General features: G+C 69.4%; 54 protein-coding genes and 1 tRNA gene (1 of these 55 only partly in view). 13 read left to right on the top strand and 42 right to left on the bottom strand.

What is annotated here, in order from left to right; genetic code table 11:
• Together AAHF99_RS23105 and dnaN are read left to right on the top strand one after the other, a co-directional pair.
• On the top strand, positions 1 to 312 hold the 3' portion of the coding sequence (locus AAHF99_RS23105) for a hypothetical protein (RefSeq protein ID WP_342166762.1). Its footprint begins 966 nt before the window's first position; 312 of the gene's 1,278 nt are visible here — the last part of the coding sequence; the start codon falls outside the window, past its left edge; it ends in the stop codon at positions 310 to 312.
• A 128-nt stretch (positions 313 to 440) separates the two neighbouring features.
• The gene (gene dnaN / locus AAHF99_RS23100) at positions 441 to 1,562 is read left to right on the top strand and encodes a DNA polymerase III subunit beta (RefSeq protein ID WP_243952404.1); all 1,122 of its coding nucleotides are present in this window, start codon (positions 441 to 443) and stop codon (positions 1,560 to 1,562) included.
• 33 nt (positions 1,563 to 1,595) lie between these two features.
• On the opposite strand, the gene AAHF99_RS23095 is transcribed toward dnaN, so the two are convergent.
• The 4 genes from AAHF99_RS23095 to AAHF99_RS23080 form a co-directional block, all read right to left on the bottom strand.
• Entirely contained in the window at positions 1,596 to 1,949 is a 354-nt protein-coding gene (locus tag AAHF99_RS23095) for a hypothetical protein (RefSeq protein WP_342166761.1), read from the bottom strand.
• A gap of 71 nt (positions 1,950 to 2,020) precedes the next feature.
• Positions 2,021 to 2,695, bottom strand: a complete 675-nt coding sequence (locus AAHF99_RS23090; RefSeq protein ID WP_342166760.1) for a haloacid dehalogenase type II — start codon at positions 2,693 to 2,695, stop codon at positions 2,021 to 2,023.
• A gap of 48 nt (positions 2,696 to 2,743) precedes the next feature.
• Positions 2,744 to 4,270 carry a murein biosynthesis integral membrane protein MurJ gene (gene murJ, locus AAHF99_RS23085; RefSeq protein WP_342166759.1) on the bottom strand — a complete coding sequence of 509 codons (1,527 nt, stop codon included), beginning with the start codon at positions 4,268 to 4,270 and terminating at the stop codon, positions 2,744 to 2,746.
• 73 nt (positions 4,271 to 4,343) lie between these two features.
• The gene (locus tag AAHF99_RS23080) at positions 4,344 to 4,943 is read right to left on the bottom strand and encodes a superoxide dismutase (protein WP_342166758.1); all 600 of its coding nucleotides are present in this window, start codon (positions 4,941 to 4,943) and stop codon (positions 4,344 to 4,346) included.
• 194 nt (positions 4,944 to 5,137) lie between these two features.
• On the opposite strand from AAHF99_RS23080, the gene AAHF99_RS23075 reads away from it, so the two are divergent.
• The 3 genes from AAHF99_RS23075 (at position 5,138) to AAHF99_RS23065 (ending at position 8,626) form a co-directional block, all read left to right on the top strand.
• The gene (locus AAHF99_RS23075; RefSeq protein WP_342166757.1) at positions 5,138 to 5,890 is read left to right on the top strand and encodes a hypothetical protein; all 753 of its coding nucleotides are present in this window, start codon (positions 5,138 to 5,140) and stop codon (positions 5,888 to 5,890) included.
• A 115-nt stretch (positions 5,891 to 6,005) separates the two neighbouring features.
• Entirely contained in the window at positions 6,006 to 7,421 is a 1,416-nt protein-coding gene (locus tag AAHF99_RS23070; protein WP_342166756.1) for a lipopolysaccharide biosynthesis protein, read from the top strand.
• Between the two features lie 53 nt (positions 7,422 to 7,474).
• A complete protein-coding gene (locus AAHF99_RS23065; protein ID WP_342166755.1) occupies positions 7,475 to 8,626 on the top strand; it encodes a GNAT family N-acetyltransferase in 1,152 nt (383 codons plus the stop codon).
• Positions 8,627 to 8,632: 6 nt separating this feature from the next.
• Here AAHF99_RS23065 and AAHF99_RS23060 read toward each other — a convergent pair whose 3' ends face one another.
• Positions 8,633 to 8,860: a hypothetical protein gene (locus tag AAHF99_RS23060; RefSeq protein ID WP_342166754.1), complete on the bottom strand. Its 228-nt coding sequence runs from the start codon at positions 8,858 to 8,860 to the stop codon at positions 8,633 to 8,635.
• Between the two features lie 70 nt (positions 8,861 to 8,930).
• Here AAHF99_RS23060 and AAHF99_RS23055 point away from each other — a divergent pair, with 70 nt between their 5' ends.
• On the top strand, positions 8,931 to 9,116 hold the full coding sequence (locus AAHF99_RS23055; RefSeq protein WP_342166753.1) for a hypothetical protein: 186 nt from the start codon (positions 8,931 to 8,933) through the stop codon (positions 9,114 to 9,116).
• Here AAHF99_RS23055 and AAHF99_RS23050 read toward each other — a convergent pair.
• Together AAHF99_RS23050 and AAHF99_RS23045 are read right to left on the bottom strand one after the other, a co-directional pair.
• Positions 9,089 to 10,519 carry a protein adenylyltransferase SelO gene (locus AAHF99_RS23050; protein WP_342166752.1) on the bottom strand — a complete coding sequence of 477 codons (1,431 nt, stop codon included), beginning with the start codon at positions 10,517 to 10,519 and terminating at the stop codon, positions 9,089 to 9,091. The two genes, AAHF99_RS23055 and AAHF99_RS23050, sit on opposite strands and share 28 nt — an antisense overlap.
• A 41-nt stretch (positions 10,520 to 10,560) precedes the next feature.
• Positions 10,561 to 11,037, bottom strand: a complete 477-nt coding sequence (locus AAHF99_RS23045) for a tRNA (cytidine(34)-2'-O)-methyltransferase (RefSeq protein ID WP_342166751.1) — start codon at positions 11,035 to 11,037, stop codon at positions 10,561 to 10,563.
• A 133-nt stretch (positions 11,038 to 11,170) separates the two neighbouring features.
• On the opposite strand from AAHF99_RS23045, the gene AAHF99_RS23040 reads away from it, so the two are divergent.
• The gene (locus AAHF99_RS23040) at positions 11,171 to 11,662 is read left to right on the top strand and encodes a PRC-barrel domain-containing protein (protein WP_342166750.1); all 492 of its coding nucleotides are present in this window, start codon (positions 11,171 to 11,173) and stop codon (positions 11,660 to 11,662) included.
• Between the two features lie 95 nt (positions 11,663 to 11,757).
• Positions 11,758 to 12,339, top strand: a complete 582-nt coding sequence (locus AAHF99_RS23035) for an SCO family protein (RefSeq protein WP_342166749.1) — start codon at positions 11,758 to 11,760, stop codon at positions 12,337 to 12,339.
• Between the two features lie 9 nt (positions 12,340 to 12,348).
• On the opposite strand, the gene AAHF99_RS23030 is transcribed toward AAHF99_RS23035, so the two are convergent.
• Together AAHF99_RS23030 and AAHF99_RS23025 are read right to left on the bottom strand one after the other, a co-directional pair.
• Complete coding sequence (locus AAHF99_RS23030; RefSeq protein ID WP_342166748.1) at positions 12,349 to 12,984, bottom strand: PilZ domain-containing protein; 636 nt, start codon at positions 12,982 to 12,984, stop codon at positions 12,349 to 12,351.
• 113 nt (positions 12,985 to 13,097) lie between these two features.
• Positions 13,098 to 13,706: a PAS domain-containing protein gene (locus AAHF99_RS23025; RefSeq protein ID WP_243952387.1), complete on the bottom strand. Its 609-nt coding sequence runs from the start codon at positions 13,704 to 13,706 to the stop codon at positions 13,098 to 13,100.
• Between the two features lie 284 nt (positions 13,707 to 13,990).
• On the opposite strand from AAHF99_RS23025, the gene AAHF99_RS23020 reads away from it, so the two are divergent.
• Complete coding sequence (locus tag AAHF99_RS23020; protein WP_342166747.1) at positions 13,991 to 14,809, top strand: rhomboid family intramembrane serine protease; 819 nt, start codon at positions 13,991 to 13,993, stop codon at positions 14,807 to 14,809.
• A 133-nt stretch (positions 14,810 to 14,942) separates the two neighbouring features.
• A complete protein-coding gene (locus AAHF99_RS23015) occupies positions 14,943 to 15,374 on the top strand; it encodes a CBS domain-containing protein (protein WP_342166746.1) in 432 nt (143 codons plus the stop codon).
• Positions 15,375 to 15,386: 12 nt separating this feature from the next.
• Here AAHF99_RS23015 and AAHF99_RS23010 read toward each other — a convergent pair whose 3' ends face one another.
• The 5 genes from AAHF99_RS23010 to AAHF99_RS22990 all read right to left on the bottom strand — a co-directional run bounded on the left by AAHF99_RS23010 (position 15,387) and on the right by AAHF99_RS22990 (position 20,470).
• Positions 15,387 to 16,958, bottom strand: coding sequence for an alkaline phosphatase D family protein (locus AAHF99_RS23010; RefSeq protein ID WP_342166745.1), 1,572 nt, complete (start codon positions 16,956 to 16,958; stop codon positions 15,387 to 15,389).
• 80 nt (positions 16,959 to 17,038) lie between these two features.
• Complete coding sequence (locus tag AAHF99_RS23005) at positions 17,039 to 18,043, bottom strand: magnesium transporter CorA family protein (protein WP_342166744.1); 1,005 nt, start codon at positions 18,041 to 18,043, stop codon at positions 17,039 to 17,041.
• A gap of 129 nt (positions 18,044 to 18,172) precedes the next feature.
• A complete protein-coding gene (locus tag AAHF99_RS23000; RefSeq protein WP_342166743.1) occupies positions 18,173 to 18,439 on the bottom strand; it encodes a hypothetical protein in 267 nt (88 codons plus the stop codon).
• Positions 18,440 to 18,494: 55 nt separating this feature from the next.
• Positions 18,495 to 19,736, bottom strand: a complete 1,242-nt coding sequence (locus AAHF99_RS22995; protein ID WP_342166742.1) for a class I SAM-dependent RNA methyltransferase — start codon at positions 19,734 to 19,736, stop codon at positions 18,495 to 18,497.
• On the bottom strand, positions 19,733 to 20,470 hold the full coding sequence (locus AAHF99_RS22990) for a TlyA family RNA methyltransferase (RefSeq protein WP_342166741.1): 738 nt from the start codon (positions 20,468 to 20,470) through the stop codon (positions 19,733 to 19,735). Before AAHF99_RS22990 ends, AAHF99_RS22995 begins: the two co-directional genes overlap by 4 nt.
• A gap of 78 nt (positions 20,471 to 20,548) precedes the next feature.
• Between AAHF99_RS22990 and AAHF99_RS22985 the strand changes: the two genes are divergently transcribed.
• Complete coding sequence (locus AAHF99_RS22985) at positions 20,549 to 21,094, top strand: superoxide dismutase family protein (RefSeq protein WP_342166740.1); 546 nt, start codon at positions 20,549 to 20,551, stop codon at positions 21,092 to 21,094.
• Here the strand turns inward: AAHF99_RS22985 and yciA are convergent.
• The 12 genes from yciA to AAHF99_RS22925 all read right to left on the bottom strand — a co-directional run bounded on the left by yciA (position 21,087) and on the right by AAHF99_RS22925 (position 33,494).
• On the bottom strand, positions 21,087 to 21,494 hold the full coding sequence (yciA, locus tag AAHF99_RS22980; protein WP_342166739.1) for an acyl-CoA thioester hydrolase YciA: 408 nt from the start codon (positions 21,492 to 21,494) through the stop codon (positions 21,087 to 21,089). The two genes, AAHF99_RS22985 and yciA, sit on opposite strands and share 8 nt — an antisense overlap.
• Before the next feature lie 10 nt (positions 21,495 to 21,504).
• A complete protein-coding gene (locus AAHF99_RS22975; protein ID WP_243952376.1) occupies positions 21,505 to 21,642 on the bottom strand; it encodes a hypothetical protein in 138 nt (45 codons plus the stop codon).
• 139 nt (positions 21,643 to 21,781) lie between these two features.
• The gene (locus AAHF99_RS22970) at positions 21,782 to 21,967 is read right to left on the bottom strand and encodes a YegP family protein (protein ID WP_243952373.1); all 186 of its coding nucleotides are present in this window, start codon (positions 21,965 to 21,967) and stop codon (positions 21,782 to 21,784) included.
• A gap of 94 nt (positions 21,968 to 22,061) precedes the next feature.
• Positions 22,062 to 23,597, bottom strand: a complete 1,536-nt coding sequence (locus tag AAHF99_RS22965; RefSeq protein WP_342166738.1) for a DEAD/DEAH box helicase — start codon at positions 23,595 to 23,597, stop codon at positions 22,062 to 22,064.
• A gap of 251 nt (positions 23,598 to 23,848) precedes the next feature.
• Positions 23,849 to 25,528 (bottom strand): sensor histidine kinase, encoded by a 1,680-nt coding sequence (locus tag AAHF99_RS22960; protein ID WP_342166737.1) that lies wholly within the window; start codon positions 25,526 to 25,528, stop codon positions 23,849 to 23,851.
• 162 nt (positions 25,529 to 25,690) lie between these two features.
• Complete coding sequence (gene trmB / locus AAHF99_RS22955; protein ID WP_342166736.1) at positions 25,691 to 26,446, bottom strand: tRNA (guanine(46)-N(7))-methyltransferase TrmB; 756 nt, start codon at positions 26,444 to 26,446, stop codon at positions 25,691 to 25,693.
• Positions 26,447 to 26,453: 7 nt separating this feature from the next.
• Entirely contained in the window at positions 26,454 to 27,632 is a 1,179-nt protein-coding gene (metK, locus tag AAHF99_RS22950) for a methionine adenosyltransferase (protein WP_342166735.1), read from the bottom strand.
• A gap of 140 nt (positions 27,633 to 27,772) precedes the next feature.
• On the bottom strand, positions 27,773 to 28,177 hold the full coding sequence (locus tag AAHF99_RS22945) for a helix-turn-helix domain-containing protein (protein ID WP_342166781.1): 405 nt from the start codon (positions 28,175 to 28,177) through the stop codon (positions 27,773 to 27,775).
• 176 nt (positions 28,178 to 28,353) lie between these two features.
• On the bottom strand, positions 28,354 to 30,036 hold the full coding sequence (locus AAHF99_RS22940; RefSeq protein WP_342166734.1) for a B12-binding domain-containing radical SAM protein: 1,683 nt from the start codon (positions 30,034 to 30,036) through the stop codon (positions 28,354 to 28,356).
• A 100-nt stretch (positions 30,037 to 30,136) separates the two neighbouring features.
• The gene (locus tag AAHF99_RS22935; RefSeq protein ID WP_342166780.1) at positions 30,137 to 30,946 is read right to left on the bottom strand and encodes an SDR family NAD(P)-dependent oxidoreductase; all 810 of its coding nucleotides are present in this window, start codon (positions 30,944 to 30,946) and stop codon (positions 30,137 to 30,139) included.
• Between the two features lie 39 nt (positions 30,947 to 30,985).
• Entirely contained in the window at positions 30,986 to 31,744 is a 759-nt protein-coding gene (locus AAHF99_RS22930) for an enoyl-CoA hydratase-related protein (RefSeq protein WP_342166733.1), read from the bottom strand.
• A gap of 10 nt (positions 31,745 to 31,754) precedes the next feature.
• Entirely contained in the window at positions 31,755 to 33,494 is a 1,740-nt protein-coding gene (locus AAHF99_RS22925) for an acyl-CoA dehydrogenase (protein WP_342166732.1), read from the bottom strand.
• A 120-nt stretch (positions 33,495 to 33,614) separates the two neighbouring features.
• Between AAHF99_RS22925 and AAHF99_RS22920 the strand changes: the two genes are divergently transcribed.
• Complete coding sequence (locus AAHF99_RS22920) at positions 33,615 to 34,613, top strand: L-threonylcarbamoyladenylate synthase (RefSeq protein ID WP_342166731.1); 999 nt, start codon at positions 33,615 to 33,617, stop codon at positions 34,611 to 34,613.
• Between the two features lie 116 nt (positions 34,614 to 34,729).
• On the opposite strand, the gene wrbA is transcribed toward AAHF99_RS22920, so the two are convergent.
• On the bottom strand, positions 34,730 to 35,326 hold the full coding sequence (wrbA, locus tag AAHF99_RS22915; RefSeq protein WP_342166730.1) for an NAD(P)H:quinone oxidoreductase: 597 nt from the start codon (positions 35,324 to 35,326) through the stop codon (positions 34,730 to 34,732).
• A 119-nt stretch (positions 35,327 to 35,445) separates the two neighbouring features.
• Here wrbA and AAHF99_RS22910 point away from each other — a divergent pair, with 119 nt between their 5' ends.
• Positions 35,446 to 36,330, top strand: coding sequence for a LysR family transcriptional regulator (locus AAHF99_RS22910; RefSeq protein WP_342166729.1), 885 nt, complete (start codon positions 35,446 to 35,448; stop codon positions 36,328 to 36,330).
• Here AAHF99_RS22910 and greA read toward each other — a convergent pair.
• The 15 genes from greA to AAHF99_RS22835 form a co-directional block, all read right to left on the bottom strand.
• Complete coding sequence (gene greA / locus AAHF99_RS22905; RefSeq protein WP_342166728.1) at positions 36,320 to 36,796, bottom strand: transcription elongation factor GreA; 477 nt, start codon at positions 36,794 to 36,796, stop codon at positions 36,320 to 36,322. The genes AAHF99_RS22910 and greA overlap by 11 nt on opposite strands.
• Positions 36,797 to 36,852: 56 nt before the next feature.
• A complete protein-coding gene (gene acuI, locus AAHF99_RS22900) occupies positions 36,853 to 37,839 on the bottom strand; it encodes an acrylyl-CoA reductase (NADPH) (protein ID WP_342166727.1) in 987 nt (328 codons plus the stop codon).
• 89 nt (positions 37,840 to 37,928) lie between these two features.
• Complete coding sequence (locus AAHF99_RS22895; RefSeq protein WP_342166726.1) at positions 37,929 to 38,522, bottom strand: hypothetical protein; 594 nt, start codon at positions 38,520 to 38,522, stop codon at positions 37,929 to 37,931.
• Positions 38,523 to 38,798: 276 nt separating this feature from the next.
• Positions 38,799 to 39,809 carry a cell wall hydrolase gene (locus tag AAHF99_RS22890; RefSeq protein ID WP_342166779.1) on the bottom strand — a complete coding sequence of 337 codons (1,011 nt, stop codon included), beginning with the start codon at positions 39,807 to 39,809 and terminating at the stop codon, positions 38,799 to 38,801.
• 253 nt (positions 39,810 to 40,062) lie between these two features.
• A complete protein-coding gene (rpoC, locus tag AAHF99_RS22885) occupies positions 40,063 to 44,271 on the bottom strand; it encodes a DNA-directed RNA polymerase subunit beta' (protein ID WP_342166725.1) in 4,209 nt (1,402 codons plus the stop codon).
• Positions 44,272 to 44,442: 171 nt separating this feature from the next.
• Positions 44,443 to 48,567: a DNA-directed RNA polymerase subunit beta gene (gene rpoB / locus AAHF99_RS22880; protein ID WP_342166724.1), complete on the bottom strand. Its 4,125-nt coding sequence runs from the start codon at positions 48,565 to 48,567 to the stop codon at positions 44,443 to 44,445.
• A gap of 243 nt (positions 48,568 to 48,810) precedes the next feature.
• Positions 48,811 to 49,191, bottom strand: coding sequence for a 50S ribosomal protein L7/L12 (gene rplL / locus AAHF99_RS22875; RefSeq protein WP_243952358.1), 381 nt, complete (start codon positions 49,189 to 49,191; stop codon positions 48,811 to 48,813).
• 51 nt (positions 49,192 to 49,242) lie between these two features.
• Positions 49,243 to 49,761: a 50S ribosomal protein L10 gene (rplJ, locus tag AAHF99_RS22870; protein WP_342166723.1), complete on the bottom strand. Its 519-nt coding sequence runs from the start codon at positions 49,759 to 49,761 to the stop codon at positions 49,243 to 49,245.
• Positions 49,762 to 50,742: 981 nt separating this feature from the next.
• Entirely contained in the window at positions 50,743 to 52,386 is a 1,644-nt protein-coding gene (locus AAHF99_RS22865) for a B12-binding domain-containing radical SAM protein (protein WP_342166722.1), read from the bottom strand.
• A gap of 146 nt (positions 52,387 to 52,532) precedes the next feature.
• Complete coding sequence (gene rplA / locus AAHF99_RS22860) at positions 52,533 to 53,231, bottom strand: 50S ribosomal protein L1 (protein ID WP_342166721.1); 699 nt, start codon at positions 53,229 to 53,231, stop codon at positions 52,533 to 52,535.
• Between the two features lie 10 nt (positions 53,232 to 53,241).
• Positions 53,242 to 53,691 (bottom strand): 50S ribosomal protein L11, encoded by a 450-nt coding sequence (gene rplK, locus AAHF99_RS22855; RefSeq protein WP_342166720.1) that lies wholly within the window; start codon positions 53,689 to 53,691, stop codon positions 53,242 to 53,244.
• A 127-nt stretch (positions 53,692 to 53,818) separates the two neighbouring features.
• The gene (gene nusG / locus AAHF99_RS22850; RefSeq protein WP_238248993.1) at positions 53,819 to 54,352 is read right to left on the bottom strand and encodes a transcription termination/antitermination protein NusG; all 534 of its coding nucleotides are present in this window, start codon (positions 54,350 to 54,352) and stop codon (positions 53,819 to 53,821) included.
• Between the two features lie 44 nt (positions 54,353 to 54,396).
• Positions 54,397 to 54,693, bottom strand: coding sequence for a preprotein translocase subunit SecE (gene secE, locus AAHF99_RS22845; RefSeq protein WP_342166719.1), 297 nt, complete (start codon positions 54,691 to 54,693; stop codon positions 54,397 to 54,399).
• 171 nt (positions 54,694 to 54,864) lie between these two features.
• Positions 54,865 to 54,941: transfer RNA gene (locus AAHF99_RS22840), tRNA-Trp, on the bottom strand.
• A gap of 137 nt (positions 54,942 to 55,078) precedes the next feature.
• On the bottom strand, positions 55,079 to 55,203 hold a 125-nt coding region (locus tag AAHF99_RS22835; RefSeq protein ID WP_459558953.1), incomplete at its 5' end, for an EF-Tu C-terminal domain-related protein.

Genomic DNA, 55,203 nt, shown 5'->3' with positions numbered 1-55,203 from the left:
GCTCCCACGCCGCCGGCCCCGGTCGTCCCGCCGCCGCCTCCGCCGGCCCCGCCGCAGGTCGATCCCATCGCCGCCGCGATGGCCGCCCTGGTGCCCCCGCCCCTCGATCCGGTGGCCTCGGGAATGTCGGATAAGGATGAGCCCGAGCCGGCCGCCCGGCCGACGCGCGCCGAGAAGAAGGCCGCCGCTCAGCGCCCGGAGCCGGCCGTGACGAAGCCCGAGCCGAAATCCCCCGGCAACCCGTTCTCCGTCGAGGAGATCGAGGCGGAATTCGCCCGGCTGCTCGGCCGTCCCCTCGACAAGCGTGGCTAAGGCGGGCGTTTGAACCCCTCGCCTGTGCGAGTCGGGCTGCACGGCCTTGCCTTCGCTCCGGCGGTTCGCCAAGCTGAACGACCGTTTTCCAGGGGCCGCCGCGGTCCCGAATAGTCAGAGTTTGTGCGATGAGAGTCATCGTCGAGCGCGCGGCCCTTCTCAGGTCGCTCGGCCACGTCCACCGGGTGGTGGAGCGGCGCAACACCATTCCGATCCTGTCGAACGTGCTCCTGCGCGGCGAGGGATCGACGCTGCAGTTGAAGGCGACCGACCTCGACATCGAGGTGACGGAGGGCATCGCCGCCGACGTGTCGGATCCCGGCGCCACCACCGTGCCGGCGCACGTCCTCTACGACATCGTGCGCAAGCTCCCCGAGGGCGCGCAGGTCTCCCTGGAGACCGGCGGCGAAGGCGGGCAGATGTCGATCCGCTCCGGCCGCTCGCGCTTCGCCCTGGGCGCCCTGCCTGAGGGCGACTTCCCCGACCTCGCCACGGGCGAGATGCCGCACGGCTTCGAGATCGGCGCCGCCGACCTCAAGCGGCTCATCGACAAGACGCAATTCGCGATCTCCACCGAGGAGACGCGCTACTACCTGAACGGCATATTCCTGCACGTGCTGGAGTCGGACGGCGCGCCGGTCCTGCGCGCGGTGGCGACGGACGGGCACCGCCTTGCCCGCGTCGAGATCCCCGCCCCGGCGGGCAGCGTTGGGATGCCGGGGGTGATCGTGCCGCGCAAGGCGGTGGCCGAGATCCAGAAGCTTCTCGACGACGGCGGCGAGACGGTCGGCATCGACCTGTCGCCCGCCAAGATCCGCCTACGCTTCGCAGACGGACTGACGCTGATCTCGAAGCTGATCGACGGCACCTTCCCCGATTATCAGCGGGTCATCCCGGCCAACAACGACAAGCGCCTGACCGTCGAACGCGACACCTTCGCCAAGGCGGTGGACCGCGTCTCGACCATCTCGTCGGAGCGGGGCCGGGCGGTGAAGCTCGGGCTGACGGACGGGCGCCTCGCCCTCTCCGTGAACAACCCCGATGCGGGCAGCGCCACCGAGGAACTGGACGTCGACTACGCGGCGTCCGCCCTCGATATCGGCTTCAACGCCCGCTACCTGCTCGACATCACGGCGCAGCTCGAGGGCGATACCGCCCTGTTCAAGCTCGCCGATCCCGGCTCGCCGACCCTGATCCAGGACCGCGAGGGCGCCTCGGCCCTCTACGTGCTGATGCCAATGCGGGTGTGAGGCTGCGGGCGGGGTGCCCGCAGCCCGCCCTGCTTACTCGCAGACCTGCACGCGCTTGAAGGTGAAGTTCTCGTCGTCGAGCCACACCTTGCGGCGCTCGTAATGGCAGATCGGGCCGCGACGCTCGCGGACGATGACGGTCTCGGGCTCGTCTTCCACCAGCACCCGGCGCGGGCGGTACTCCGGCGGGGGCGGCGGCGGCGGGTTGTTGGCGCCGTTCACGATGGCGCTGCCAACCATGCCGCCGACGACGCCGGCCGCGAGGCCGCCGATGATCGCGCCGTTCTGCCCGTCGCGGGCGGTGGCGGGCATGGCGGTGACGGTGAGAAGACCGGCCAGCGCGAGGGCGCCGGCGCGGATCGTGGACAAGGACGGGTGAACGGACACGCGAGAACTCTCCTGCTCGTGTTGAGCGGATGAGAGCGCGAGAGCCTTAATTTTGTCGGAAGGCCGCCGGGCTAGAGCAGACCGTCGAGGGAGCCGAGCACCGCCACCGGAGCGAAGTCCGGGTACTCGTCGGGTAGGCCCTTACGGTTGATCCAGACGGGGCGGAAGCCGTAGGCGGCCGCGCCCGCGATGTCCCAGCGGTTCGAGGAGCAGAACAACACCTCCTCGCGGCTCACGCCGAATTCATCGAGGGCGATCCGGTAGGCGTCCGGGTGTGTCTTGAACATCCGCACCGCATCCACCGTCAGCACTGCGTCGAGATGTCCTGCGAGCCCGGCCGACGCCACGGCCCGGTCGATCATCGGCTTGTCGCCGTTGGTGAGGATCGCCGTCCGCAGGCCCCGCTCCCGCAGCGCCGAGAGCACGCCCGGCACCTCCTCGTAGGCATCGAGGTCGCGATAGGTGTCGAGCAGCCGCTCGCGCAGGCCCCGGTCCACATCCGGGTGCTTGGCCAGGGCGAAATCGAGGGCGCGTTCGGTCAGCGTCCAGAAGGGCTCGTACCGACCCATCAGCCCGTGGATCCAGCTGTATTCCAGCTGCTTGGTGCGCCACGTCTCGGAAAGGGACGTCGCCTGCGGGCCGATGGCGGCGGCGTGGCGCTGCACGGCTGCGTTCACGTCGAACAGCGTGCCATAGGCGTCGAAGACCGCCGCGCGGATCCCGTCCAGAAGGTTCAAGTCGGACATGCGGCCTCCTCGCATTCTCCGCCAACAACTCGGCCGGCGGGGCTCCGTTCACGCCCGGCGCAGGCGAAGCCCGAACAGGTGCAGCGAGCCGAGGAGCAGCCCGCCATAGACCAACGCCCCCGCGAGGCCGATGAGGACGAGCACCGCGATCTCGCGCCCATGGGACAAGGCCGGCACCAGCGCCTCGGCGACGGGACGTCCGAACAGGGCGACACCGGTCAGGGCGAGGCAGGCGACCACTACCCCCGCGAGGGTCAGGCCGAGGGTCCGCCCCGGCGCCGTCCATCCCCTCCGGAAGGCGAGGCCGACGAGGATCGCGAGGTTGACCCATTGGCTCACCGCCGTCGCCATGGCGAGGCCGGTGACACCGTAGGGCCCGGTGAGCCACAGCTTCAGCACCACGTTCACGGCGATGGCGGTGAGCGAGGCCCAGAGCGGCGTCTTGGTGTCCTGGCGGGCATAGAAGCTCGCCACGGCGCTGCGCACCAGTACCACCGCCGGCAGCGCCAACCCGTAGGCCGCGAGCACCGAGGCGGCGCGGGCGGCGTCCTCGGCGCTGAACTCGCCCCGCTGGAACAGGGCGGCCATGATCAGGCCGGGAATCGTCAGGAAGGCGACGGTGAAGGGCGCCGAGAGCGCCAGGGAGAACCCCGCCGCCCGGTTCTGCGCCCCATGGGCGCCGGCCACGTCGCCGGCGGCGATGCGGCGACTCATCTCCGGCAGCAGCACCGTGCCGGCCGCGATGGCGATGACACCGAAGGGCAGTTGGTAGAGCCGGTCGGCGTAGTACAGCGCCGAGACCGCGCCGGTCGGCAGCCAACTCGCGATGATCGTGTCGGCGAAGGCCGCGATCTGGAACCCGGCCGAGCCGATCACCGCCGGTCCGAGCACCGCGAAGAACCGCTTCAGCGCCGGATCGAGGCGCGGCACCGCGAGGTCCGGCATCACCCCCGCACGACGGCAGCCCCACCAGAGCAGGCCGAACTGGAGCAGGCCGGAGACCGCGACGCCCCAGGCGGCGGCATAGGCGGCGTTGGGGAACAGGGCCGTCAGGCTGAGGGCCGCCAGCATGGCGAGGTTGAGCAGGACCGGCGCGCCTGCCGCGACGGCGAAGCGGCGATGGGCGTTGAGGATGCCCGACAGCAGCGTCACCAGGGTCATGAACAGCAGGTAGGGGAAGGTGATCCGCGTCAGCGCCACCGCGAGTTGGAAGCGCTCGCCGCCCTCCTCGAAGCCCGGCGCCAGGGCGTGGACCACCCACGGCATCAGCGGCAGGGCGAGGTTGAGCAGCACGAGCTGCACGATCAGCATCAGCGTGAACACGCGGTCCGCGAAGCGCCGCGCGGCGCCCGTCGCCCCCGCCTCCTCCAGAGAGGCGTAGGAGGGCACGAAGGCGGTGTTGAACGCCCCCTCGCCGAAGATGGCCCGGAAATGGTTGGGAAGCCGGAAGGCGACGACGAAGGCGTCGGCGATGGGCCCGGCCCCCATCACGGCGGCCATCACCACGTCGCGGGCGAAGCCGGTCACGCGCGAAACGAGCGTCCACCCGCCGACGGAGAGGATGGAGCGGATCATGATCGGGTTTCGGCTTTCATCTGAAGAGCCCGGGCGCCACAGCCGCGCGGCGCGGCGCCCGGTGGGATGCGCCTCAGGCGGTCGCCTCGGCGTACATCTTCTCGACGTGCTCCCAGTTCACGAGGTTCTCGATGAACGCCTTAAGGTAGTCGGGGCGGCGGTTGCGGTAGTCGATGTAGTAGGAATGCTCCCACACATCGACGCCGAGGATCGGCTTGGCACCGTGGACCAGCGGGTTCTCGCCGTTCGGGGTCTTCATGAGGGCGAGCTTGCCGTCCTTCACGACGAGCCACGCCCAGCCCGAGCCGAACTGCGTCACGCCGGCCTGGATGAAGTCGGCCTTGAACTTCTCGGCGCCGCCGAGGTCCTCATCGATCTTCTTGGCGAGCGCGCCGGGGATGGCGCCGCCACCGTTCGGCTTCATCCAGTTCCAGAAATGGATGTGGTTGTAGTGCTGGCCGGCGTTGTTGAAGAGCGCCTGATTCGTGTTGTAGGCGGCCTTCACGATCTCCTCGACGCTCTTGCCGGCCAGATCGGTGCCTTCGAGCAGCTTGTTGCCGGTATCCACATAAGCCTTGTGGTGCTTGTCGTGGTGAAACTCCAAGGTCTCCTTCGACATGTACGGCCCGAGGGCGTCGTAGGCGTAGGGCAGTTCCGGCAGGGTGAAAGTCATTGCATGTCTCCGTGCGGCCGAGGGCAACCGCATGCCCCCGGCGGGGGTCCCCGGGTTGACGTCCGGTACGTAAGTCGGGCCTGCGTCATCGGCAACGCCGTAAGGGCCGTGCGAACAGGTTTTGCAAAACCTGTGCAGCGCCTTATCGTGCCGGCCGATTTCGGGGCCCTCTTGGCCCGCGTCCAGAGTGTACAATGATCGCTGCGCTGTTCGCGCTCGCCGCCGCCATGCTCATCGCCGGGGTGATCGCCGTCGTCGAGGGCTTCCCCTACGTGCGTCTCGAAAGCGGGATGGCGATGGTCTATGGGGGCGCCGTCGTCGCCTCCTCCGGCATCCTGCTGTTCGGCCTCGCCGTCGTCGCCACCTGGCTGCGCCGCATCGAGAGGGTCCTGCGCGACGGCGCGGTCCATGCCGAGGCCGTGCCCGTCGGGGTGCCGGACCTGCCGGCTCCCGAGGTCGGCCACGACCTGTCGGCGGCCGTGCCCGTCCCGCCCGTGGTCGGCATGGGCTCGGACCGCACGCGGATCGAGCCCTCGCTCGTCCTGCCGCCGCGCCCCCTGGCCTCCGAGCCGGAACTGCCGATGCCGGGCCTCGCCACGCCGGTGAAGCCCCCGGCGGACGTGAAGCCGCCCGAGGCGCCCGCCAAGCCGGAGCCGGTCGTCGCCGAGGCCGCCGACGACCTGTTCGTGCCGGGGCGCCCCGAGCCGGTGGCGCCAGAGCCCACGCCGGAGCCGGCCCTTCGGTCAAGCCTCGACACGGCCCCCGAGGCGAAGCCCGAGCGCGCCGTGGTCGGGCGCTACAGCTCCGGCGGCAACACCTACATGATGTTCGATGACGGGGCGATCGAGGCGGACACGCCGAACGGCCGCTTCACCTTCGCCTCCCTCGACGAGTTGAAGGCCTTCGTGGACGGCGGCGGCGAGGCCGGCACGCGGGGCGCCGCCTGACGGCACGGCCCCTGCACCGGAGCGGCGTGACCGACAGCCCCGCCCTCCGTTTCGACCCACGACAGCACGGACCCGCCCCATCCGGGGATTCGGGCCGCGCACCGAACGCGATGCCATGATCGCTCGGCACAGTCTGATCTATGTCGGCTCGCGCGGTGTCGCGGCGGCCCTGAACATGGCCTCCGTGGCGGTGTTCACGCGCCTCGCGCCCACCGAGATCTACGGCAGCTACCTGTACCTGCTCTCCTGGGCGCTCGTGCTCTACGGCGCGACCTGCCAATGGCCGAAATTCGCGTTCTTCGCCCTCTACGACGAAGCCCGCGCCTCGGCGCAGATCGGGACGGTGGTGCGCCTCCTCGGTGGCTCGCTGCTGCTCGCGGCCGCCGCCGCCGGGCTCGCCGCCCTCCTCGGGTTGATCGCCCCTCCGGCAGCGGGCGCGATCCTGATGCTGGCGCTGGGCTTCGTCCTGTTCGAGGGCTCCACCGAGATCGCCCGCACCCGCCTCGCGGCGGGCGCCGTCGCCGCCGCCGTGCTGTGCCGGGCGGTGCTGATGCTCACCCTCGGCAGCATCGTGCTCAAGGCGACGGGCGACCCGGTCGATCTCGCCATGGCCATCGCGGCGGCGAACGCGCTGGGCTCGCTGCCCGCCCTCGTCACCATCGCGCCGCTGATGCGCGGATCGGGGAGCCGCGACGAGGCGCTACGCCTCCTCGCCTATGGCTGGCCCCTGGTCCTGTCCTTCGCCACGGCGGCGCTCGCCCAGAGCCTCGACCGGCTGATCATCGCCAAGACCGTCGGCCCGGCCGGTCTCGGCGCCTACGGTGCCATCGCGGATTTCCTGCGCCAGAGCTTCATCGTGTTCGGGGAGGCGCTGGCCCTCTCGCTGATGTCCATCGCCAAGCGCGAGGCGCGGCTCGGCGGCATGGCGGCGGCCTCCAGCGTGCTCTGCGACGCCGCGCGGTCCATGACCGCCATCGCCGCCTTCGGCGCGGTGTTCTTCCTGTGCTTCGACGACCTCGTGGTGACGATCCTGCTCGGGCCGGGCTACCGCGAGGAGGCGCGCCGCCTCGCCCCGGTGCTGATCCTGGCGAGCATCCTGATGATGTTCCGTTCGTATTATTTCGGGCAGGTCATCTACTTCACCCGCACCAGCCGGCTCGAAGCGGCCGCCGCCCTCGCCACCCTCGTGACGGTGGCTACGGCCTCGCTCCTGCTGATCCCCAAGCTCGGCGCCATGGGCGCGGCCCTCGCCTTCGCGGGCGGGCAGGCCGCCGCCTGCCTCGTCCTTGTCGTCGGCGCGAAGAGGGCCGGCACCGCGATGCCCCTGCCGCTGCCCGACATGGCGGGCATCCTCGTCGCCGCCCTCGCGGCGGGGCTGGCGGTGATCGGCATCGGTCTCCTGCCCGGCGGCACGCAGCCCCCCGGGCAGGTGCTCGGGATGCTCATCCTCGGCGCGGCCTTCGTCGCGGTGGCGTGGCGCCTCGACATGCTCGGTCTGGCGGGGGCGATCCGCCGCCGGCTCGCGGCATGATCGCCCCCGCCCCGATGCCGAAGCCATCCCCGCCGGACACCCGTTCCCCCTCCGTGACGGCACCCCTGCCCGGCGGACTCATTGCCGCGATCCGGCCCCTCGACCCCGCCGCGCCCTGGGTTCCCGCCTGGGAGGCGCTGGGTGCCCGCGCCCTCGTCGCCAACCCGTTCTACGAGGCGTCCTACGCCCTTGCCGCCGCGCCGGCCTTCGGCGCCGGGGTACGGATGCTCCTCGTGGCGGACAGGCCGCCGGAGGAACCGGGCGCGCGCCTGCTGGCGGCGTGGCCGCATCGCCGGGTCGCCCGCCGCTGGGGCCTGCCCCTGCCGGTGCTGATGGGCTGGACCCACGGCTACGCGCCCCTCGGCATCCCCCTCCTCGACGGAGAAGATCCCGCCGCCGCCCTGGCCGCGCTCCTCGCGGCGCCGCAGGCCCTCGGCGAGCCGCCGCGCCTGCTCCTGCAGAACGCCCCAGCCGACGACCCCTTCCGCGCCCTCCTCGACGACGCGGGTGTCCGGCAGGATGCCTATTGGGCGCATGACCGGGGATTGCTGGATGCCGCCGGGCTCGATCCGGCGGCGCGGGGCGCCTACCTCGATCACCTTTCCGGCAACCGCCGTCGCCGGCTGCGCCGCGCCCGTCGCCGCCTCGACGCGGACGGCCCCGTCTCCTTCGCGATGCTGGCCGATCCGGCGGGTTTCCCCGCCGCCCTCGACGCGCATATCGCCCTGGAGGCCGCGAGCTGGAAGGGCCGCGTCGGCACAGCCCTCGCCCAGCGGCCGGAGGAGGCCGCCCTCCTGCGCGCCGCCGTCGCCGCCCTGGCGGAACGGGGGCGAGTGCGGATCGCGCGGCTCCACCGGGGCGACACGCTCCTCGCCTCGATGGTCCTGCCCCTCGCGGGCCGCGACGCCTTCGTCCTGAAGGTTGCCCACGACGACACCGACCCAGCCGTCGCGACGGGCGTCCAACTGGTCCACCGCCTCACAGAAGCGGTGCTGGCGTCGTCCGGCATCGACCGGATCGATTCCTGCGCGCCACCGGATTTCGAACTCGCCACCCTGTTCTGGACGGAGCGCCGGGCCATCGCCCACCGTCTCATCGAATCGGGTCGCGATCCGCTCTTCCCCCTCGCCGCCCGGCTGGAGCGCGGGCGCGAGAGGCTGGCGCGGCTGCGACTCAGGATTCGGGAACGCCGCGCGAAGGGCTAGGCGCCGTCAGTCGCCTTCCTCGAACCGTGTGCGGTGGAACACTTCCCGGCCCGCGCCGTCGATCACCCGCACCGCATGGGCCGGCTCGTCCCGGCGCTGGGGCACCCGCGCACGGGCGAACAGGCGCAGGGCGCGCTCCTGAGCGCTCTCCACATTCGCGACGCGCACGGAGATCCGGCTGACGACCTCCTCGCCATCCGGCCCGATCACTTCGATATGGAAAGTCTCGCGCAACCGGGGGTACCTGATCTATGTGGGGCGCAACCGATCACTCCGATCGGCCCTGCCGCAATAGGGGAGACGCGTGGATCCACTCAAGGCCGCCGCCGCCACCCTGTTCTGCCTCGCCCTGTTCTGGCTGGTGCTGCGCCTGACGCAGCGCCTGATGGAGATGGCCATCGCTGCCGGCCACGCCGAGGAGCGCCGCCGGATCGAGGCCGAGGCGCTCGCCGCGCAGGCCGATCAGACCGGCGCGGGCGCGGTGCCGTAGGCGTCCGCCATCTCCCCGATCCGCGCGAGCTTGGCCTCGTAGACGGACCAATCGTCCCGCTCCGCGATGGGCGCCCACAGCGCCTCGACCTCGTCGATCAGCATCGTGCAGGGCTCGCCTGCGAAATACGGGTGATCGAGGCGCGCGTCCGCCGAGGCTTCCACGCCCTCGAAGGCGGCCCGCACCGGGGCGAAGCCCTCGGCCGCGTAATGGCTCGCGCTCGGGCTCGCGGCGGCGCGCTCCGCGCTGGCGAGACCCCCGCGCCAATCGAAGAAGAACCGCTCGAACGGCGCCCGGCTGTCGCCGAGGAAGCGCCAGATCGCGGCGACGAGGCGGTCAGTCTCGGCCTGAGGCGCCGGGGCGAGGCCGAGCCGGGCGAACAGGGCCTGCGCGAAGCCCTCCTGCAGGGCCGGGCCGAACCCTTCGAGGGCCTTTTCCAGCCGTGCCTGCGGGGCGAGCGCCAGCAGGCAATCGGCCAGCCGGCACAGGTTCCAGAATAGGGCCTCGGGCTGGCGGCCGAAGCTGTAGAGGCCGGATTGGTCGAAATAGGCCGCCGTGAAGTTCGGGTCGAATTCCGGCAGGAAGCGCCAGGGGCCGTAATCGAAGCTCTCGCCGGTGACGTTGATGTTGTCGGTGTTGAGCACCCCGTGGACGAAGCCCGCCGCCGCCCATTGCGCGCCCATCCGCGCCACGCGCACCGTCACGTCCTCAAGGAAGGCGGCGGCGCGGTCCTCGACGCTCTCGCGCCAGAGGTCCGGCATGTGGGTGGCGATGGTGTGGTCGAGGAGCTTGCCGACGTTCTCCGGCTGCTCCAGCGCCAGGAAGCGCTGGAACGTGCCGATGCGGATATGCCCGTGCGAGAGCCGCACCAGCACCGAGGAGCGCGTGGGCGAGGGCTCGTCGCCCCGGATCAGGTCCTCGCCGGTCTCGATCAGGCTGAAGGACTTCGACGTGGTGACGCCCAGCGCCTCCAGCATGGAGGTCGCCAGCACTTCGCGCACCCCGCCCTTGAGGGTCAGGCGCCCGTCGGCGGTGCGCGACCACGGCGTGGTGCCGCTGCCCTTGGTGCCGAGATCGAGGAGCCGCCCGTCCTTCAGGTCGTGGAGCTGCGCGAACAGGAAGCCGCGCCCGTCCCCGAGTTCGGGGTTGTACGAGCGGAACTGGTGCCCGTGGTAGCGCAGCGCCAGGGGCTCCTCGAAGCTGCCCGGAAGCGGCTCGAACCGGCCGAAATGGGCGACCCAGTCCTCGTCCGTCAGGCCGCCGAGGCCCACCCGCTCGGCCCAGGGCTGATTGCGATGGCGCAGGACGGTCTTCGGGAAACGCGCCGCGGCGACGACGTCGAAGAAGTCCGGCCCGAGATCGGCATGGCGGCGGGACGGACGGGGTTGGAACTGATCCGGCAAGGCGTCTCTCGGGTGGGTGCGGGCTGAAGGGGTCTGTCGGGTCAAGCCCGCTCGGGGCGATCCGTTGCGTCCCCGACCTGCCGGAGGGCTTCGCCGAGGATCATCGCCGCCGCCACGGCGACGTTGAGGGAGCGCATCCCGGAGCGCATCGGCACCACGACGCGGGCGTCGGCGGCGGCATGGACCGCCTCCGGCACGCCGGCCGATTCGCGCCCGACCATCACGCAATCGCCGGGGCGGAAGGCGAAATCCGTATAGGGCACGGCGCCGCTCGTGGTGGCGAGGACGAGGCGGGCCCCCGCCTCCCGGCGCCACGCCTCGAAGGCCGCGAAGGAGCGGTGGCGGGTGATGGCGACGTGGTCGAGATAATCGAGGCCGGAGCGGCGCAGGTGCCGGTCCGACACGTCGAACCCCGCCGGCTCCACGATCTCCACCGGCAGGCCGAGGCAGGCCGCCATGCGCATCATCGTGCCGGCATTCTGCGGGATGTCGGGCTGGTAGAGGGTCAGGCGGGGCATCGGGGACGGGCTATCGCCGCTCAGCCGGCAAAGCGCAACGTTTTCAACATCGCCCGTGGAACCCTGCGGTGCCGCTGACCCTTGAGCGGGCGTCGCAGCCGACGCGGCTGCCCGACCGGAAGGCTCCCGCACCATGCGCAACCCGCTCGCGACCGTCGCCCTGGCGACGGCCCTCGTCACCGCCGCCCTCGTCCCGGCGCTCGCCCAGAACGCCGACACCCCGGCGGCCGGCGGTCCCGTGGCCGCCAAGCCGGCGACACTCTCCGACGACCTGCGCCCGAAATTCGTCGCCCAGGCGCCCTCCGACATGGTGTCGAGCAAGCTCGTGGGCCTCAGCGTCACCAACGGCGCGAACGAGACGATCGGCCAGATCGCCGACCTCGTCCTCGACGAGAAGCAGCAGGTGAAGGCGTGGATCGTCGGCGTCGGCGGCTTCCTCGGGCTCGGCGCGAAATACGTCGCCATCGACCCCACCGCGATCAAGGTCAGCCGGGGCGACAACGACACCCTGAAGGCCACGATCGACACCACGAAGGACCAGCTCCGCGCGGCGCCGGAATACATCTACCTCGGCAAGGAGAAGCCGAAGGACGCGCAGGCCGCCGAGCCCGCCCGCAAGCCCTGAGCGGGTCCGCCCCGCCCGGCGGCGACGTGCGGGCTTGAAGACCGCGTCCGTTCGGTGCACCACCCCGGCACACCAGTGCCGGGGTTGATCACGCCATGCGCCGCGCCCTCATTCCGCTCCTCGCCTTCTGCCTGGGGCTCGTCGGCATCACCGCCGCCGCCTTCGTGATGCTGCGGCCGGAGGCGACGTCCGTCGGCACGGCCACCGTGGGTGGCCCGTTCACCCTCGTGAACCAGGATGGGCGCACGGTGACGGAGAAGGATTTCGGCGGGGCGACGCACCTCGTCTTCTTCGGCTTCACCCATTGCCCCGACGTCTGCCCGACGACGCTGCAGCAGATCTCCGACGTGCTGGCGGCCCTCGGCCCCAAGGCCAAGGCCATGAAGGTCGCCTTCGTGACCGTCGATCCCGAGCGCGACGATCCGGCGAGCCTGAAGACCTACCTGTCGAGCTTCGATCCGCGCATCACCGGCCTCACCGGCACGCCGGAGCAGATCACCGCCGTCGAGAAGGCCTACCGCGCCTATGCCCGCAAGGTGCCGGACCAGAAGGGCGACTACGTCATGGAGCACACGGCGATCGTGTACGTGATGGACGCGCAGAATCGCTTCCTCGGCGCCCTCGACATCTCCCGCCCGCCGGAGCAGACGGCAGCGGAACTCGCCAAGAAGATCTGAGCCGGGCTCCTACAGGACCATCCCGGCGTGGAAGCGGTCGGGGGAGAGCGGCAGCAGGAACTGCACGCCGAACCCGCCCTCGAACACGCGCACCAGCCGACTCGGCGTGCTGCCGACCACGACGATGCTGCCCATCGGCGGGGTCGCGTTGCAAGTGATGGCGGCGCCTGACAGCGAGATGTCGATGAGCCGCGCCATGACTTCGCGGCCGTTCTCCAGCTTCAGGGTGACGCCGGGCTTCTCCGGCACGACGCGCTCGTGGCTGCGGCCCTCGGGCAGGCCGAGGATCTCGCGGTTGGCGAGCCACGTGAGCTGGGAGGCGAGCTTGTCGCGCTTGCGCGACGTCGCGGCGAGCTTCACCGCGAAGCCGCCTGCCGTGTGCCGGGCCACGACCCCTTCGATCCGGCCGATGAATTCGAGGTAGAGCACCACCCGCTCGCCGATCTCGCCGAGGACGGCGCAGGTCAGGCGGACGCCGCCGGGCGACATGTCGACGGTCTGGCAGGGATATTCGCGCCGGTCGGAGAGCATGTAGCGGCCGAGCACGGCCACGCGCACCCGCTGGTGCTGGCGACGGTCCGACGCCACACCCACGACGGGGCGACTTCTCAAAGTCTGGAGTGGGCCGGCATCCACCGCGATCATGCCAAGATCAGTCGCCGAGTAAGCTTCGCTGCGGCAACCGTAGTGATCACGAGTTACGGAAAGCCTTCACCGGCACGGTTCCTGTCGCTCTTTCGTCAGAATGTTGGACCGGCTCAGGCGCGACCGCCGGGATGGACCATCAGGTGCCCCCGCCGCACCGGCGCATCGGGCATCAAGACGCGGCGAATGCCCTCGCCCGGCCCGGCGGCGGGCGGGCGGGCGCTGCGGCTGCGCGGCGCCAGGATACGCAGGGAGGTCGTCTCGGCCCGCTCCACGGGCTTCAGGCCGAGCCAGGGCGGCGCCCCGACGAAGCTCAGCGCCCCGAGGGCGCGGACATGTGGGCGGCCCCGGTGGCGCAGGGGCAGCAGCAGAAGTTCGAGATCGACCCCCTCCTCCGCGCGGTTCACGCCGCGCAGGCCCGCCACGACGCCGAGCGTGTCGAGGGCGACCGTCTCCGCGAGGCGCCAAGCGTCGCAGGCCCGGTCGCCCCAGAGGGCGCTGAAGGGCTGGCCACGCAATTCCCGGCCGTAGAGGGCGCAGACCCGCGTCCCCGCAAGACGGATGATGGCGGAGCGCGCCGGCACGTCGAGCTCCAGGATCAGGCTATCCGCTAGAAGATGACGGATTTCGCCAGGCTCAATTTCGGCCCGCTCCGGCGCGGCACGATCACCGCGGAGCTTTTCCCAGTAAGCGTGAAGCAGATGACTTGTGGGATGCTTCATGTCTGTCCCGGATCGGTACAAAAGTGCCTCGTGGATGCCCGTTCCGAAACGTCTGGACGACGTCTGCGGCCGCGCATCGGGCGGTTACCGTCCCTGTCCGCAATCCCTATGCCCTCGGGCGCGCCGATGCATCCGGCGAGTTACGCTTTGGTTAAGGTTGATCGCCACTGAAGCCTGTGCCCTCCGGCACAACACAACGCTGAGAAGGAGTTGCACGGCGGGGAATCGCCTTCGTGTGGCATCGCGGGCTTGTCCGCAACTTCCCCGTGACAACATGTGGGGCAATGGACGCTTCGCCCGACTTCCCCCGCCAGAGCCGTGCCCCGGTCTTCAACATGCCGGGGGTGGTCACGGCCTCCATCGCCGTGATCGTCGCGATCCAAGCGATTCGCGAATACCTCCTCTCGGACGTGCGCGACATCCAGGTCGTGCTCGACCTCGCCCTGGTCCCCGCCCGGTGGACGGTGTGGTTCGATCCGAGCCGCGTCGCGGAGGTCATCCAGGCGGCAGCCTCGGGGGATCCCGATGTCGCGGCGATGCGGGAGGCCTTCGCGCGCTACGTCACCGGCCAGCAGAGCCTGGAGCCCTGGACGCTGGCGACCTACGCCCTGCTCCACGGCTCGTGGATGCATGTGCTGTTCAACAGCGTGTGGCTCGCGGCCTTCGGTACGCCCGTGGCCCGGCGGTGCGGGGCGTGGCGCTACGGCGCCCTTGCCCTGGCGGGCATCCTCGCGGGCGGCCTGCTGCACATCCTGATCGATCCGCTGAGCGCCACGCCCTTGGTCGGGGCCTCGGCGGGCATCTCGGCCCTCATGGCGGCGGCGGCACGCTTCGTGTTCCAGCCGCCGGTCTCGGGCTACGGCACGCAGCCCTGGCAGAGGCCCGCCCACCGCCCGGCCGAGACGATCCCCGAATTGCTGCGCAATCGCACGGTGGTGTCGTTCCTGGCGATCTGGTTCGTCACCAACCTGCTGTTCGGCATCGTGAGCCTGCCGCTCGGCGCCGAGAGCGCGGCGGTGGCGTGGGACGCGCATCTCGGCGGCTTCATCGCCGGCTTCCTGCTCTTCCCGCTGCTCGACAGGAAATTTCCCCCAACGCGCTGACCGGCGGCCTTGCCAGGGCGCCGGAACAATCACACACTCGGCCACGATCGAGAGCCGGGACCAACCCGGCCCGCATGTCGCAACCGGTGCGCCGGAGCTGACGGCGCACCCAACCGATGACAGGGAGGGGTCGATGACCGTCGCGCGGATTCTGTCGGAGAAGGGAGCTTCGGTGGCCACGGTAGGCCCGGAGAAGACCCTCGGGGACGTCATTCACATCCTGGCTGAGAAGCGCATCGGCGCCCTCGTCGTCGCGCATCCCGACGGCACGGTGGCCGGGATCGTCTCGGAGCGGGACATCATGCGCGCCCTGGCCCGGCTCGGCGCGGCCACCCTCGACGCCCCGGTCGGTGACCACATGACGGCCAACGTGACGACCTGCAACCGCTCCACGACGATCGAGGACGTGATGGAGCTGATGACCAACGGTCGCTTCCGCCACATCCCGGTCTGCGAGGGCGGACGCCTCGTTGGTATCGTCTCCATCGGCGACGTGGTGGCGCGCCGCATCGCCACCGTCGAGGCCGAGCACCAAGCCCTGCGCGAGTACATCACCACCGCCTGAGCGGCAGCGCCCTCACCCCCGCGCGGGGGTGAGGGTGACATGCCACAGGTCGGTGTCGGCGGCGTCCTTGAGGGTCACGGTCATCTGCTCCGTGCGCCCGTCCACCGCGACGTGGCCGAAGAACTGCAGGCCCGCCGCCGGGGACACGTTCACCTGCCCCGCCGGCGGCGCCTTCACGTAGCGCAGCTGCGGGCCGAAGGTGTTGTCGAGGGCGTTCGGCCCGAAGGTGCCCGCATGGAGCGGGCCGGAGACGAACTCCCAGAACGGCTCGAAATCCTGGAACTGCGCCTTGTTCGGGTCGTAGAAATGCGCCGCCGTGTAGTGCACGTCCGCCGTCAGCCACACGGTGTTGCGCACCCCCGCCGCCTTGATGAAGCGCAGCAGGTCGGCGACCTCCAGCTCGCGGCCGAGGGCCGGGCCGTCGCCCTGCGCCACGGCCTCGGAGCCGAAGTTGCGGTCGCTGTCGTAGACGACGACGAGGCCGAGCGGCATGTCGGCGGCGATCACCTTCCACGTCGCCCGCGACGAGACCAGTTCCCGCTTCAGCCACGCCAGTTGCTGCGGGCCGAGGAAGAAGGAATCCGGCCCGTACTCCGTCTGGCGGTTCTCGCCGTTGGCGCCGCGATAGCTGCGCATGTCGAGCATGAACACGTCGACCAGCGGTCCGTAGGAGATCTTGCGGTAGACCCGGCCCGGCTCCGCCGGATCGAAGCGCATCGGCATGTATTCGTGGAAAGCCCGGGCCGCGCGGACCTGCAACGCCAGGACGTTCGGGTCGGCGTACTTCTTCCGCAGGTGCTCGGCGCGGGTCAGGGGCTCGCCCGGCCACCAGTTGTTGGTGACCTCGTGGTCGTCCCACTGCGCCAGCATCGGGACCTGGGCGTTCAGCGCGAGCAGGTTTTTGTCGAGCAGGTTGTACTTATAGCGACCCCGGAACTCGGCGAGGGATTCGGCCGGCTTCGAGACCTCCTCGGTCACGCGGTTTCGCCAGAGGGTGCCGTCGGGCAGCTTCACCTCGGCCTGGATCGGCCCGTCGGCGTAGATCGTGTCGCCGGAATGGAGGAAGAAGTCCGGCCGGTTCTTGGCGATGGCCGCATAGATCGTCATGCCGCCACGGGATTCGTCGATCCCCCAGCCCTGGCCCGCCGTGTCCCCCGACCAGCAGAACGACACCGAGCGCCGGTCGGCCGGCGCCGTGCGGAAGCACCCGACCTGCCGCGGACTGCGGATCGTCGGCGCGGCGAGGTCTTCGAGGCTGACGCGATAGAAGATGTCCTGGCCGGCGGGGAGGCCTTCGAGGGCGACCTTCACCGTCCCGTCCGTCTCGGGCAGGGCGTCGGCGAAGACGCCGCCCCGGACCTGCGCGAAGCTCTCGGTGGTCGACCACTCGATCATCGCCCGGCAGGGCCGGTCGGCCCGCGCCCAGACCATGGCCGTATCGCTGCCGACATCGCCGGATTGCAGCCCGTGCGAGAGGGCGGGCCGGTCGGCGGCGCGGCTCAGGTAGGGCCTGCCCAGTCCGAGGCTCGCGCCGACGAGGCCGGAGGCCCCCGTGAGGACAAAACGGCGACGGTCCAGGGCCATGGGGCTCCTCCTCGTGGTGAGGAGGGCCCTATGGCAAGCCCGCGCGACAGCGGCGTGACGCGCCTATCCGGCGGTGTTCGTCACAGCCAGCGCTTCCAGCGGAAGAAGGCGTAGGGCAGCACGGCCGCCACCACCATCATCACCACGGCCATCGGGTAGCCGAAGGACCAGTCCAGTTCGGGGATGGACTTGAAGTTCATGCCGTAGATCGACGCAATCAGCGTCGGAGGCATGAACACCACGGCCATGACCGAGAACAGCTTGATGATGTTGTTCTGCTCCAAGTTCACGAGGCCGAGGGTCGCGTCGAGCAGGAACTGGATCTTGGTGGAGAGGAAGGTGGCGTGCTCTTCCAGCGATTGCAGATCGCGCAGGGTGGAGCGCACATCCTCGCGCAGGTCGCGGGGCGCCTTGTTGGTGCGGTAGGTCGCCGAGAGCGAGAGCAGGATCCGCTCCATCGAGACGAGGCTCTCGCGCTGCTTAGAGATGAGGTCCCCGTGCCGGCCCAACGCCCGCAGGGTGTCCTGCAGCGCGGTGTTGCGGGCGCTCGGATCGTCCTGCACCTCGAAGATCGACCCCGACAGGCGGTCGATCCGCTCGCCCTGAAGCTGGAGCACGTCCGCCGCCCGGTCGATCACCGCCTCGATCAGCCCGGCGAGGATCGCGTCGCCGGAGGCGACGGTGGCGTGGCCGTTGCCGGTGGCCCGCCCCGCCCGCTGCGCGAACATGCGGAAGGATTGCGGCTCCTCGTAGCGCACGGTGATCAGCCGGTTGCCCCGGAGGATGAAGGTGATGCCGGCGAGCCCCGGCTCCTCCGAATCGCTGACCTTCGAGAGCACGCGGCCGGTCATGTACCGGGCACCGTCCTCGACATAGAGGAGTTCGGACGGCTCGATGTCCTTCATCTCCTCGCGGGTCGGCACCTCGATCCCGGCGAATTCCTCGACCTTCAGCTCCTCCTCGCGGGTCGGGCGGATGAGGTCGAGCCAGATCGTGTCCTCGGGGATCACGTCCTGCAGATTCACGGCCCGGCGTTCGAGCAGGCGCTGGCCGGCCTCCGTGACAGGCTGATGGATGAAGATCACGCGGGAATCTCTTCAGGGACGCGGCGGCTGTGGCGGCCCCGGCATCCCGCAGGCGGGCGGGAGGCGCAAGGGACCGAGGGCATGTGGCGCCGTTTCTTGAAGGTTCCGTGACAGCGCCGCCGGGCTGCCTCAGTTGCAGCCGTCGCAGATGCTGTTGTCGATGCGGTTGGTCAGGGCGCGCTCCCGCCGCTGCTCGCGCGAGGACGGCACCTCCCCCGGCCCCATGGACGTGCCCGGCGGCTTCGTGACGCCGAGGCTGTTGGTGTTGGGCGCCGTGATGGTGGAGCGCGGACCGCCTCCGGTGCCGGTCTCGTCGGGGGCCACGCGGCTCTGCGCCAGGGCCGAACCCGGCAGCATGAGCGAGGCAATCAACAGGGAGAGGGTTGTGGCGCGCATCGTCCGGGTCTCCGTCGCCGGAAAAACGTGCGATGCGCGCGACAGTTGCCTCGTCCTAGCGCCGGGCTTTCTCGCGCCGGAACACGCCGACCATCTCCACATGCCCGGCATGGCGGAACTGATCGACCGGCGTCACCCGCTCCAGGCGGTAGCCCCCCGCGACCAGGGTGGCTGCGTCGCGGGCGAAGGTCCCGGCATCGCAGGACACGCCGACGACGAGGGGCACGGTGGACGCCGCGAGCTGCTTCGCCTGCGCCTCGGCGCCCGCACGGGGCGGATCGAACACCACGGCGTCGTAGGCCTTGAGTTCGAGGGGCAGGAGGGGGCGGCGAAACAGGTCGCGCCGCTCCTGGGTGATGCGCTTCAGGCCGGTCGCCGCCCGCACCGAGCGGTCGAGCCCGGCGAGCGCGGAGGCCTCGCTTTCCACCGCGTGGACGGAGGCCCGGCTCGCCATGGCGAGCGCCAGCGGGCCGCAACCCGAGAACAGGTCGGCCACCTTCTTCACCTTCGGGCCAAGGGCGTCGAGGACGAGGCCGGTGAGGATCGCCTGCCCCGCCGCCGTCGCCTGCAGAAAGCCGCCGGGCGACGGAAACAGCCGCCGGCCCTCGCCCTCGCCGGCGATCGAGACCGGCTCGGCCTCCATGAGCCGCTCCCCATGAAGCGAGAGCCGGGCGAGGCCGAGTTCCCCCGCGATGCGGACGAGAGCGGCGCTGGCACCCGGCGAGACCGCCCCATGGCCGCGGATGTCGACATCGAGCCCCTGGTCGGTGGCGCTCACCGCCACGTCGAGGGGCTTGCGGCCGCCGCCGATCGGCACCGACAGGGCGCGGGCGACATCCGGCCCCCGGTGCAGGGCCGGCACGGTGATCGGGCAATGGTCGAGGTCCACGAGGGCATGGCTGCGCGCCTCCATCAGCCCTGCCTCCGTCCGCCCCTCGACGAAGCGGACATGCAGCGTCAGCCGCCGCCGTCCCGCCCCGTGGGCGTCGAGGGCCGGCTCCGGCGCGACGGGGAGGCCCGCCTGCGCGAGCCCGTTCGCGACGATGCCCCGCTTCCATTCCAGTTCCGGCTCGCGGGCGAGATGCTGGGTGCGGCACCCGCCGCAGCGCATGAAGTAGGGGCAGAACGGCTCCACCCGCTCCGGCGACGCCTGCTCGATCGCCTCGAGTTCGGCCCGCGAGCCCTCCCGGCGGATCACGGCGCGCTCCCCCGGCAGGGTGTAGGGCACGATGGTCCCGTCCTGCGCGATGCCGTCGCCGCGCGCGCCCAGGCGAATGATCTCGACGCTCTCGCTCACGGCAGCTTCGCCCCCATCAGAAATTCGACATTGCCGTCCCCACCCTCGACGGGCGACGGCACGAGGCCGAGGATCGTGGCCCCCCGGCCTTCGAGGAGACCGCGCACCATCGCGCAGACCTCCGCATGGATTTCGGGATCGCGGACGATCCCGCCGCGCCCGACCCGCTCGCGCCCCGCCTCGAATTGCGGCTTGATCAGCGTGACGAGGAACGCCCTCGGCGCCAGCAGCGGCCACAGGGCCGGCAGGACGAGGCGCAGGGAGATGAAGCTGACATCCACGCTGGCGAGGCGCGGCGCCGGATCGAGACTGCCGGGTGCGAGGCTACGGATATCGACCCCCTCGCGGCTCGTCACCCTCGGATCCACCCGCAACCGTGGATGGAGCTGATCGCGCCCGACATCGATCGCGTGGACATGCGCCGCGCCGCGCCTGAGCAGCACGTCGGTGAAGCCGCCGGTCGAGGCGCCGACATCGAGGCAGGGCAGGCCCGCCGGATCGAGGCCGAAGGCGTCGAGGGCGGCGCTGAGCTTCAGCCCGCCGCGCGAGGCGAAGGGATGCTCGGGCTCCGCCTCCACCGCCGCGCCCGGCGGGATCGTCTCGGAGGCGCGGGCGAGCACGCGCCCGTCCACCCGCACGCGCCCGGCGCGAATGGCCGCCTGCGCCCGGGCGCGGCTCTCGAAATGGCCGTGCTCCACCAGATAGAGGTCGGCCCTCTGCCGCTCGCGGGTCATGTGTCTCCGGTCTCGGGCAGGGGTGTCGGCGCCGCCCGCGACCCCTACCTAACCGCGGCCAGAGAAGAGGGCTATCGTATGACACGCACGCTGACGCTGCTCGCCGCACTGGGGTCCTTCGCGGCAAGCGGGGCTCTGGCGCAGGAGCCCGCGAAGGACGCGGCCAAACCCGCCACCCCCGAGACCTACGAGAGCCCGATCAAGAACGCCAAGGGCGACACGATCGGCAAGCTCGCGATCCGCGACGGGGCGAACACCCTCGTCCTGCGCCTGACCATTCAGCCCGGCGGCCTGCCCCCCGGCTGGCACGGCATCCATTTCCACGCGGTCGGCGATTGCTCCGATCCGAAGTTCATGAACTCCAAGGCCCACGTGAACCACGACCAGAGCAAGCACGGCCTGCTCAACCCGGACGGGCCGGACGAGGGCGACCTGCCGAACATCTTCGCCAATCAGGACGGCTCGGCCAATGCCGAGGTCTCGTCCGAGACGGCTCTGACCGGTGAGGGCGGGCTCAAGGACGGAGACGGCTCGGCGCTGATCATCCACGCCAACGAGGACGACCACACCACCCAGCCCATCGGCGGCGCGGGCGACCGCATCGCCTGCGGGGTAATCAAGTAGCGATCGCGCGCGGGCGGCCCTCGTCGTCGATGGCGACGAAGGTAAAGGTCGCCCGCGTGACCTTCTCCCGGTGCTGGGTGCGGAAGCGCCGCGCCCAGGCCTCGACCTCGATCTTCATCGAGGTGCGGCCGACATGGGACACGCGGGTATAGACGCAGAGCACATCACCCACGGAGACCGGGCGCAGGAAGGTCATGCCGTCGAGCGCCACGGTGACGACCCGCCCCCGCGCCCGCTCGACGCCCGCGATGCCGCCCGCCTGATCCATCTGCGACAGCACCCAGCCGCCGAAGATGTCGCCGTTGGCGTTGGTGTCGGCGGGCATGGCGATGGTGCGCACCGTCAGGTCGCCCTGTGGCGTCTCCGCGGTGGTCTCGTCCGCAGTGCCGGAAACCTGCATCGGGCCGCCCTCAAGGAAACACCCCGGCGAGCGTGAGCCCCGCCGCGACGAACACGAACACCGCGCACAGGATGCAATCGAGCGGGATCGATTGCCAGAGGTCACGCGACGCACGCGCCTCCGCGTGACGCTCGGCGATATCGTTCATGGCGAAAGGTCCGCGTTTCCTCGCGGCCGGTCGGATCTGACGCCGACCGTGCCGAACCGGCACCATAGCGCAGGGCGGCTCGCGACGCGATGGGCGGGGGTGGCGGGGCGGCCGCCCCGTCACCCCTTCTTGCTGACGATCAGGCAATCTTCGTCGTCATGTCCTCGATCTTCGCCTCGGCGCTTTGGCGCACGAGGTTGATGCCGTGCTCGCAATCCTCGCGGCGGACATAGCCCTCGCCCGATTCGGCGATGATCTCGCCGTTGCGGGCGCGCAGGCGCCAGCGCCATTGGCCGCCGGCATCCCGGTAGAGTTCGAAGCGCATCACCGTCTCCCACGAAAACGGCCGCGACGCGGAACGCGTCGCGGCCGGGTGGCCTCAAGATAAGGTCGATGCGGCCCGTCGGAAGACGGGGCGGTTACGAGCGCGGGGCGCGGTCGAGCCAGCCGATGCTGCGGCCGTCATTGCCGCCACGGCCGGACGCCTCGCCCTGGCGCGGACGGTTGTCCCGGCCGGAGCGCGGCTGCTGCGGGCGGGCGTCGCGGCCCTGCCCGTCGCGACCCTGCGCCGGGCGAGCGCCCTGCGCGGGACGCCCGTGCGGACGCCCCTCGGCCGGACGCGCCTGACCGTTCTGGCCCTGGCGGTGCTGGCCGGGGCCGGCACCGGGACGGGAGCCCTCGGCGCGGCCCTGCTGCGGACGACCCTGGCCCGGACGGCCGCGACCGTCCTGCGGGCGAGCGCCGCGCGGCTGCTGCTGCTGGCGCGGGGGCCGGCGGGCCTCCTCGCGGGCGATCTCGGCGGCGGCCTCGCCGGAGGGGGCCGTGAACCCCTCGGGGAAGCCGACGACCGGCACCTTCTGGCGGGTCAGCCGCTCGATGTCGCGGAGGTAGGCGCGCTCCTCGTCGTTGCAGAACGAGATGGCGAGACCGTCCTTACCGGCACGGGCCGTGCGGCCGATCCGGTGGACGTAGCTCTCCGGCACGTTCGGCAGGTCGAAGTTCACGACGTGGCTGACGCCATCGACATCGATGCCGCGCGCGGCGATGTCGGTGGCGACGAGCACGCGGCACTCGCCGTCGCGGAACGCCTGGAGGGCGCGCTCGCGCTGGGGCTGGCTCTTGTTGCCGTGGATGGCGGCGCCGGCGATGCCCGACTTGTCGAGGCCGCGCACCACCCGGTCGGCGCCGTGCTTGGTGCGGGTGAAGACCAGCACCCGGTCGATGGCCGGATCGCGCAGGATGTGGGCGAGCAGCGCCTGCTTCGCGCCGGTATGGGCGAAGATCACCTGCTGCTCGACGCGCTCGGCGGTGGTGGCGACGGGCGTCACCGCGACCTGCACCGGGTCATTGAGGTACTGCGCGGCGAGGCCGGCGATGTTCTTCGGCATGGTGGCCGAGAAGAACAGGCTCTGGCGCTTCGCGGGCAGCATCCGCACGATGCGCTTCAGGGCGTGGATGAAGCCGAGGTCGAGCATCTGGTCGGCCTCGTCGAGGACCAGGATCTCGACGCCTTCGAGGGTCAGCGAGCGGCGGTCGACGAGATCGATCAGCCGGCCCGGCGTGGCCACGAGGATGTCGACGCCCGGTGCCAGCGCCCGCTCCTGGCGGCCGATGGTGACGCCGCCGAACACCACGGTGTTCGTGTAGCGCAGGTGCTTGCCGTACTCGGAGAACGAATCGGCGATCTGGTTGGCCAGCTCACGGGTCGGCGACAGGACGAGGACGCGGCAGCCGCGACGGGGCGGGCGGCGGTCTTCCAGGCTGAGGCGGTGGAGGATCGGAAGGGCGAAGGCGGCGGTCTTGCCGGTGCCGGTCTGGGCGATGCCGCAGAGGTCGCGGCCTTCCATGGCGGGGCGGATCGCCTGCGCCTGGATCGGCGTCGGCGTGGTGTAGCCGGCCTCCTCGAGCGCCCGGAGCACGGGCGGAGCGAGGCCGAAATCGGAGAACTGGGTCAAGGTGATATCCGTCGCAGCAGACCGGCCGGCCGCGCGAGAGGCTGCGGCACCGTATGGGCGGTCCATCGAGTGGGGAAAGCCCGCGTGATGGGGCCGTCCGGGTGCATGCACGTTATGAAGAGGGGGGCCGGACCGCGGCGCTGAAGCCCGTCCGTCACGCAGCCCCCTCAGGCGGTCCATCGATGTGGCCGCTGACGCTGCATGCCGCATATGCTGCGCTGCGGTGCGAAAGTCAATGGCGGAGCCCTGCTTCAGGCCAGCGGGTTCAGGCTCGCGTTCCGTGGCGGTAGCGGCGCGCGCATGGTGAGGGAGAACCCATCGGGCGAATAATCGGTCGTCACCTCGGCCTGGACCTGGGTGATGAGCACCCGGTGCAGGAGGCGCGAGCCGAAGCCCTGGCGGCGGGGCGGTTGCACCACGGGTCCGCCGCTCTCGCGCCAAGTGAGGCGCAACGTGCCGGCGGGGCCGCCCGGTTCCAGATCCCAGGCGACGGTGACGCGGCCGGTGCGGTTCGAGAGCGCCCCGTACTTCGCGGCGTTGGTGGTGAGTTCGTGGATCGCCATGCCCACCGGCACCGCGATGTCGGAGGGCAGGTCGATGGATGGGCCTTCGAGGACGACGCGCCCGTCCTCGCCCCCTGCCTCGGCCACCTCGGCGTAGGGGCGCAACTCGTTGACGAGGAGGCCGGTGAGGGAGGCCGTCTGCCACGTCGCCTCGGTGAGCACCGAATGGGTGTGGGCCAGCGATTTGATGCGGCCGACGAACGCCTCGTAGAAGCTGTCGATGTCCGTCGCCGTTCGCGCCGTCGAACCGACGATGGCCTGCACCGTGGCCAGGGTGTTCTTCACCCGGTGGTGCAACTCGCGGATCAGCAGGGTCTGCCGTTCCTCCGCGAGGCGGCGGTCGGTCACGTCGGCGACCACGCCGATCAGGCGACGGGGCAGCCGGTCGGGGGCGTCGCGCTCGAACCGGCCCGCCATGTCGATGGTGCGCCACGCCCCGTCGGACTTGCGCCGGATGCGCCCGCTGATGTGGAGGTCGCGGTCCTCGCGCAGGGCCGCCGAGATCGCCTTGCGCACCGCCGCCCGGTCGTCGGCATGGAGGATGCCGCTCAGGAACTCGGTCTTGCCGATTGTGCCGTCCTCGGACGCGTGCCCGAAGATCTCGTACATGCGGTCATTCTCCCAGACCGCGTGGTCATCGAGCATGTGCCACTCGAAGATGCCGAGCTTGGCGACCGCCGTCGCGGCGCGCAGGCGGTGGTCGTGGGCCTGCAACTCGCTGCGGGTCTCGATCCGCGTGGTGATGTCCTGCACCACGCCGACCATGCCGCTGACCGCGCCGGCCTCGTCGGTGAGGGCCTGCCCGCTCACCTGCACGACGATTCCGCGCCCCTCGATGGCGAGGCGCGTCTCGAACCGGTAGGGCTCCAGGCTCTCCACGGCCGCCTCGATCAGTCGCGAGACCCGCTCGGGCTCGATGAGGAAGGGCCGCAGCACGCCCCAGGTGACGGAGCGTCCCGGCGGCTGGCCGAGGATGCGCGCGGCCCGGTGGGACAGGGTGAGATCACCGCTCGCCCGGTCCCAGCGCCATTCGCCGAGCCCGGCGGCGGCCATGGCATCGCGGTTCGCCTCGGAATGGGCGGCCTCGTCCGGGTCCACCGCCTCGACCACCAGCGTGTCGCCGGAGCGGCGCACGCGGACGTCGATCTCGACGCCGTCCGCCCGCCGCCAGACGCGGATGCCGGACTGGAGGGAGGCCGCATCGGCGGCGAGGTCCGAAACGGGCGCCCCATCGAGGCTACCCGATGGCCGCGCCAGGAGGGCGTGCAGCGCCGGGTTGGCCACGAGCACGCTCTCGCCGTCACCCGCGAGCAGGGCGAGCCCGACCAGCGCCCCGTCGAAAGCCGACCGGCGCGCGTCGATCGCCATGGAATCGTGCTTCACCCGTCCCGTCACGCCAGGAACCCTTGGACGCGCGGCTCGACGGGATTTGAGCGTCCTCAGCCGCCACCAAATCCAGCCAACCCGCGCCCCAAGGATGGGGCTCAAGCGTGGCGGCGGCAAGGCTGCCGGTGTCGCGGACCCGACTTGTCAGCGGGTATTCCGGACGAATTCGAGGTAGGTCGGCCGCCGTCCGGTGGCGATGGCCTTCGCCTCGTAGCGGGTGCCGGGCCAGCCGGGGAACGGTTGCAGCCAGTCGCGGGACGAGGTCGCCTCCCAGCGCAGGTCCGGGCAGCGGGCGACCCGTGCCAGGGTCCATCCGGCGTAATCGTCGATGTCGCTGGCGAAGCGGAACACGCCGCCATCCTTCAGGAGGCGGGCGATCTGCGCCAGCGAGTCGTCCGAGACGAAGCGCCGCTTGCGCTGGCGCCGCTTCGGCCAGGGATCGGGATAGAGCAGGCTGACCTGCCCGAGGCAGGCATCCGGCAGGCGGGCGAGGAGCGGCGCCACGTCGCCATCGCGCACGCGGACATTGCGCAAGGCCCGCGCCTCGACGTCGGCGAGGAGCTTCACCACGCCGTTTACGAAGGCTTCGGCGCCGATGAAGCCGATCCGGGGATGCTGCGCGGCCCGGGCGGCGAGGTGCTCGCCACCGCCGAACCCGATCTCCAGCCAGATCTCGTCCGGCGTGGTGTCCATCTGCCCGAACAGGGTCCGGGGATCGATCCGGCCGCCGCCCGGCGGCAGGTCGATCCGCAGGGCCGGCAGCAGGGTTTCGAGGCGGGTCTCCTGCGCGTCCCGCAGGCGCTTGCCCTTGCGACGGCCGAAGAAGGCGCGATCCGCCTCCTCCAGGCCGTCCTCGTGTTCGCCCTCCGTCGTGGGAGGGACATCCGCCCTCCCGGTCATGGCAGGGTCAGGCGAGGGTCGAGCGGAGCTTGTCGGCGAGGTCGGTGCGCTCCCAGGAGAAGCCGCCGTCCGCCTCGGGCGCCCGGCCGAAATGGCCGTAGGCGGCGGTGCGGGCGTAGATCGGCTTGTTGAGGCCGAGCGCCGTGCGGATGCCGCGGGGCGAGAGGTCGATGGCGTCCATCAGGACGGCTTCGAGCTTGGCCTCGTCCACCTTCCCCGTGCCGTGCAGGTCGACGTAGATCGACAGCGGCTTGGAGACGCCGATGGCGTAGGAGAGCTGGATCGTCGCCCGCGAGGCGAGACCGGCGGCCACCACGTTCTTGGCGAGGTAGCGGGCGGCGTAGGCGGCCGAGCGGTCCACCTTCGTCGGGTCCTTGCCAGAGAAGGCGCCGCCGCCGTGCGGGGCCGCGCCGCCGTAGGTGTCCACGATGATCTTGCGGCCGGTGAGGCCGCAATCGCCGTCCGGACCGCCGATCACGAACTTGCCGGTCGGGTTGACGTGCCAGACGGTGCCCTCGTTCACCCAGCCCTGCGGCAGGGCCTTCAGGATGTAGGGCTCCACGATGGCACGGACGTCGGCCGAATCGAGGTTCTCGTCGAGGTGCTGGGTGGAGAGCACGATCTGCGTGACCTCGACCGGGCGGCCGTTCTCGTAGCGCACCGTCACTTGGCTCTTGGCGTCGGGCCCGAGCTTGGCGGCGTCGCCCTGCTTCGCCTTGCGGGCGTCGGCGAGGTCCTTGAGGATCTTGTGGGCATAGAAGAGCGGGGCCGGCATCAGCTCGGGCGTCTCGTCCGAAGCGTAGCCGAACATGATGCCCTGGTCGCCGGCACCCTCGTCCTTGTTGCCGGCCGCGTCCACGCCCTGGGCGATGTCGGCGGACTGCGCGTGCAGGTAGATCTGCACCTCGTTGTTCTTCCAGTGGAAGCCGTCCTGCTCGTAGCCGATGTCCTTCACGGCTTCGCGGGTCAGCTCCTCCAGGTCCTTGAAGGTCACCGAATCGGGGCCGCGCACCTCACCGGCGATGACGACGCGGTTCGTGGTCGTCAGGGTCTCGACGCCGAGGCGGGCTTCCGGCATCGCGGCGATGTAGGCATCCACGACGGTGTCGGAGATGCGGTCGCTCACCTTGTCCGGGTGCCCTTCGGACACCGATTCGCTGGTGAAGAGGTAATTCGAACGCGCCATCGGTTCTCTCGTCGCCTAAAGGTCGCGGGCGTTCGGCCCTCACGGCTGCGCACCCTTAGGGTGAGGCTTTTCCCACCCACCCGCCAAAGGGTCAAGACGATCCGACGAATTCGTTCGTTATAAAGGACGAGCGTTGCGCGTCAGCCGCGCAACCGCCTTTCGAGGACGTGTACGGCCGCGGCGATGTCGCGGCGCGTTTCGTCCGGGAAGGATTCGTTGATGTGCCGGCCCACGAGGTCGGCGAGGCCGGTCAGCCCCCCTTCCGCGTAGGGCACCTGGGCGTCCTCGGCGAACCCATCCTGCCCCTCGTCGCCGTTCGGCATGCCCCGGAAAAAGTATTCCATCGGCACACCGATCATCCGGGAGAAGATATCGAGATGGACCGCGCTGATGCGGTTGGTCCCCTTCTCGTATTTCTGAAGCTGCGCCGCCGACATGCCGAAGCTTTGTGCGACCCGGCGCTGCGTCAGCGAGGCCTTCCGCCGCTGCTCGGCAATGCGCTGACCGATGTATACGTCGCGCTGGTCCGTCTTCTGGCCTGCCATCGAGAAACTCTCAGACCTCCTGACTGCTTCCGGACCCGCACGCTGACGCACGAGCTCCGACAAGCTTAGCCGCGGGCTGACAATTTGTCACGGCGCCGGCCGACGCAGCTTGCACCAACCCATCAAATAGAGCCGATGGCCGCGAGTTTTCTAGGATGGGCTTATCCCGCATCCCGTCAAGCGACGGCCGCGAAATGCTCCACCGTTACCCGGCCGACCCGGCCGGTCGCGGTGGTTTCCAATTCCGGCGCGAGCACCGGCGGTTGCACCCAGGCCCCCGCGTCAGTGGCAGCGAGCCGGGCGTCGATCTCCTGCATCACGTAGCGGGAGAACGGATAGACGTGGAGGTAGATCACGATGTTCGTGACCACCGCCTCCAGGGCGGCGGGGTTGCGCCGGGCGGTCTCGACGAAGACGCTCCAGGCGAGCTTGGCGAGGTCCGGACGGCGGACGGAGACCCGCCACATGATCCGCGTGAGGGAGGCGAGATCCTTCGCCACCGCGCCCCATTGGATGCGCTGCGCCGCGAATCGCGGGCGGTTCAAGCGTCGCCCCGTCTCGCGCACCCGGGCGAAGAACGCGTTCGGCTCGTAGATCTCCTTCAGGACACCGCGATAATCAGCCAGAACGTCCCGCTGCGGGCGTGAGGTCACGAAGTTCAGCCCCTGGGTGCACTGGTCGCCCTGGTCGGCGGTGGTCTCGGCGTAGTTCGCATAGAGCCGCCCCTCGCGCCGCAGCCGCCGGGAGAGCTGCGTGTTCGGCAACGCGAACAGCAGGCCAACCATGGCGATGGGGATGCCCGTGTCCGCGATACAGGTCGCCATGGCGCGGGTGATGCTGTCCTTCTCGCTGTCGAAGCCGACGATGAAGCCCGCCGTCACGAACATGCCGGCCTCGTAGAGCTTGTGGACGCTCTCCGCGATGGACCGGCGGGTGTTCTGCTTCTTCTGCGTCTGGATCAGCGTCGCCTCGTCCGGCGTCTCGATGCCGATGAACAGGGCGAAGAAATTCGCCCGGCGCATGAGGACGAGCAGTTCGTCATCGTCCGCGAGGTTAAGGGAGGCCTCGGTCGAGAACTTGAACGGGTAGCCGTGCGCCTCCTGCCACGCGATCAGGTGGGGCAGGAAGAGCTTGATCGCCTTCTTGTTGCCGATCAGGTTGTCATCGACGAAGTCGACATGGCCGCGATAGCCGAGGGCGAAGAGGCGATCGAGTTCGGCCAGCATCTGCGGCGCGGTCTTGGTGCGCGGCGAGCGGCCATAAAGCTCGATAATGTCGCAGAACTCGCAGGTGAATGGGCACCCGCGCGAGAATTGCACGCCGATATACAGGTAGTGGCTGAAGGTGAGCAGATCGAAGCGCGGAATCGGGCTCGTGGTCACGTCCGCTTTGAACTTCGCGGCGGTGAAGCGGCCCCGGCGCTCGCCGCGCTCCCAGGCGGCGACGAACTCGGGCAGGATCCCCTCGGCCTCGCCGGCTACGACGAAGTCCGCGCGGTCGTACACGTCCGGCGTCGAGGTCGGGGCCGGGCCGCCGACGCAGACCGGTGTGCCGAGCGTGCGGCATCGCTCGATGATGCCCAGGCAATCCGGCTCCTGCGGCAGCATCCCGCCGGTCATCACGAGGTCGGCGGCGCGGATCGCCTCGTCGGTCAGCGGTTCGCAATTGGCGTTGATGAGGGTGATCCGCCACGCCTCCGGCAGCATCGCAGCCAAGGTTATCAGGCCGAGCGGCGGCGCCGCAGCGCGGGCGCCCTGGATTTCCATGGCTTCCTTGAAGTTCCACATCGAGTTTTCGTAGAACTTTGGAAACACGAGCAGAACCCGCGGAGCCGTGTTCACGTCCGACTTACGGCTCATCGATGCCTCACAACCTTAGCCGGTAGAACGAACTCCACCGGCATCATAGCATCTTTACTGGAACCCTGCGCTGCAATTGAGGCCGATTTTCGCGGGCGGCCTACTCCGTGAGCCGCAGCCGCTCGGGCTGAGCGCCGTCCGCATCGGTGAAGCCGTAGCGCCGGGCGAGGTCTCCGGCGTGGAGCACCTGACCGGCGAAGGCCGACACACCCGGATCGGCGGCGAGCGCCGCAAGCGCCCGACCGGCATAGAGCGGGGTCTCGCCGGGCGGGTCCTCCTCGCCGATCTCGCGCGCGCGCTCGGTCGCCACCGCGCCGGGCGAGAGGCCGAGGGCCGTCACGCCGTGCGGCGCGAGTTCGCGGGCGAAGGCCAGGGCGAGGCGGTTCTCGGCGGCCTTCGCGGAATCGTAGAAGATGTCGCCGAGATAGGCGTCCGCCGTCCCGAACGAGACCAGGGCGAGGAGGCCCGAACGGGCGGCGACCATGGCCGGCGCCACGGCGCGGGCAAGGAGCAGGGCGGGTACGGGACCGGCCTGCAGCAGCCCGAGATAGGGTTCGGCCGAGCGGCGCCAGAACGGCGTACCCCAGGCGGTGCCGTCGGCGTAGCGCTCGCCGTCGAAGCCCTCGTTCCCACCCCAGACGGCGCTGGCCACGACGTCGATCCGGCCGAAGCGCCGGAGCACCCAATGGACCATCTCGTCCGTCGCCCGCTCGGAGCGGTGGTCGCACAGGTAATGGTGCCCCCGCCCTCCGGCGAGGTCGACCATGCGGGCGGTGTCCTCGATGGCCTCGCTGCGCATCTCGGTGCGCGGACCGGTCTCGCTCGACCGGGCGGTGACGATCACGGTCGCGCCGCCCTTCCCCAGGGCGCGCGCCAGCCCCCGGCCGACGCCCCGCGAGGCGCCGGCCACGAGACAGATCTTGTCGGAGAGATCGGGCGCGGCCACGGCTCAGGCGGGCTTGGCGCGCGACAGGAAGGCCTGCAGCCGCTGCTGTGATTCCGGCGATTGCAACTGCACGTCGAAGGCCTTGGCCTCCGCCTCCAGGGCGGCTTCGACCCTTTCCCGGTCGCCCCGGATCAACCTGCGCGAGGCGGCCAGCGCCCCCTGCGGCAGGGCGGCGAGGCGGGCGGCCTGCGTGAGGGCGTGCTCCACCACCATGTCGGCGGGCATCACCGCGTTGACGAGGCCAAGCGCATAGGCGGCGTCGGCATCCAGGGTTTCGGAGAGGAGCAGCAGCTCCGTGGCCTTCAACCGCCCGACCCGCAGGGGCAGCAGGTAGCTCGATGCGGCCTCCGGCACGAGGCCGAGTTCCACGAAGGGCATCCGCAGCCGCGCCACCGGGCTGGCATAGACGAGGTCGCAATGGAGCGTCAGCGTCGCGCCGATGCCGACGGCGATGCCGTCCACGGCGGCGACCATCGGGGTGTCGGTGCGAGCCAGTTGGCGGATGAACCGCAGGGCCGGCGCATCGGTGAAGCCGTTCCGCGCCTGGCCCAGGAAATCCGCGAGGTCGTTGCCGGCGCTGAACACCCCTGGCTGGCCGGCGAAGACGACGGCGCGGATCGCCGTCGAGGCGTCGGCTTCTTCGAGCGCCCCGCGCATCGCGTCGTACATCGCGCCGGTCAGGGCGTTCTTCTTCTGAGGCCGGTCGATGACGATGAGGCGGACGCCGTTTTCGCCGTCGCTGATCGTGATGTGGTCGGTCATGGCCGGGTCCTCAAACGGCAAGCGCCAGGGCGCCATCTTCGGTGAAGGCGCCCCCGGCCAGCACCGCGTCCTCCAGGCCGGATACGGCCGGCAGCAGGTTCTCCGCGTAGAAGCGGGCGAGCGCGATCCGGGCGCGGTGGGCCGGATCGGTCTCGCCGCCCTTCAGCGCCGCCGCCGAGGCGAGGGCCGCGCGGGCATGGCAGGCGCCGCCGAGCGCCAGCCCGAACAGGCGCAGATACGGCGCCGCCCCGGCAAGCGCCGCCTCCGGCCGGTTGGAGCCCAAAGCCGCGAGTTGGTGGCTCGTCGCGCGGTCGAGGGATTCGATGGCGGCGCGCAGGCGGGGCGCCATCTGGCCGAAGGCCGGGTCCGCGTTCTTGAGCAGGCCCTCGGCGGCCCGACGCATCCACGCGATCTGCGAGCGCGCTGTCGCTCCTCGATTCAAAGGCAGCTTGCGCGCGGTGAGGTCGATGGCCTGGATGCCGTTGGTGCCCTCGTAGATGCCGAGGATGCGGGCGTCGCGCATGAACTGCGCCGCGCCGGTCTCCTCCACGAAGCCCATGCCGCCATGGACCTGCACGCCGAGCGAGGCGACCTCGTTGGCGATGTCGGTCGAAAAAGCCTTCGCGATGGGAGTGAGGAGCGAGGCCCTGTCATGGGCCGCCCGCCCTTCCGGCCCGTGCGCCGCATCGAGGGCGGCGGCGGTGAGGAAGCAGAGCCCGCGCGAGACCGCCGTGTAGGCCTTCATGGTGAGCAGCATCCGCTGCACGTCCGGGTGGGCGATGATCGGGCTCGTGGCTTCGGCGGCGCCGATGGCCTTCCCCTGGCGGCGCTCGGCGGCATAGGCCAGCGCCTTCTGCGTCGCGGCTTCGGCCACGCCGACACCCTGCACCCCGACGCCGAGGCGGGCGGCGTTCATCATCGTGAACATGCAGGCGAGCCCCTTGTTGGCCTCACCGATCAGCCAGCCCGTGGCTCCGCCGTTGTCACCGAAAGCCATGGAGCAGGTGGGCGAGGCATGGATGCCGAGCTTGTGCTCGATGCCGGAGCAGCGGAGATCGTTGAGCGACCCGTCCGGCAGCACCTTCGGCACGAGGAACAGGGAGATGCCCCGCGTGCCCGCCGGCGCGTCCTTCAGCCGGGCGAGGACGAGGTGGACGATGTTCTCCGCGAGGTCGTGCTCGCCATAGGTGATGTAGATCTTCGAGCCGGTGATCCGATAGCTGCCGTCGCCGGTCGGTTCGGCGCGGGTGCGAAGCAGGGCGAGGTCCGAGCCCGCCTGCGGCTCGGTGAGGTTCATGGTCGCCGGCCATTCGCCCGTCACGAGCTTTTCGAGGTAGCGCGCCTTCAGCTCGTCCGAGCCGTGCGCCGCCAGCGCCTCGATCCCGCCCTGAGTCAACAGCGGGCAGAGGCCGAAGGAGAGGTTCGCCGCGCTCCACATCTCGGTGCAGGCCGCCTCGATGGCCTTTGGCAGGCCCTGGCCGCCATGGTCCGCGTCGGCCGAGAGGCCGTTCCAGCCACCTGCGGTGAAGGTGGCATAGGCCTCGCGCCAGCCCGGCGGCGTGGTCACGCGGCCGTCCTCGAAGCGCGTCCCGTGCCGGTCGCCGACCCGGTTCAGGGGCGCCAGCACGTCGGCGGCGATGCGCCCGGCCTCGGTGAGGATCGCCTGCGCGTCGTCCGGATCGACCCCTTCGAGCCCCGAGACGTGCCGCAGGGCGAAGAGCATTTCGGAGACGGGCGCGCGGTAGCTCATGGACGTGTCCTCACCTTGCCTCCGGCCTTCCCTGGTTTGACCCCGCCACGCTGCCGGCGCTAGGGCGGGTACGGTCTCAACCCACGGGGCGGCGCGATGCCGCCGGAGATGGCATCCCGCATGAGCAATCCGGGGTCAACGGTCCCGGCCGAAACCCGGCTGCTGACCGCCGACGCGGCGGGCATCGCGGAGGCGGCAGCGCTGCTCCGCGCGGGGCGCCTCGTCGCCTTCCCGACGGAGACGGTCTACGGGCTCGGCGGCGACGCGACCGATCCGAACGCGGTCGCGGCCATCTACGCGGCCAAGGCCCGCCCAAGCTTCAACCCGTTGATCTCCCATGTCCCAGATGCCGGGGCCGCCCGGGCGCAGGGGGTGTTCGGAGAGGAAGCGAACCGCCTCGCCGAGGCTTTCTGGCCCGGCCCCCTCACCCTCGTCGTTCCGGCCTCGGCCGGGACGCGGGTCTGCGAACTCGCCCGCGCCGGGTTGCCGAGTGTCGCCCTGCGCGTGCCGGGCAGCGAGCCGGCCCGCGCGCTGCTCGCGGCGTTCGGACGCCCGGTCGCCGGGCCTTCGGCCAACCGCTCGGGCCGGGTGAGCCCGACGCGCGCCGCCCACGTCCTCGAAGACCTGAACGGGCGCATCGCGGCGGTGCTCGACGGCGGCGACACGCGGGTCGGGCTGGAATCGACGGTGGTCGCCTGCCTCGGCGGGCGAGCACGCCTGCTGCGGCCGGGGGGAATCACCCGCGAGCGCCTGCGTGACGTCCTCGGCTACGACCTCGAAGGGCCGGAGGCCGCCGATACCCACACGCCCGTGGGGCCGGGGCTGCTGGCCTCGCATTATGCGCCGAACGCGGCGGTGCGCCTCGACGCCATGCGGATCGCCCCCGGCGAGGCGCTGATGCTGTTCGGCGACTTCCGGCCGGAGGGCCATGACGCCGCCCGCGCGGTGGTGAACCTCAGCGAGGCCGGCGATGCCACCGAGGCGGCGGCCCGCCTGTTCGGCGCCTTGCGCGATCTCGACGCCTCGGGCGCGGCGACCATCGCGGTGGCACCGATCCCGTCCGAGGGCCTCGGCGAGGCGATTCGCGACCGGTTGGGAAGGGCTGCGGCGCCCCGCTGAAATTTGTGTGGAACAGAAAGGCCGCCGGCCCGTTAACGTGACAGGAAGGCCACTCAGCCCCCATACGGCCTTCAACCTTTCGAGGCTCGGAGCAATCCGAGCCTTTTCTTTTGGCCTCAGGCCAGCTTCGCCGCGATGCCGGCGACGTGGCGGCCCTGGAACCGGGCGCCGTCCAGTTCGATCGGGCTCGGCTGACGCGAACCATCGCCATCGGCCAGCGTGCTGGCGCCGTAGGGCGTGCCTCCCTTCACCTGCTCCAGACCGGCTTGGCCCTGGAAGGCATAGGGCAGGCCCACCACCACCATGCCGTGGTGGAACAGAACCGTATGGAAGCTGGTGAGAGTCGTCTCCTGGCCGCCATGCTGCGAGGCGGTGGAGGTGAAGACCGAGCCGACCTTGCCGACCAGAGCACCCTTCATCCACAGGCCGCCAGTCTGGTCGATGAACTGCTTCATCTGCGAGGCCATGTTGCCGTAGCGGGTCGGCGTGCCGAAGATGATCGCGTCGTACTCGGCAAGCTCCGCCACCGTGGCGACGGGCGCCTGCTGATCGAGCTTGAAGTGGTTCTGCCGGGCGACCTCTTCCGGCACCAGTTCCGGCACGCGCTTCACTACCACTTCGGCGCCGGTCTCGCGGGCGCCCTCGGCGACGGCATAAGCCATCTGCTCCACGTGGCCGTAGGTCGAGTAGTAGAGCACAAGGATCTTGGCCAAGGCGATGACTCCTCTGGTATGCGCCAGGGCGGCGCGATGCCGCTCACATCGCCCGTCCCACCGCTTGCAGGAAGCCCGTCGCGTGCAAGAATGACCTTGCAGGATTGCAAGGAGCCGCAATGCAGGCCGGCTGGGACGATTTCCGCTTCGTGAAGGCGGTGGCCGATGGACACGGCCTGACCGGCGCCGCCGAGGCCCTGGGCATCGATCATTCCACCGCGTTCCGGCGGCTCGGCGCCATCGAGAAATCGCTCGGGGCGCGCCTCTTCGAGCGACATCGGAGCGGCTACACCGCGACCGCCGCCGGACAAGCGATGCTCGACGTCGCGACGCGGATGGAGGCTGACATCGACGGCTTCTCCCGCGAGGTCGTCGGGCAGTCGGACGCGATGGTGGGGGAATTGCGGATCACCGCCCCGACGAGCTTCGCCGGCACGTTCCTCATGCCGATCCTGGCCGAGTTCTCCCGCCGGCACCCGGCCGTGCGGCTCCACCTGATCCTCGCCGAGGAAACCCTCAACCTGTCCCGCCGGGATGCCGACGTGGCCCTGCGGGCCAGCCGGGGGCCCGACGAAACCCTCGTGGGCCGTCGTCTGACCGGAGTGGGCTGGGCCCTCTACGGCGCGGCCGACCGGACCTTTGGACCGCTTGCCGATGAGAGATGGGTCGGGCTCAGCGAGAGCGTGGCCGGCGGGCTGTTCGCCGGCTTCGTGCAGCGGCGGACGGCGCCGGAGCGGATCGTCCTGTCCCTCAACGGGGTGGCCGGGCTGCGGGAGGCCATCGCCGCCGGCATCGGCATCGGCCCCCTGCCCTGCGTGGAGGGCGACGCCGATACCCGTCTCCAGCGTCTCGGCGGCCTGGAGCCCGAACTGCACACGGACCTGTGGCTGCTGACCCATCAGGACCTGCGCCGCTCGGCGCGGGTCCGTGCCTTCATGGATCACATCGCGGCGGCGATGCAGCCGCTTCGGCCCCTGTTCGAGGGAAGTAAGGTCAGTTCTTGATGTCGAGGATTTCGACGTCGTTGCCGTTCACCTCGACCACGTCGCCGACGCTCTTGCCGGTGAGGGCGCGGGCCAGGGGCGCGACGTAGGAGATCGACCCCTTGTGCGGGTCGGCCTCGTCTTCGCCAACGATGCGGAAGGTCTGCTTGGTTTCCTTGCCGGCATCGTCCTCGCGCACGATGGTCACGGTTGCCCCGAAATGCACCGTGTCGCCGGGCTTCGGCTCCACGAGTTGCGCCGTGTTCTTACGCGACGCCCAGTAGCGCAGGTCACGCCCGATGCGGGAATCCTCGGCCTTGTCGGTCGGGTCCAGCGACGCGACCTCCTTCTCCAGCCGCGCGACCTCGGCCTCGATCTGCGCGAGGCCTTCGGGCGTGACGAAGTTGGTGTGAGGCGAGATGGGACGGTCGGGAAGGTTCTCGAACGCTTCCCCGCCCTCGGGCTCTTTGACGAATGCGACACTCATAAATGGATCAACCGGCTCGCTACGGTGACGGTTCCAACGGGCTCACGAACCCTGGGTCAGGCGACCTTCACGACCGTGCGACCTCGCACCTGCCCGGCGAGGATCGCCTCGCCCAGCCGGCCGACCTCGTCGAAGCCGACGGTGCGGGTCATGGAGGCGAGCTTGTCGAGGTCGAGGTCGCGGGCGATCCGTGCCCAGGCCTCGCGACGCTTCTTCTGGGGCGTCGTCACGCTGTTGATGCCGAGAAGCGAGACACCGCGCAGGATGAAGGGCGCGACCGATGTCGGCAGGTCCATGCCCTGCGCGAGGCCGCAGGCCGCCACCGCGCCGTCCGCCTTGGTCATTGCCAGCACGTTGGCCAGGGTCGCAGAGCCCACTGCATCGACGGCCGCTGCCCAGCGCTCCTTGCCGAGGGGGCGGCCGGGCTTCTCCAACTCGGCCCGGTCGACGATTTCGGCGGCGCCAAGGCCCTTGAGATAATCCGCTTCGCTCGCCCGGCCCGTGGAGGCGATGACGTGCCAGCCGGCCCGCGCCAGGAGCGCGACCGCCACCGAGCCGACGCCGCCCGAGGCGCCGGTCACCAGAGCCGGCCCGTCGGCGGGGGTGATGCCGTGGGCATCCAGGGCCATCAGGGAGAGCATCGCCGTGTAGCCCGCCGTGCCGACCGCCATGGCCTGCTCCGGCGTCAGGCCCTCCGGCAGGGGCACCAACCAGTCGCCCTTCACTCGCGCCTTCTCGGCATAGGCGCCGAGATGCGTCTCGCCGACACCCCAGCCGGTGAGCACCACCTGATCGCCGGGCTTGTAATCGGGATGGTCCGAGGTCTCGACCGTGCCGGCGAAATCGATGCCGGGGATCATCGGGAAACGGCGCACCACGGGCGAACGGCCGGTCAGTGCGAGGCCGTCCTTGTAGTTCAGCGTCGAGTGGCCGACGCGGACGGTGACGTCGCCGTCCATCAGGTCGGCCTCGTCGAAGTCGCGGAAGGCGAGGTTCTGCCCACCCTCGGTCTTGTCGACCACCCACGCCTTGAACGTGCCCATCGCCTGCTCCTCCCGTCGTTGACGGGGAGGTACGCCGCAGGTCGTGGGAATCAAGACGGCCCGGATGGTCGATCCGGGCCGGCCGTCACTCAGTAACCGTCGTAGATGCTGCCGCGCGAGAAGCCGAGGCCGACGCCGATATCCGCCGAGCTGGCCCCGGTGATGCCGAACGCGTCCGGGATCGAGCCGACGAGCAGGCCGCCATAGCCCGGGCCGTAGCCGCCGTAGCCCCCATAGCCGCCGCCGACCGGCACCCAGCCCGCCCGCGCCGGGGCGACCTGCACCCGGCGGCTGACGGTGGCGTATTCCGGCGGATAGGTCTCCGGTACCGTCTCGGCCGGGCGAACCAGCACGGTGCGCTGGCGAAGGGCGAAGCGCGGCGGGGTCACGACCCAGCAGCCGATCAGTTCACCGCCGGGGCCACGGCTCGTCTGCCAGACGCGGCCGCCGGGGGCGACCATCACCTGCTCCTGCACGGTGTCGTAGACCGGCGGGATGGTGCGGTAGACGGTGCGCGGCGGGCGCACCAGCACGTTCTGCTGCACCGTATCGAAGACAGGCGGGGTCGTGGCGTAGCGGTAGCAACCGCCACCGTAGCAGCCGCCGGCCGTGGCCGGGGCGGCGAAGAACAGGCCGCCCAGGGCGGCGGCCATCAGGACAGTCTTGGCGACCGGCGCGGTCATCGCTGCGAACCTCTTGAAGCGTGGGACAATCCGGGTCGCGGAGATTTCCGCGCCCTACGCTCAACGAGGAAAGCAGTATCCCGAGCTTCGCAGCAACCGAGATCCTCAATCACAGTAAAATTAATCTATGGTCCGAACTGCGTAGAAGCGTCTGATTCGTTCGTTAACTGTTGTTCGCGCTTTCGGGGAACCAACTGAGCTTGCGCCCCGCCGGCAAACAAAAACCCCCGCCGGCTCGCACCGGCGGGGGTCGTGGATCGTCGCGGGGTAGACGGCTCAGGTTTGGCCGGGCTTCAGGCCGTAGAAGATGTGCCGGCCGATCACGTCGAGCTTTCGCATCCGGCGCGACCAGCCGGGCCTCACATAATCGGCGTGATAATGGGTCGCTCCGCCGACCTCCGCGACGTAAGTCCGCCCTTCGAGGACGGAGCGGGCGACACGGGTGGCGTTCGACCAGGCCGAGGCATCGCTGATGCGGAGCGACTTGCCCTCGCAGGCGAAGGAGAACTGGCAGCCCATGTAATGGTGCCGGTTCTGGTAGACGACACCGCAGATGCTCTGCGGGTAGAGGCCGCTCTTCACCCGGTTGAGCACCACCTGGGCGACGGCGGCCTGCCCGGTCTCGGATTCGCTGCGGGCCTCGAAATACACGGCCTCGGACAGGCAGCGCTGCTCCTTGTCCTGGGCCTCCGGGTCGATCAGGTCGGCGTAGCGGCTGCGCGCCTCGTCGGTCGGCGCCGCCTCGATCTCCGCGCCGCTGCGCAGGGGATACTCGGGCATCACGAGGCTGGCGGCGGTGATCTCCACGGGGATCGCGTCCGCCGGGGCTGGGGTGGTGGACGACAGGGCGACCGCCTTCGGCACCGCCGGGGTCGAGCCATCGAAACGATTGCCGTCCTCGTCGTCGGTCCGGTCGGCGGTGGCCGCGCCCGTCGATTCGGCGGTGCCGGCCCCGGTCGTCAGGCCGAGATCCGCCACGGGCACGAAGCCGGAGGTCTGCTCGGCTTCCGAATCCCACACGGCCGAACCGGTGGTGATCATGCCGCTGACGCCGCCGGTCACGTCGCCGAACAGCATGGCGAGGCCGGATTCGCGGGTGAAGGCGATGGGGTCGGGCCGCTGAGGATCCTCGCCGATCCGGCGGATGGCCGCGCCGATCAGCGCGGTGCCGGCCGGCATGGCGGGCACGGCCCGGCGGATATCGGCGGCGCCGAGCACGCCCGAGCCCACGGTGCTCTCGGTGCCCGCGCTTGCGGTGAAGGAGACGAGCAGCCCGAGCCCGGCCATCCACGGCGTGAACACCGCCGACAGCCAGCGCAGGTGGGTCTCCTGTTGCACTCGTCTCGTCGCCACGCCTTGCCGACCCGTTCCGATGTGCCGCGCTCGCCACGCTGCCCACCGATGGCGGCGGCAAGTGGCCCTCACGAAATTTATCGGGCGGGATGGTTGACCGGTGGTTAACGAGGCGGATGCCCGGCGCGGATACGAAAAAGGGGCGGCCTTTCGGCCGCCCCCTTCGAGTCTCGCAAGGGTGGATCGATCACTCGGCGGCGGGCGGAAGGCCCTCGACCGGATCGATGCCGCTCTCCGTCTGGCGCTGCTGCAGGATGAGATTGTCCCGGCGACGGGCCACCGAACGGATGTCGGCGACGAGCGAACCGGTGCCGGCCGGGATGAGCGAGCCGACGATGACGTTCTCCTTCAGACCCTCCAGGGTGTCGACCTTGCCGTTGACGGCGGCTTCGGTGAGCACCCGGGTGGTCTCCTGGAACGAGGCCGCCGAGATGAACGACTTCGTCTGCAGCGACGCCTTGGTGATGCCGAGCAGAACCGGCACGCCCTGGATCGGCTTCTTGCCCTCGGCAATCAGCTTCTCGTTGAACTCGGCGAGTTCGGTCCGGTCGATCTGATCGCCCGAGAGGATGTCCGAGTCGCCACCATCGGTCACTTCGACCTTCTGCAGCATCTGACGGACGATCACCTCGATGTGCTTGTCGTTGATCGACACGCCCTGCAGCCGGTAGACCTCCTGAATCTCGTTGACGAGGTAAGCGGCAAGCTCCTCCACGCCCTTGATCGCCAGGATGTCGTGCGGGGCCGGGTTTCCGTCGACGATGTAATCGCCGAGCTCGACCACGTCCCCGTCCTGCAGGTGGATGTGCTTGCCCTTCGGGATCAGGTACTCGACCGCCTCCGAGCCGTCATGCGGCGTCAGCGTGAGCCGACGCTTGTTCTTGTAGTCGCGGCCGAACGCGATGGTGCCCGACTTCTCGGCGATGATCGCCGCATCCTTCGGGCGCCGGGCCTCGAACAGCTCCGCCACCCGCGGCAGACCGCCGGTGATGTCGCGGGTCTTGGCCGAGTCGGTGGAGACGCGGGCGAGGATGTCGCCGGCCTTCACCTTGGCTCCCGGATCGTAGCCGATGATGGCATCGACCGGCAGCGCGTAGCGGGCATCCGCGCCGCGCGGCAGCTTCACGGCCTTCCCGTCCTTGTCGACCACGACCATCGACGGCTTCAGGTCGGAGGTCCGGGCGGACCCGCGCCAATCCACCACGACGCGCTTGGCGATACCCGTCGACTCGTCGGTCGTCTCGGTCATCGACTGGCCGTCGTAGAGGTCCTCGTAGGCCACGATCCCATCGACCTCGGTGAGGATCGGACGGGTGTAGGGGTCCCACTCGGCGATGCGCTGGCCGCGCTTGATCTTGTCGCCCTCGTCCACGCGGACACGGGCGCCGTATTGCAGGCGGTGGACCGCCCGCTCGACCCCGTCCGCGCCGACGATGACCACCGCCACGTTGCGGCCGGTCGCGACAAGATCGCCGTCCGAGTTCTTCGCGAGAGCCCGGTTGCGGATCTTGATCGTGCCCTCGAAGCTCGACTCGATGAAGGACGAGTCGGCGATCTGGGCGGCGCCGCCGATGTGGAAGGTGCGCATCGTGAGCTGGGTGCCCGGCTCGCCGATGGACTGCGCCGCGATGACGCCGACCGCCTCGCCCATGTTGACGGGCGTGCCGCGGGCGAGGTCTCGCCCGTAGCAGGTGGCGCAGACGCCGCTGCGGGTGGCGCAGACCAGCACGGAGCGGATCTTCACCTCCTGGATGCCGGCGGCGTTGATCGCCGGCAGGTGCCGCTCCTCGATGGTCTCGCCGGTCTTCACGATGACCGTGCCGTCCTGCGCGACCAGATCCTCAGCGGCCGCACGGCCCAGGATGCGGGTGGCCAGCGTCGCGACCACCTGGCCGGCATCGACGATGGCGCGCATCTTGATGCCGTTGGTCGTGCCGCAATCCACCTCGCGGATCACCGCGTCCTGCGCCACGTCGACGAGGCGGCGGGTCAGGTAGCCGGAGTTGGCGGTCTTCAGGGCGGTGTCGGCGAGGCCCTTACGGGCGCCGTGCGTGGAGTTGAAGTACTCCAGCACGTCCAGACCTTCCTTGAAGTTCGAGATGATCGGCGTCTCGATGATCTCGCCCGACGGCTTGGCCATGAGGCCGCGCATCGCCGCGAGCTGCTTCATCTGCGCGGGCGACCCGCGGGCGCCCGAGTGGGACATCATGTAGATCGAGTTGACCTGCTTGTCGGCGCCCGTGTCGTCCTTCTGGACGGACGAGATCCGGCCCATCATCTCCTGGGCCAGCTTGTCCGAGCACTTCGCCCAGGCATCGACGACCTTGTTGTACTTCTCACCCTGGGTGATGAGGCCGTCGTTGTACTGCTGCTCGTAATCCTTCACGAGCGTGCGGGTGCCCTCGACGATCTCCCACTTGTTCTCCGGCACGACCATGTCGTCCTTGCCGAAGGAGATGCCTGCCTTGAAGGCGTGGGTGAAGCCCAGGCCCATGATGCGGTCACAGAAGATCACCGACTCCTTCTGACCGCAGTGGCGGTAGACGGTGTCGATCATCGCCGAGATTTCCTTCTTGGTCATCAGCTTGTTGACGACGTCGAAGGGCACCTTCCGGTGCAGGGGCAGCGCGCCCGACAGGATCACGCGGCCGGGGGTGGTCTCGTAGGTCTTGGTCAGCGGCTCGCCATCCGGGCCGATGCCCTTCCAGCGCCACTTGATCTTCGAGTGCAGCTTCACGACGCCGGCGGCCAGGGCGTGCTCCAGCTCGCCGAGGTTGCCGTAGACGCCCTGCATCGGGTTCAGCTTGTTGGTGCCGTCGAAGGCGCCCGGAAGGCCCTCGCCCACGATCGACAGGTAGTAGAGGCCGAGCACGATGTCCTGCGAGGGCACGATGATCGGCTGGCCGTTGGCCGGATGCAGGATGTTGTTGGTCGACATCATGAGGACGCGCGCTTCCAGCTGCGCCTCGAGCGACAGCGGGACGTGCACGGCCATCTGATCGCCGTCGAAGTCGGCGTTGAACGCGGCGCAGACCAGCGGGTGCAGCTGGATCGCCTTGCCCTCGATCAGCTTCGGCTCGAACGCCTGGATGCCGAGGCGGTGCAGCGTCGGCGCGCGGTTCAGCATCACCGGGTGCTCGCGGATCACCTCATCGAGGATGTCCCAAACCTCCGGCTTCTCCTTCTCCACGAGCTTCTTGGCCTGCTTGACGGTGGCCGAGAAACCCTTGGCGTCGAGGCGCGCGTAGATGAACGGCTTGAACAGCTCCAAGGCCATCTTCTTCGGCAGGCCGCACTGGTGCAGCTTCAGCTCCGGCCCGACCACGATGACCGAACGACCCGAGTAGTCGACGCGCTTGCCGAGGAGGTTCTGGCGGAAGCGGCCCTGCTTGCCCTTCAGCATGTCGGCGAGCGACTTCAGCGGACGCTTGTTGGCGCCCGTGATGACGCGGCCGCGGCGGCCGTTGTCGAACAGGGCGTCGACGGCTTCCTGCAGCATCCGCTTCTCGTTGCGGATGATGATGTCGGGCGCGCGCAGCTCGATCAGCCGCTTTAGGCGGTTGTTGCGGTTGATGACGCGGCGGTACAGGTCGTTCAGGTCGGACGTGGCGAAGCGGCCGCCATCCAGCGGGACCAGCGGGCGCAGGTCCGGCGGGATCACGGGGATCACCGTCAGGATCATCCACTCCGGCTTGTTGCCGGACATCTGGAACGCCTCGATGATCTTGAGGCGCTTCAGCAGCTTCTTCGGCTTCAGCTCGGAGGTCGTGACCGCGATCTCCTCGCGGAGGTCGTTGGCGATCTTGTCGAGGTCGAGTTCCTGCAGGATCCGGCGGATCGCCTCGGCGCCGATCATGGCGGTGAAGCTGTCCTCGCCGTACTCCTCCTGGGCACGCAGGTACTCCTCCTCCGTCAGGAGCTGACGCTCCTTCAGGGGGGTGAGACCCGGCTCGATGACGCAATACGACTCGAAGTACAGGATCCGCTCGAGGTCCTTGAGGGCCATGTCGAGCAGGAGGCCGATGCGCGAGGGCAGCGACTTCAGGAACCAGATGTGCGCGACGGGGGCGGCCAGCTCGATGTGGCCCATGCGGTCGCGCCGGACGCGCGCCAGCGTCACCTCGACGCCGCACTTCTCACAGATGACGCCCTTGTACTTCATGCGCTTGTACTTGCCGCACAAGCACTCGTAGTCCTTGATCGGCCCGAAGATGCGCGCGCAGAACAGGCCGTCGCGCTCGGGCTTGAAGGTCCGGTAGTTGATGGTCTCGGGCTTCTTGATCTCTCCGTAGGACCAGGAGAGGATCTTCTCCGGCGACGAGATCGAGATCTTGATCTGGTCGAAGTTCACCGGCTGCGGCTGCTGGTTGAAAAGGTTCATGACCTCTTGGTTCATGATCCGCTCCTCGGCTCGACGCCGCCAGCCCCGCGCCGGGCCGCAGCGTCTTCAAAAAAAGGGCCGGCGCCGTGACCCCGTAGGATTCGGCTCGCCGTCGTGCCGGAGGCTCTTCCCCTCCCTGCTCGACCGTGGCGGCGCGGACGCCGCCACGGGAGGTTTTTTCGGGCTTTACTCCGCCGCGTCGGCGGGCGGCTCCAGCTGGTCGTTCGCCGCCTTCTTGGAGGACGTCAGCTCGACGTTGAGGCCGAGCGAGCGCATCTCCTTGACGAGCACGTTGAACGACTCGGGGATGCCCGCTTCGAACGTGTCGTCGCCGCGCACGATGGCCTCGTAGACCTTGGTGCGGCCGGCCACGTCGTCCGACTTGACGGTGAGCATCTCCTGCAGGGTGTAGGCGGCGCCGTAAGCCTCCAGCGCCCAGACCTCCATCTCACCGAAGCGCTGACCGCCGAACTGCGCCTTACCGCCCAGCGGCTGCTGGGTGACGAGGGAGTACGGGCCGATCGACCGGGCGTGGATCTTGTCGTCCACGAGGTGGTGGAGCTTCAGCATGTAGATGTAGCCCATCGTGACCTTGCGGTCGAAGGGCTCGCCGGTACGCCCGTCGTAGAGCGTCGACTGCGCCGAGCGGTCCAGCCCGGCCATCTCAAGCATCTGCTCGATATCCGCCTCCTTGGCGCCGTTGAACACCGGAGTGGCCATCGGCACGCCGCGACGGACGTTGTTGCCCGCCTCCAGCAGATCCTCGTCGGACAGGCCTTCGAGCTCCGAAGGAGAGTAGATGGACTGCATCTCCTCCTTCAGGGGGGCGATGTCCTGGTTCTTCAGATAGGCATCGACCGCCTTCGCCACCTTGCGACCCAAGCCCGCAGCGGCCCAGCCCAGGTGCGTCTCGAGGATCTGACCGACGTTCATCCGGCTCGGCACGCCGAGCGGGTTGAGCACGATGTCGGCGTGCGTGCCGTCCTCAAGGAACGGCATGTCCTCGATCGGCACGATCCGCGACACGACACCCTTGTTGCCGTGACGGCCGGCCATCTTGTCGCCCGGCTGGATCTTGCGCTTCACCGCCACGAAGACCTTGACCATCTTCATGACGCCGGGCGGCAGCTCATCGCCGCGCTGCAGCTTCTCGACCTTGTCGAGGAAGCGCTGCTCAAGGCGCTTCTTCGACTCGTCGTACTGCTTCTGCATCGCTTCCATCTCGGTCATGAGACGGTCGTCGATGACGGCGAACTGCCACCATTGCGAACGGGGGTAGTCGTTGATCAGCTCTCGGGTGAGCGTGGTGTCCTTCTTGAAGCCCTTCGGCCCGGCCACCGGCGCCTGACCGATCAGCACATCCGCCAGACGGGCGTAGGTGTTGCGGTCGAGGATCGCCTGCTCGTCGTCGCGGTCCTTCGCGAGACGCTCGATCTCCTCGCGCTCGATCGCCTGGGCACGCTCGTCCTTGTCGACGCCGTGCCGGTTGAACACCCGCACCTCGACGATGGTGCCGGTGACGCCCGGGGGCACGCGCAGGGACGTGTCGCGCACGTCCGAGGCCTTCTCGCCGAAGATGGCGCGGAGGAGCTTTTCCTCCGGCGTCATCGGGCTCTCGCCCTTCGGCGTGATCTTGCCGACGAGGATGTCGCCGGCATGGACCTCGGCACCGATGTAGACGATGCCGGCCTCGTCCAGGTTCTTGAGCGCCTCTTCGGAGACGTTCGGGATGTCGCGGGTGATTTCCTCCGGACCCAGCTTGGTGTCGCGGGCCATCACCTCGAACTCCTCGATGTGGATCGAGGTGAACACGTCATCCTTCACGATCCGCTCGGAAAGCAGGATCGAGTCCTCGAAGTTGTAGCCGTTCCACGGCATGAACGCGACGAGCACGTTCCGGCCGAGCGCCAGCTCACCGAACTCGGTCGAGGGACCGTCGGCGATGATCTCGCCCTTCTTTACCGCCTCACCGACGCGGACCAGCGGCTTCTGCGTGATGCAGGTCGACTGGTTGGAGCGCTGGAACTTCTGCAACCGGTAGATGTCGACGCCCGGCTTGTTGGCGTCGGCCTCTTCCGTGGCGCGGATGACGATACGGGTGGCATCCACCTGATCGACGATGCCCGACCGGCGGGCCGCGATGGCCGCGCCGGAATCCCGGGCGACGACCGCCTCCATGCCGGTGCCCACGAACGGGGCGTCGGCGCGGACGAGCGGCACCGCCTGGCGCTGCATGTTCGATCCCATGAGGGCGCGGTTGGCGTCGTCGTTCTCAAGGAACGGGATGAGCGCCGCGGCGACCGACACGAGCTGCTTCGGCGAGACGTCCATGAGGTCGACGCGCTCGGGGCCGACGACGATGACTTCACCCGCCCGGCGGCAGACCACGAGGTCTTCCGTGAGCTTGCGGCCCTCGTCCATCTGCGCGTTGGCCTGGGCGACGTAGTACTTCGCCTCCTCCATGGCCGAGAGGTAGGCGACCTCGTCCGTCACCACACCATCGCGGACCCGGCGGAACGGGGTCTCGATGAAGCCGTACTTGTTAACGCGGGCGAAGGTCGCCAGCGAGTTGATCAGGCCGATGTTCGGGCCTTCCGGCGTCTCGATCGGGCAGATGCGGCCGTAGTGCGTCGGGTGCACGTCGCGCACCTCGAAGCCGGCGCGCTCGCGGGTCAGACCGCCCGGGCCGAGCGCCGAGAGACGCCGCTTGTGCGTGACCTCGGAGAGCGGGTTGGTCTGGTCCATGAACTGCGACAGCTGCGACGAGCCGAAGAACTCGCGCACCGCCGCCGCAGCCGGCTTGGCGTTGATCAGGTCCTGCGGCATGACCGTGTCGATATCGACCTGGCTCATGCGCTCGCGGATGGCGCGCTCCATGCGGAGCAGGCCAAGCCGGTACTGGTTCTCCATGAGCTCGCCGACCGAGCGCACCCGGCGGTTGCCGAGATGGTCGATGTCGTCGATCTCGCCCTTGCCGTCGCGCAGCTCCACGAGCGCCTTGACGACCGCGAGCATGTCCTCCTTGCGCAGGGTGCGCACGGTGTCGGCGGCGTCGAGGTCGAGGCGCATGTTCATCTTCACGCGGCCGACCGCCGAGAGGTCGTAGCGCTCGGAATCGAAGAACAGCGAGTGGAACATCGCCTCGGCGGTGTCCAGCGTCGGCGGCTCGCCCGGACGCATCACCCGGTAGATGTCGAACAGCGCGCCCTCGCGGGCCGAGTTCTTGTCAACCGCGAGGGTGTTGCGGATGTACGGGCCGATGTTGACGTGGTCGATGTCGAGCACCGGCAGTTCGGTGACGCCGACGTCGTCCAAGGACTTCAGCAGCTTCTCGGTGATCTCCTCGCCGGCTTCGGCCCAGATCTCACCCGTCTGCATGTTGACGAGGTCCTCGGCGATGTACTGGCTGACGAGATCCTCGTCGGTCGCCTTGAGGAACTTCACGCCCTTCTCGGTGATCTGGCGGGCGTTGCGGGCGTTGAGCTTCTTGCCCGCCTCAAGCACGACCTCGCCGGACTCGGCGTCGATCAGGTCGGAGGTGGTCTTGATGCCCTTCATGCGCTCGGCATCGAACGGCACGCGCCAGTCAGCGCCATCGCGGTCGTAGACCACGCGGTTGTAGAAGGTCGACAGGATCTCTTCGCCGTCGAGGCCCAGCGCGTAGAGCAGCGACGTCACCGGCAGCTTGCGCTTCCGGTCGATACGAACATGCACGATGTCCTTGGCGTCGAACTCCACGTCGAGCCACGAACCCCGGTACGGGATGATGCGCGCGGCGAACAGGAGCTTGCCCGAGGAGTGGGTCTTGCCCTTGTCGTGGTCGAAGAACACGCCGGGCGACCGGTGCATCTGGGAGACGATGACACGCTCGGTGCCGTTGACGATGAAGGTGCCGTTCTCCGTCATCAGGGGCATGTCGCCCATGTAGACGTCCTGCTCCTTGATGTCCTTGACCGACTTCGCCTGCGTGTCCGGATCGACATCGAACACGATGAGGCGGAGCGTCACCTTCAGCGGGGCCGCGAAGGTGATGCCGCGCTGGCGGCACTCGTCCACGTCGTACTTCGGGGGCTCGAACGTGTAGCGCACGAACTCGAGGAGGGCCGTCGAGGCGAAGTCCGAAATCGGGAAGACCGACTTGAACACGCTCTGTAGGCCCTCGTCGGCACGGCCGCCCTCCGGCTCGTCAACCATCAGGAACTGGTCGTAGGACGCCTTCTGAACCTCAATGAGGTTCGGCATCTGCGCCACTTCCTTGATCTTGCCGAAGAACTTCCGAATGCGCTTGCGACCGACCAGCGTGTTGGCCATGTGACCTCGCTCCATTCCGCGTGCCCGTTGCCCGGGGAAGCTCTGGGCTCCCGCACCGTGGCTGTGACGCGCGCCCCGCCGGACCACGCCACCCGTCCCGAATTCCGCCGGTCCCGTTTCAGGGGCCACCGGTCGCCCGAAGCGACCTTAAGCCCGCGGGCGTTCGCACCCGCGGGCTCCGGTCCCGGTCAGCCCTGTGCGGACCGCCGGGGAGTGATGGGCCGTGGCCGGCCCACCGCCGTCTTACTTGAGCTCGACCTTGGCGCCAGCCTTCTCGAGCTGGGCCTTGAGCTTGGCGGCATCGTCCTTGGACACGCCTTCCTTGACCGGCTTCGGAGCGCCCTCGACCAGGTCCTTGGCTTCCTTGAGGCCGAGACCGGTGATCGCGCGGACCTCCTTGATGACCTCGATCTTCTTGTCGCCAGCGGCGGCGAGGACGACCGTGAACTCGGTCTGCTCCTCGGCGGCGGCAGCAGCGCCACCACCAGCGGCCGGGCCGGCGGCCACGGCGACGGCGGCAGCAGCGGAGACGCCCCACTTCTCTTCGAGCATCTTGGCGAGCTCGGCGGCCTCGAGCACGGTCAGGGCGGACAGGTCGTCGACGATCTTGGCGAGATCAGCCATGTCGTATTCCTTTCAGGATATCGGTTCGAACGGGTTGATTTTGAAGGGGCCTCAGGCGGCCTCGTCCTTCTTGGCATAAGCCCCGAACACGCGGGCGAGCTTGGCCGCCGGCGCGGTGCTGAGCTGAGCGATCTTGGTCGCGGGAGCCTGGATGAGGCCCACGAGCTTGGCGCGCAGTTCGTCGAGCGACGGGAGCGAGGCGAGCGCCTTCACACCATCGGGGTTCAGGGAGGTCGTGCCCATCGCCCCGCCAAGGATCACGAGCTTGTCGTTGGTCTTGGCGAAGTCGACCGCGACCTTCGCGGCGGCGACCGGATCGCCCGAATAGGCGAGCAGGGTCGGGCCCTTCAGGAGCGGCTTGATGGAGGCGACGTCCGTGCCTTCCAGAGCGATGCCGGCGAGGCTGTTCTTGGCGACCTTCACGGTGGCGCCGGCCTGCTTCATCTGCGAACGCAGCTTCTGCATGTCGGCGACCGTGAGGCCCTTGTAGTGGGCCACGACGACGACGGCGCTCTCATTGAACACGCCGTTGAGCGTCGAGACGAGATCAGCCTTTGCTGTCCTGTCCACTGGGCTCTCTCCGGTTGGCGGAACCTGGGTTGGCTCCGCCGGTTGCACATGCCGCCCGGACGTACTCGGCCTCGCGAAAGACCGTGAACGTCCGAACGACGCTTCGCGGCCCTGTCCCCGACGAACCCCTGAACGGGACCCTGCGGGTGAGTTGGTTCAAACCGATTGCCTGCCAGTGCCGAAGCCCTGGCGCGGCTGTCGTAAAACGTCGGTCATCCCCGTCTGTGCAGGCTGGGGGATTAAGCCGGCGAACCGGCGCCTGCAGTCTCGGACAGGACACGGCCGGACTGAGCTCCACTGGGCTCACCGCCCTTTGGATCCCGCCGGCCAGTGACGTCCGGTTGCCCGGACGACATTTCAAACGGAAGCCGGCCTATCGGCCGTCTCCCTCTATGACGTGAATAGCGTGAGGCGCGGTGTATAGAACCTAGCAAGCCGCCTGCCAAGGCCCGCAACGCGACTTTTCCGCCGCAGGCAAGGGGCAAAGGTCGGAATGGCTGCCCTGCATCGCCCGTTGCGGCCGGTGGGAGGGATCCCGGCGGCTTTGCTTTTTCGCGTGTCGGGGATATCTTCCTCGGCGAGGGCCCGCGGGGGCAAGCCCGCGAGCCCTCTTATCAGACGATCCGACTAGATCATCAAAGCGAGATGGATGGCGAACCGCCACCCATCTCGCGTTTTCGCGATGGTGATGCTCACCATCAGCGGAAACACGATCAACGTCCTCACCTCCTCCGACAGGCCTGCTCTCTGGCAGCGGCCGGCAAGCTCCGCCGCAAGCTTCGCTATGCCCGAAGCCGTCGCATCGGAGGATGATCGACTGACCGGCCAAGCTTAGGACCGGAATCTCAGGCTGTCACGTCTTCGCCTCGCCCTGGGGCTCATCTTTTTGCATCGAGGCAAAGCTTCCTCTGCCTCGATGGCTTATCCACACGACTTACGCTGGTCTTTCAGCTGCCGGCCAAAACATGTGGTGGTTGCGACCTAAGCCGCCTCCCGCTCCGGCACGAATCGCCGCCGGGCGTTCTCCCACCATGTCCGCTCCTGCGCTTCTTTCGCCTCGGCGGCCTTGGCCGCGTAGAACGAGGCATTGTGCTCGCCGCGCAGGGCCTCGCGGGTGAAGCGGATCAGGTGGTGGGCCACAAAGCCCATGTTGAACACCGCCTCGATCTGCCCGCGCTTCAAAGCGAAGGCCGCCGCCCGCCAGAACGGCCCGCGATAATCGGAGAACAGGCCGACCCGCGTGATGATGTTGAAGCCGAGGATCAGCCCGCGCCGCAGGTTCGTGAAGGTGAGCTTGCCCGCCGTCGGCGTGGTGATCCGGTGCGGGTACGTCGTCTCGCACTGGTGCTTGAACCGCTCGAAGATCTTCTCGGGCTCGTAGGCGTGGGCGATGGCCCGGCGCCAGCTCGCCACCACCGTGTCGTGCGGGCGCTTGAACAACACGTTGGACTCAAGCGCCGCATCGTGGATGAGGCGCCCTTCCTTCTCCAACCGGTCCCAGAGAGGGGTCTTCGGCAGGGCCTGAAGCAGGTTGATCGTCAGCACCGGGATCGCGGAGCGGTCGATGAAGTCGATCAGATTCTGCTCGGACTTGTCGCTGTCCGAATCGAGGCCGAGGATGATGCCCGACGTCACCTCCAGCCCGTAGGAGTTGAGCGTCTCGATGGCCTCGTACATCGGCACGGCGGCGTTGTGGGTCTTGTCGATCCCCTTCAGCGCCTCCGCCTCCGGCGTCTCGATGCCGACGAAGACGGTCATGAAGTTCGCCTGCCGCATCAGCTCGAGGATCTCGGGCTGCTTGGCCATGTTGAGGGTCGCTTCGCAGGCGAACTGGAGCGGGTAGTTGTTCCGCTTCTGCCACTCCACCAACACCGGCAGCATCTCGCGCGTCGCCTTGCGGTTGCCGATGAAGTTGTCGTCCACGAAGTAGACCACCGCCGGATGGCCGGGCTGGCTGATGATGGCGTCGAGCTCGGAACACAGCTGCTCAGGGCCCTTCAGCCGGGGCTGGCGACCGTAGAGCTGCGGGATGTCGCAGAACTCGCAACGATAGGGGCAACCCGAGGAGAATTGCAGCGAACCGATCAGGTAGCGCTTCAGCGGCACGGCCTCGTAGGCCGGCGTCGGGAAGTCGGCGAGCGCCAGACGGTCGCCGGTCTCGTAGGTCTCCTGCGCGGCCGGACGGGTGACGCTCTCGTCCAGGCGGACGATCAGCCGGTCGGTGGCGTCGCCGATCTCGCCGACATGGAGGCAGTCGAAATCCGGATACTTCTCCGGCGCACCGGAGACGGAGGGGCCACCGAGCGCCGCGAGCTTGCCGGCCGCGTGGGCCCGCTCGCAGATGTCGTGGATCTGCCCTTCCTGGATGTGCATGCCCGACACGAACACCGCGTCCGCCCAGGCGAAATCCGCCGCGGTGGCGCGCTTGATGTTCTCATCGATGAAGCGGCACTCCCAGGTCTCGGGCATGTAGGCCGCGATGACGAGGAGCCCCTGGGGCGGCATGAACGCCTTCACGCCGCCCATTAATGGGTAGGCGTGGGAGAATGTGCCGAAGGACGGCGTGTAGGCGGGGAAGACGCAGAGGATGCGTCGACGGGAGGTGACGGAGACGGTGCTACGCATGGGCGCCTATCTAGCACAGCTAATCGTGCCGGCGCCCCCTCTACGACCAGGAATGGTGCGATTGCGAACGCCGACCTGGGCTGGAAACACGAAACGCCCGGCCGTTGCCGGCCGGGCGCTTCGCTAGGTCGCAGGTTTCGGACCGATCAGGCGGTCAGAACCGTGTTCGGCTCGACCTTCACGCCCGGGCCCATCGTCGAGGTGACGGCGATGCGCTGGACGTAGGTGCCCTTGGCCCCCGCCGGCTTGGCCTTGGCGACCGCATCGGCGAACGCCTTGATGTTCTCGACGAGCTTGTCGGCGTCGAACGAGGCCTTGCCGACGCCGGCATGGATGATGCCGGCCTTCTCGACGCGGAACTCTACGGCGCCGCCCTTGGCAGCGGCCACGGCGCCCTTCACGTCCATGGTGACGGTGCCGACCTTCGGGTTCGGCATCAGGCCGCGCGGGCCCAGCACCTTACCGAGACGGCCGACGAGCGGCATCATGTCCGGGGTCGCGATGCAACGGTCGAAGTCGATCTTGCCGCCCTGGACGATCTCGAGGAGATCCTCGGCGCCGACGATGTCGGCACCCGCCGCCTTGGCGTCATCCGCCTTGGCGCCACGGGCGAACACCGCCACGCGCACCGTCCGGCCGGAACCGTTCGGCAGGTTGCAGACGCCACGGACCATCTGGTCGGCGTGGCGCGGATCGACGCCGAGGTTCATGGAGACCTCGACGGTCTCGTCGAACTTCGCGGTCGCCCGCTCCTTCACGAGCTTGACCGCATCGGCGATCGAATAGAGCTTGGTCGGCTCCAGGCCCTCGCGGGCGGCGCGGATGCGCTTTCCTTCGCGTGCCATGTGTCCCTCCTCAGGCCGTGACTTCGAGGCCCATGGCCCGGGCGGAACCCCGGATCATGGCAACGGCCGCCTCGACGGAATCACAGTTGAGGTCGGGCATCTTCTTCTCGGCGATCTCGCGAAGCTGGGCCTCGGAGATCTTGCCGACCGTCGGGCCCTTGCCCGGGGTCTTGGAGCCGGAGGCCGGCTTCTTGCCGATCTTCAGGCCGACCGCCTTCTTCAGGAAGAAGGTGACCGGGGGCTGCTTCATCTCGAAGGTGAAGGAGCGGTCCTGATACGCGGTGATGATCACCGGGATCGGGGTGCCCTTCTCCATCTGCGCGGTCTTCGCGTTGAAGGCCTTGCAGAATTCCATGATGTTGAGGCCGCGCTGACCGAGCGCGGGGCCGATCGGCGGCGACGGGTTGGCGGCGCCGGCCGGGACCTGAAGCTTCACGTAGCCCGTGATCTTCTTCGCCATAGGGACTGCTCCCAATGTTCATCCACCCCCGCGCTGCCGAGGCGCGGCGGGTCGGACGGTTGCAGGTCGCGGTGCGATCCGAAGCTCCCGGAGGCGAAGCCGGGCGGATCTCCCGCGGGTGTTACGCTCAGGCCTTCTCGACCTGGGCGTATTCCAGTTCCACCGGGGTGGCGCGGCCGAAGATCGACACGGCCACCTTCAGGCGGGAACGGGCATCGTCGATTTCCTCGACGGTGCCGTTGAAACTCGCGAACGGCCCATCCGCCACGCGGACGGTCTCGCCGATCTCGAAGGAGATCGAGGGCTTGGGACGGTCGACGCCTTCCGCGACCTGACCCTTGATGCGCTCGGCCTCGGCGTCCGGGATCGGCACCGGCTTCGACTTGTCGGCGCCGAGGAAGCCCGTGACCTTCGGGGTGTTCTTGATGAGGTGGTAGACCTCGTCGGTCAGGTCGCACTTCACCAGCACGTAGCCGGGGAAGAATTTGCGCTCGGCGTCGACCTTACGGCCGCGACGAACCTCGACGACCTTCTCGGTCGGGACCATCACCTCGTCGAACAGGTCCGTCAGGCCGCGCTGCGCGGCCTGGTCCTTGATGGACTGGGCGACCTTGTTCTCGAAATTCGAATAGGCGTGGACGATGTACCAGCGCTTGGACACGGCGTTCGCTCAACTCCGATGAAGTCCGGGACCGGAAGGATCCCTCAGAGCCCGAGGATCAGGCCGACGATGAAGCGCATGGCCTGATCGACCACGGTGAAGAAGAGGCTCGTCACCACCACCATGATGAAGACCATCATCGTGGTGATCGTGGTCTCGCGGCGGGACGGCCACGTGACCTTGCGACCCTCGTCGCGCACCTGCGAGACAAACTCGCCGGGGCCGACGCGCTTCTGGGGCACCTTGGCGGGCGGAGTCTGACGGGCCGGCGGTGCAACGTCGCGACCACGGTTCGTGCCGCGGGCGAGGTCCACCTTCTTCGTCGCTTCGTTCGATGCCATGGCGCCAGATTCGTTGACGGATTCGTGCCTTACGGCTGCGTTCAAAAACGCGAACGCCCGGCGCCGAGGGCCTTTCCGGCCCGCACCGACGGTCGTTTCAGATCTCGGATCGGAGCCGCTCTAGCGCAAGTCGGGTGACTTGTCGACCGAGGAGCGGCTGGCGGACCGGACTGGCAGGAGTGGAGGGACTCGAACCCGCAACCTCCGGTTTTGGAGACCGGCGCTCTGACCAGTTGAGCTACACTCCTGTGTGCCCCGCTCGCGCGGCGCGAAGGCTCCATGCCGCAACCGCATCGCGGATGCAAGGGCCGCCGCGCCTCCCGGAGGCCGAAAAAGGAAAAGGCCGGCGCGGGGCCGGCCTTTCCCGTCATCGCTGCGGAGGCGATCAGTCGTTGATGGCGGCGACGACGCCGGCGCCGACGGTGCGGCCGCCCTCGCGGATGGCGAAGCGCAGCTTCTCTTCCATGGCCACCGGCACGATCAGCACCACGTCCATGGTCACGTTGTCGC

It is taken from the genome of Methylobacterium litchii, from assembly GCF_038442315.1.
Classification (GTDB): Bacteria; Pseudomonadota; Alphaproteobacteria; order Rhizobiales; family Beijerinckiaceae; genus Methylobacterium; species Methylobacterium litchii.
This window is presented reverse-complemented; position numbering and strand designations above follow the sequence as displayed.

Excerpts from the sequence above, each read along its gene's own strand:
- AAHF99_RS22925 (WP_342166732.1), bottom strand. The coding sequence starts at position 33,494 with ATGAGCTACCGCGCGCCCGTCTCCGAAATGCTCTTCGCCCTGCGGCAC.
- AAHF99_RS22910 (WP_342166729.1), top strand. The coding sequence starts at position 35,446 with ATGCAGGCCGGCTGGGACGATTTCCGCTTCGTGAAGGCGGTGGCCGAT.
- AAHF99_RS23040 (WP_342166750.1), top strand. The coding sequence starts at position 11,171 with ATGCGCAACCCGCTCGCGACCGTCGCCCTGGCGACGGCCCTCGTCACC.
- AAHF99_RS23000 (WP_342166743.1), bottom strand. The coding sequence starts at position 18,439 with ATGCGCGCCACAACCCTCTCCCTGTTGATTGCCTCGCTCATGCTGCCG.
- acuI (WP_342166727.1), bottom strand. The coding sequence starts at position 37,839 with ATGGGCACGTTCAAGGCGTGGGTGGTCGACAAGACCGAGGGTGGGCAG.
- yciA (WP_342166739.1), bottom strand. The coding sequence starts at position 21,494 with ATGCAGGTTTCCGGCACTGCGGACGAGACCACCGCGGAGACGCCACAG.
- AAHF99_RS22865 (WP_342166722.1), bottom strand. The coding sequence starts at position 52,386 with ATGCGTAGCACCGTCTCCGTCACCTCCCGTCGACGCATCCTCTGCGTC.
- rplK (WP_342166720.1), bottom strand. The coding sequence starts at position 53,691 with ATGGCGAAGAAGATCACGGGCTACGTGAAGCTTCAGGTCCCGGCCGGC.
- AAHF99_RS22970 (WP_243952373.1), bottom strand. The coding sequence starts at position 21,967 with ATGCGCTTCGAACTCTACCGGGATGCCGGCGGCCAATGGCGCTGGCGC.
- AAHF99_RS22890 (WP_342166779.1), bottom strand. The coding sequence starts at position 39,809 with ATGGCCGGGCTCGGGCTGCTCGTCTCCTTCACCGCAAGCGCGGGCACC.
- rplL (WP_243952358.1), bottom strand. The coding sequence starts at position 49,191 with ATGGCTGATCTCGCCAAGATCGTCGACGACCTGTCCGCCCTGACCGTG.
- AAHF99_RS22985 (WP_342166740.1), top strand. The coding sequence starts at position 20,549 with ATGACACGCACGCTGACGCTGCTCGCCGCACTGGGGTCCTTCGCGGCA.
- AAHF99_RS22945 (WP_342166781.1), bottom strand. The coding sequence starts at position 28,177 with ATGGCAGGCCAGAAGACGGACCAGCGCGACGTATACATCGGTCAGCGC.
- AAHF99_RS23090 (WP_342166760.1), bottom strand. The coding sequence starts at position 2,695 with ATGTCCGACTTGAACCTTCTGGACGGGATCCGCGCGGCGGTCTTCGAC.
- AAHF99_RS23075 (WP_342166757.1), top strand. The coding sequence starts at position 5,138 with ATGATCGCTGCGCTGTTCGCGCTCGCCGCCGCCATGCTCATCGCCGGG.
- AAHF99_RS22920 (WP_342166731.1), top strand. The coding sequence starts at position 33,615 with ATGAGCAATCCGGGGTCAACGGTCCCGGCCGAAACCCGGCTGCTGACC.
- AAHF99_RS23010 (WP_342166745.1), bottom strand. The coding sequence starts at position 16,958 with ATGGCCCTGGACCGTCGCCGTTTTGTCCTCACGGGGGCCTCCGGCCTC.
- AAHF99_RS22990 (WP_342166741.1), bottom strand. The coding sequence starts at position 20,470 with ATGACCCGCGAGCGGCAGAGGGCCGACCTCTATCTGGTGGAGCACGGC.
- secE (WP_342166719.1), bottom strand. The coding sequence starts at position 54,693 with ATGGCATCGAACGAAGCGACGAAGAAGGTGGACCTCGCCCGCGGCACG.
- murJ (WP_342166759.1), bottom strand. The coding sequence starts at position 4,270 with ATGATCCGCTCCATCCTCTCCGTCGGCGGGTGGACGCTCGTTTCGCGC.
- rpoC (WP_342166725.1), bottom strand. The coding sequence starts at position 44,271 with ATGAACCAAGAGGTCATGAACCTTTTCAACCAGCAGCCGCAGCCGGTG.
- AAHF99_RS23070 (WP_342166756.1), top strand. The coding sequence starts at position 6,006 with ATGATCGCTCGGCACAGTCTGATCTATGTCGGCTCGCGCGGTGTCGCG.
- AAHF99_RS23030 (WP_342166748.1), bottom strand. The coding sequence starts at position 12,984 with ATGATCGCGGTGGATGCCGGCCCACTCCAGACTTTGAGAAGTCGCCCC.
- dnaN (WP_243952404.1), top strand. The coding sequence starts at position 441 with ATGAGAGTCATCGTCGAGCGCGCGGCCCTTCTCAGGTCGCTCGGCCAC.
- AAHF99_RS22960 (WP_342166737.1), bottom strand. The coding sequence starts at position 25,528 with ATGGCGATCGACGCGCGCCGGTCGGCTTTCGACGGGGCGCTGGTCGGG.
- AAHF99_RS22930 (WP_342166733.1), bottom strand. The coding sequence starts at position 31,744 with ATGACCGACCACATCACGATCAGCGACGGCGAAAACGGCGTCCGCCTC.
- AAHF99_RS22895 (WP_342166726.1), bottom strand. The coding sequence starts at position 38,522 with ATGACCGCGCCGGTCGCCAAGACTGTCCTGATGGCCGCCGCCCTGGGC.
- metK (WP_342166735.1), bottom strand. The coding sequence starts at position 27,632 with ATGGCGCGTTCGAATTACCTCTTCACCAGCGAATCGGTGTCCGAAGGG.
- AAHF99_RS23035 (WP_342166749.1), top strand. The coding sequence starts at position 11,758 with ATGCGCCGCGCCCTCATTCCGCTCCTCGCCTTCTGCCTGGGGCTCGTC.
- AAHF99_RS23080 (WP_342166758.1), bottom strand. The coding sequence starts at position 4,943 with ATGACTTTCACCCTGCCGGAACTGCCCTACGCCTACGACGCCCTCGGG.
- AAHF99_RS23045 (WP_342166751.1), bottom strand. The coding sequence starts at position 11,037 with ATGCCCCGCCTGACCCTCTACCAGCCCGACATCCCGCAGAATGCCGGC.
- AAHF99_RS22940 (WP_342166734.1), bottom strand. The coding sequence starts at position 30,036 with ATGAGCCGTAAGTCGGACGTGAACACGGCTCCGCGGGTTCTGCTCGTG.
- AAHF99_RS22975 (WP_243952376.1), bottom strand. The coding sequence starts at position 21,642 with ATGAACGATATCGCCGAGCGTCACGCGGAGGCGCGTGCGTCGCGTGAC.
- trmB (WP_342166736.1), bottom strand. The coding sequence starts at position 26,446 with ATGACCGGGAGGGCGGATGTCCCTCCCACGACGGAGGGCGAACACGAG.
- greA (WP_342166728.1), bottom strand. The coding sequence starts at position 36,796 with ATGAGTGTCGCATTCGTCAAAGAGCCCGAGGGCGGGGAAGCGTTCGAG.
- AAHF99_RS23025 (WP_243952387.1), bottom strand. The coding sequence starts at position 13,706 with ATGAAGCATCCCACAAGTCATCTGCTTCACGCTTACTGGGAAAAGCTC.
- AAHF99_RS23015 (WP_342166746.1), top strand. The coding sequence starts at position 14,943 with ATGACCGTCGCGCGGATTCTGTCGGAGAAGGGAGCTTCGGTGGCCACG.
- AAHF99_RS23020 (WP_342166747.1), top strand. The coding sequence starts at position 13,991 with ATGGACGCTTCGCCCGACTTCCCCCGCCAGAGCCGTGCCCCGGTCTTC.
- rpoB (WP_342166724.1), bottom strand. The coding sequence starts at position 48,567 with ATGGCCAACACGCTGGTCGGTCGCAAGCGCATTCGGAAGTTCTTCGGC.
- rplA (WP_342166721.1), bottom strand. The coding sequence starts at position 53,231 with ATGGCACGCGAAGGAAAGCGCATCCGCGCCGCCCGCGAGGGCCTGGAG.